A 57671-nucleotide genomic window follows, 5' to 3' on the forward strand; every position below is an offset into this window, starting at 1 on the left:
AACTATACTGGCTGTTAATGTAGGTGAAGATAAAGCTGTAATTCAGAGCTATCTTCTAGAAAACCCATATTCATTTAAAATTTTATTGGATGAAAACAGACAGGTAGCACAAGATTATTTAGTTAGAGGAATTCCAACAAGTTATTTTTTAGATGAAGACGGTGTAATAATCAATAAAATTACTGGAGCAATTTCTTATCAACAAATGCTTGAATTAGCTGAAATAGATTAAAAAAAGACAGCCTTTAGATCGAAAAAAGGCTGTCTTTTTTATATAAAATTAATTTATTTAATTTTTAATTAAAAGATAAAATATGCAGCAAATACAACAGCTAATACATATACTAACCAGTGAACATCTTCACCCTGTCCAGTAAATAATTTTACTAATGGATAAACAATAAATCCAAAAGCAATACCATGAGAAATTGAATAAGTTAATGGCATTATTATCATGGCCATAAAAGCTGGTAAGATCTCAGTGAAGTCACCCCAGTCAAGTTTAGTAATATTTGTCATCATCATCGTTCCCACAACAATTAAGGCTGGAGAAGTAGCTGCAGCTGGTACAATACCAATTAAAGGTCTAAAAAATAGAGCTAATAAGAATAAAGCAGAAACAACAACTCCAGTTAATCCAGTCCGACCACCATCTCCAACACCGGCAGCAGACTCAACATATGTTGTTACAGTACTTGTACCAAAAAGTGCTCCACCAGTAGTACCGATTGCATCAGCTAAAAGAGCCCTGCTGGCTTTTGGCAAATCGCCATTTTCATCTAAATAACCAGCCTGCTGACTTACACCAACAAGAGTTCCAGCAGTATCAAACATATCAACAAATAAGAAAGATAAAATAACTCCAACCATACCCAGACTTAGGGCTGACTGAATATCCAACTGAAATAGAACTTCAGACCAATCTGCCATCTGAGGCATTGCAACTAAGCCATCAAAAGCTGGTGTAACACCATTTATCCAGCCAAATGCTGTTGATAAGAGGATACCCCAGAGAAGTGCTCCCTTAATTTTTCTGGCATGTAAGATACCAGTTACTATAAGACCAAACAGAGCAACCAGAGCAGGTCCTGAGAACAGATCACCCATTGCTATAAGGGTTGCCTCATCTGCCACAACAATATTTGCATTTTGTAGACCAATGAAGGCAATAAATAATCCTATACCAGCACTAATACCTGTTTTAAGTGCCATTGGAATACTGTTTACAATCATTTCCCTTACAGGAGTAACACTTAAAATAATAAATAAAATACCTTCTAAAAAGATTATTCCTAAAGCAACCTCCCATGGCACTCCCATCCCAATTACTACTGAATAGGCGAAAAATGCATTTAATCCCATTCCAGATGCAAGAGCAAAAGGATAGTTAGTTAAAAATGCCATTGCCAGAGTACCTAAAACAGCACTCATAATTGTAGCAATTAAAACACCTTCAAATGGCATTCCAGCATCACTAAGTATTGAAGGGTTAACAAAAATAATATAGGCCATCGTCATAAAAGTAGTAAAACCAGCAATAATTTCAGTTTTGACATTTGTATTATTTTCTTCTAGTTTAAAAACATTTTCTAAAAACCCATTATCTGTACTCATTAATTAATAACCTCCTTGTAATTTGCCAACTAAATAAAACAGAACTAAAGACTTCACCACCCTTCTTAAACTTTTTAATATTTAAAAATAAAAACCCAAGAAAACAGACTCCAAACTATGAGGAATCTACCTTCTCAGGTTTAAAAAAATCTAGACAGAGTTTTAAATATCCAGCTTTAATGATTTTCAGTTCAAATAATTCAAATCTTAATTTGAGAAAACTGTAAAATCACAAAAAGCAAAAAGATAAACGGATATTCAACTTAAAACAGATAATTTCCCTCATAGTTGTCAGTTATCGGCTGACACTAGAAACTTGTGAACCATATCTTCACAATTATACGAGGCATATTTGATTTTATTGAAATTTTTTACATATTTTTTAAAAAAATCATTTAATTTAAATTCATTTACTATTATAGATAAAGATTAAAACAATGTCAACAAATAATTAAGTCAACTTTTTTAAATTGATTAACATCAAATAATCCCTCTTCAGTAAGCTTCAATTCAGGAATTACAGTTAGCGCCATAAAAGAAAGTGTCATAAATGGTCCTGCTCTATTAACACCAAGTGAGTTGGCTTTTTCTCTCATCTTAATCAATTTATCAGCTACTTCTTTTAATGGCTTTTCTGCCATTAAACCTCCCACTCGAAGTTGAAGTTTTTGCTCAACTACTCCATCAACTACAATAACTATTCCACCCTGCATTTTTTCTATTTCTTTGACTGCAAGATACATATCTTCTGAGCTTAAACCTGCTGTAATAATATTATGAGCATCATGACCAATAGAAGTTGCGATTGCTCCTTTGCGGAGACCGAAATTTCTTAATAAGCCCAGTCCTACCCTGGCCCTGTCTTTATACCTATCAACAACCGCAAGTTTGACTAAGTTATGACCTATCAATTCTATTCTAGGGGGCTCACCGGGATAATTATCTTCGGTCTCATAAGTCGAGGCAGCAGTAACAATTTTATCTTCAAGCAGCTCTATAACCCTATATTTTTTTGCCTTAGGTAAATCAAAATCATTTTCAACAATTTTACCCAATTTAACTGAATTAAAAATCTTCTCTTTTATATCACTGCTCATCATTTTGCTAATATCAGCTGAAGCTTTAGTGTCTACTGATTTTAACAAAGTTCCATTTTCTGCTGTTAATTTACCATCTTTGTAAACAGCTTTGATATTAAGATCTCTCAGGTTATCTATTATCAATAGATCAGCTTTATAATTAGGTGCTATTGCTCCTAAATTATCAATCCCCAGGATTAAAGCAGAATTTATACTGGCCATTCGAATAGCACGGAGAGGAGACAAACCATATTGCACTGCTTTACGAACAACAAAATCTATGTGTCCTTCTTCAATTAAGTCACCTGGATGGCGATCATCGGTTGCAAAACAAAAACGTGAACAATTGCTACTATTTACTGCTGGCAAAAGAGCAGCCAGATCTCTAGTCACAGAACCCTCTCTGATCATGATATTCATACCTTTAGAAACTTTTTCTAAAGCTTCTTTGGCAGTTGTAGCCTCATGATCTGCTGCAATGCCGGCCAGCAAATAGGCGTTTAAATCTGGCCCTGATAAACCTGGAGCATGTCCATCCTTAAAAATATTATCAGCCATTTTTATTTTAGCCCATATTTCCTGATCACCATTTATTACTGAAGGATAATCCATAACTTCTCCCAAACCAAATATCCCTTTTTCAGTTAAAAGAGGTTTTAGATCTGCTGCTGATAATTTAGCTCCAGAATGTTCAAATCTACTTGCTGGAACACATGAGGGAAGCATTAAATTAAAATTCCAGGGTTGTGCCCTACCTGCAACCAGGAGATATTTTATTCCCGTAATTCCAGCAACATTTGCAATTTCATGGGGATCTGCTACAACAGTAGTTGTCCCCCTGGGAATCACTTCGCGAGCAAATTCATCTACATTAGTCATTGAAGATTCTATGTGAAGATGAGCATCGATAAAAGCAGGGCTGATGATCATATTACTTAAATCAATCTCTTCTTCTCCTTGATATTCACCAAGTCCGATTATGATTCCATCTGCAACAGCAACATCACAATTAATAAGCCTTTCATTAAAAACATCAACCACTGCTGCATTTTTAAAAACTTTCTCTGCCTTTTTTATTCCCCTGGCCTGTTTTAATAATTCACGCTTTTTCACATAAGCCCCCTTTCTAATAAAGCCTTTATAAATATGACAAATAATTTAATCCCAATTCAATTCTAAAGCAGCAAAATTACAGCGGGTAACACAGAGACCACAAGCAGCACATTTTTCTTTATCAATTACAATTTTTTTGTCTTCATTTAAATAATTAGCATCATAAACACAGCTTGTAATGCAAAGTCTGCAGCCTGTACAGTTTTCAATTATTATTTTAGGTGTTTTGCTTTGATAATTTGCCTTTTTTGGCACTCTATCCTGGGCAATTCCTCTGATTTCATTTAAATTATTATAATTATGTTCTTCTAAATATCTATCAATTTCCCTGGCGATTTTAGAATAAACAGTGGGTCCATTCAAGATAGCAGTAGTGCAAACCTGTACAGCCTCTGCTCCGGCCATAATCATCTTTACTGCATCTTCTCCCCTAGAAATTCCCCCAACTGCAATGATAGGTATCTCAACAGCTTTAACAGCCTCAAAAACCGCTCTTAAAGCTAGAGGAAAGATTGCATCTCCAGATAACCAGCCATAACCGTTTTCACTGCCCATTAAGGCCCTTCCACTCTCTAAATCAATATCCAGTGTTGGCCCAAAGGAATTTATTAAAACTAAACCATCAGCACCAGCTTTTTGAGCAGCTTTAGCAAACTTCGCAATATCAATTTGAGGACTTAATTTAACCAAAACCGGTAAATCAACAGCTTTTTTTGCTGCTTTTACACTTTCTATTACCGGAGAAGGATCACTACCTAAATAATGAGTGGAAAGTTCTAAAGCATCAGCAAAAGGCTCAACTTTTCTTGCCAGCTCACTTATTTCTTCAGCACTATAACCTAAACCAACGATAACTGGTAATCCCAGTTCCTTAATAACAGGGTATTCCTCATTTAACCATTTGTCAGGACCCATTTCTGACCATAATTCTGTATTCATAAAACCACTTTTTAGCTGGGCCATATTTGGCCTGGGTACTTTTGCAGCTTTAGTAGAAATAGTTTTGGTTACTATAGCAGAAGTGCCACCTTTTTTGGCAGCTGCTGCAGCCTTAGCATCTTTAATTGGTGGTCCTGCAGCTGGCATGACAGGATGTTTTAAAATAAAATCGTACAACTTGACTCTTAAATCAGCCATGATAGTCACCCCTAGTTTAATAGTCTTTCTTACGCATAAATTGACTCAAAACAGAGAAAATCTCTCTTTTGATTTCTTCCCTATTATCTTCTTGTACCTCAAATATTTTAGTATCTTTTCTTTCTTTTATTTGGTCTAAAAAAGAATTGCTTTCTGCTATTAATACACCAAGTACAATTTTTTGTGAATCCAGAAGAGAAAAAACTTTTTCTTTAAATTTTTCTGCCCCAGATTCAAAACGTCCCAATTCATCCATAATAACTATTGCTACATCTAATCTCAGTAATTCAACTCCATAATTATTAAATACCTCGGGAAAAACTTCGAACTCTTCATCAATACTTTCCCTTGATGCAATAATATTATCAAAGTGGCTCATTGTTAAAGTATTTTTCTTGCCAAAATCAGAAATCAGATTTTTAGTTCCCATTGTTTTTAAAAACAATGCAGGTACAAGCCTAAAGACCAGAGGTTTTTGGCTGAGTGGATCAACTTCTCTGGCTACTGCATAGCCTGCCGGATAATAATCAATTTCTTCCAATAACCTTTTTATAATACTAGATTTACCACTATTTTTTTCTCCTGTTAAAAAATAATTATTTAATGTTTTTGCCATTTTTACACTCCTGTCTATTTTTTATTATATTTTTCTTCTATAGCTTTTTTTACCCTGGATGGATTTAAAGGAAGCTCATAAAAACGAATCCCAATTGCATCGTAAACTGCATTTGCAAGAGCTGGAGCTGCTGCGATAATTGTAGGTTCCCCTACACCTTTAGCTCCAAATGGTCCTTCTGAATCTTGATCTTCAATTAAATAATGTTTAAATTTTGGGATATCAACACTGGTTGGAACTAAATAATCCGACATTCCAGCATTTAAGGTCCTTCCATTGCGAATAACCTGGTCTTCCATAACTGCCATTCCCAGTCCCTGAACAGTACCACCTTCAATTTGTCCCTCAACATTTTTAGGATTAATTGCCTTACCAATATCAACAGCTGTATAGACATTGAGTAGATCGATAATTCCAGTATCAGTATCTACTTCAACTTCTATTACCTGGGAAAGAAATGTATAAGCAACATAGACCTTATCTGCCTGGCCCTTTTGATCAGGTTGATAAGTAACCGGGAAAAATGAGCCTTCAGCTTCTAAAGTTATCCCTCTATTTTTTAGTTTAGCAGCCAATTCCCAGTAAGTAATGGAGTAATCAGGCTCGTCGTAAAGATAAATCTCACCATCTTTTACATTTATCTCAGGATGATTGCTTCTAAACTCCAGGCTCCCATAATGATATAAATTGGCTAATAAATCTTCGGCAGCTTTTTTTACAGCATTACCGGTAAAATATGTCTGTCTGGTCGCAGAGGTAGAACCTGAGTTTTTAGTAGTATGGGTATCACCCTGAATAACCTCAAAATAATCAGGTTTGATTCTTAATATTTCAGCTGCAATTTGAATAACCGTAGTAATAACACCCTGGCCAACATCTGCTGCAGCAGTTTTGATAACAATTCTTTCATCTGTTTTAATTTCTATTGAAGCTATAGAATGATCAGGAAATCCTTCTCCATAACCAAACCCAAACATTATTGTAGCCAAACCTCTTCCTTTTTTCTTCATCACTCTTTTCCTCCCTTCCAGCCGCTTAATTCCATCACTTTTTTAATAGTTTCTTCAGCATTAACACTGTGATTAAGCTGCTGACCATTAGGAGTCCATGAACCAATTTGATAGATATTTTTTTGTCTAAACTCTGCTGGATCCATTTTAAGTTCATGGGCCAGGATATCCATCTGAGATTCATAGGCAAAGGCACCCTGGGTTGTCCCAAAACCTCTCATTGCTCCAGCATAGGTATTATTTGTATAAACTGCATGTGATATTCCCTTGATATTTTCGACATTATAAGGGCCGGTCGCATGGTACATACCTTTATGAACTACTGCTGGACCACTTGAAGCATAAGCACCTGTGTCACCAATAAACTTTGTCTGCCAGGCTTTTAAATAGCCATCACTACTGACACCAGTTTTATTAATTATCGTAATTGGATGCCGCTTGGATTGGGTAATCATAGATTCTGCGCGGCTAAAAGTTAATTTGACCGGTCTACCTGTTCTCATAGCTGCAATGGCTAGATGGATGTGTACAGAAACATCTTCTTTTTTACCAAAAGCTCCACCAATAGTTGGCTGAATAATTCTAATCTGATCTTTGGCCAGTCTTAGTGATTGAGCTACATCTGCCTGAGTATCATGCAGCCACTGGGTAGCTGCCCAGATATTAACTCTTCCCTTTCTTTCATCATAAAAAGCTATCCCCGCTTCGTTTTGCATCGGGAGTTGATCTATAAATTGAGTTTGATATTTTCTTTCGACAATAATATCTGATTCTGCAAAACCAGCTTCAACATCCCCCCGTTCCAGGTTATGAGTAACTAAAATATTGCCATCAGGATGTATATTAACTGCATCATCCTCCATGGCCCTAAAAGGATCAGTTATAACTTCAAGCTCTTCTATTTTTACCTCAATTAAGTCAACAGCCTTTTTAGCAGCTTCAATACTTTCGGCCGCTACTACTGCTAGAGCATCACCTAAATAACGCATTGTTTTACCCGGAGCAACTAAAACAGGTTGATCTCTAATAATCAGGCCAAACTTCCTTACATTTGGTATATCTTCTGCAGTAAATATATCTACTACACCTTTTACTTTTTTTGCTTTAGAAATATCAATATCTTTTAAAATAGCATGAGGATGAACAGCCCTTTTCACCTTCAAATAGAGCATATCCTCAAAATAAATGTCATTAGCATAAACTGCTTTTCCGCTAACCTTATCTTTAGCATCAGCTTTTAAAATATCCTGGCCAACAAAACGTTTACCACCTTTGGGCTTTTCTGATGAACATCTGGTAGTATGCTTGCAGTAATAATCTTTAACACTATATTTTTGCTCACTCATCAGAATCACTTCCTTCTGAGTTTATTATATCTGCAGCCAGCATTACCGCTTCAATAATTTTAGTATAACCAGTACAGCGACAAATATTACCTGATAAAGCAGAACGAACTTCTTCCTCATTTGGCCGTGGATTTTTATCTAAAAGGTTTTTGCCGGCCATTATCATACCCGGAATACAAAAACCACACTGGACCGCACCGGTCTCAATAAAAGCTTCTTGTAGTGGGTGAAGTTGATCATCTTTAACCAAACCTTCAATAGTAATAATTTCAGCTCCATCAGCTTGAGGGGCAGGTACCAGACAGGAAGGTATTAAACGGCCATTCATAATAACAGAACAGGCACCACATTCACCTTTGCCACAACCTTCCTTAACTCCTGTTAAACCAAGATCTTCTCTAAGAAGATCAAGCAGGCGGTGATAAGGTGTTACTGCTATTTCTCTTTCTTCTCCATTAACCTTAAATTTGATCTGCATTTTTCCCTCCCTCTCTTCTTTTTTCTATTGATTCCAGGGCATTTTCCATAATATCTCTAACAACATTTTCTCTATATTTTTTAGTCCCCCTAATATCATCTATAGGAGAAACCCTTTTTTTAAGCTCTTCTCCAAGGTTTCTGTAATTCAGTTCAGCCAGGCTTTTGCCGATCATCATCTCTTCTACTTCTCTCAATCTAATTGGAGTCGGAGCAGCTGACCCAACCGCAAGTCCAGCCCGCTTAATTATTCCCCTATCAAAATATAGAACTAAAGCTAAATTTAAAGTAGAAATAACCAAAGCTTTACGCCGGCCAATTTTGGACCAGAAATTTAAAGCTGGCTCAGAATATAAAGGTATTTCTATCTGGGTTAAAAGCTCATTTTCCTTTAATATATTTCTTTTTGGAGCGAGGAAAAATTCTTCGGCTTTAACCAGGCGGCTGCCTTCTTGTGACTGCAGCTTAAAACTAGCATCAGAGGCAAGCAGGGCTGAAAGGGTATCTCCCGCAGGTGATGATGTACAGATGTTCCCACCGATAGTACCTCTGCTTCTAATTTGAGGGGAACCTACTGCAGCTGAGGCTTTAGCCAAAATAGAAAGCCTTTCTTTTAACATTTGTGAATTTTTTAATTCATAATGGGTCATTAAAGGCCCAATCAAGATCTTATCTTCTTTAAAATCTAAAAATTTTAGTTCTTTAATTCTGCTTAAATCAAGCCAGTGTTTAATTTCATTTAATCGCTCATATTTTTCTACAAGTACATCAGTTGCACCTGCTAAAACTATAATTTCATCCTGATATTTTTCTTTAATCTCTAAAGCTTTTTTAAGGGTTTTAGGTTGAAAATAGTTTTCAAAATCTTTGCCAGAAATCGTTTGCCTGTTCTCTACTTTCATGGGCGATCTTTTGATAATCAAAAACCTTCACCTCCCGATCTTCCATCAATATTTTGCCTGCCACAATAGTTGTGTCTACCATACCACCATTGATTCCAAATAAGATATGAGCATAACTGTTATCAGAATTTATCTCGGTTGGAGGAAAATAATCTACTACGATAATATCTGCTGCTGCACCTTTTTTTAAAACACCAAGTTCTACTCCAAAACTTTGAGAAGCCAATTCTGGATTGCGCTTAAAGACCATCTCAGGAATCTCAGTCCAGCCCAACCCTGGATCCTGGCTACTGTGTTTTAAGACTAAATCAGCAAATTTTATGCTCTCAAACATATCAGTAGTATATCCATCAGTACCTAAACAAAGTTTCACCCCTTTAGCAAGGACTTTTTTTAGAGGTGTTACTCCCACAGCATTATTTAAATTTGATTCTGGATTATGAACTAAAAAGCATTCATTTTCTTTTAAAATTTCTAATTCTTCATCCTGAAGATGAACCCCATGCACAGCAATAGTGCCAGGCCGCCAGATATCATAATCATCCAGTCTTTTAACTACACCATTATAGCCTTTAAGTCTGCTGTGTTCTAAATCAAGCCTTCCTTCTGCTGCATGGATATGAAAATTGGAGTTCATTTTATCTGCTAATTTCGAAACTTTAGCTAAGGTGTCATCTTCTAAAGTAAAAGAGGCATGTAGACCTATTCTTGTGTTTAAGCGTTCTGAATTATCTTCAGCTATATTATTTATAAATTCTTCACTTTCTTTTAAGGCAGCATCTCTCATCTGATCACCATTGCGGTCCGATATCTCATAAGCCAGGTCAGCTCTGATCCCACTTTCCTCAACTGCTTTTGCTATGATCTCAAGACTATATTTAATCTGACCATAACTGGCATGATGATCAATTATTGTTGTGGTCCCTTGCTTAATTCCGGTTAAAATCGCATAAAGGGCACTATAATAAATATCATCTGCTTTAAGAGTATTATCAAGCCGCCACCATAACTTTTCTAAAATCTCTAAAAAATGACGGGGTGGTTGATCCGTTTTCAAATCCATCCCCCTGGCAAAAGTACTGTAAAGATGCATATGAGAATTGATCATTCCTGGCATTACAACTTTGCCATCCACATCTTTAACTTCTACCTCACTATATTTTGACTCTAAGATATCACTTTCAGCAATTTCTTTAATTTTACTACCCTCTATTAAAACAGCACCATCTTTGATAACCCTGTTATCCTGATCATTGGTTATTACCACTGCATTGGTTAATAATAGCAAATTAAGTCCTCCTCATTCAAAGACTTCTCTATCTACTTTAAAATATCTTTACACATTTCTGCAGAAATATTGTTCGCTTTTTCTATTATTTCCTGCTCATCAACATTGCTTAACTCTCCCTTTTCTACAACAATCTCACCATTCACAATTGTATAGTCAACTATTTGAGTATCTCCCTGATTAATTAAGGCTGATACAGGATCATAAAGGCCACCAGCCCAACCAAGCCTTTTAGAGTTGATCATAAACATATCAGCTGCCTTTCCGACCTCTAAACTACCTATTTCAGGTTGGTTTAAAACATCTCTTCCACCATTTGTAGCCAGTCCCAGTACATCTTCAGCACTAAGAGATTTAATTCCATGTACCAAACGGTGCATTAGAAAAGCAGACTTTAATTCTAAAATCATATTGGAAGAATCATTACTGGCACTTCCATCTACTGCCAGCCCAACCGGTACACCTTTGTCAAGCATCTCAGGAACTAAGGCTACTCCTGAAGAAAGTTTCATATTGGAAACTGGGCAGTGAGAAACCCCGGTACCTGTAGCCGCCATTTTGTCTAATTCACTGCTGTTTAGATGGACTGCATGAGCATACCAGACATCTTCGCCCAACCAGCCCAGTTTTTCCATATATGCTAAAGGCCTCATCCCATATTTTTCTAAAACAAATTTCTCCTCATCTTTGGTTTCAGCAAGATGGGTATGCACCTGTACTCCATGTTTTCGGGCAAGTTCTATTGACTCGAGCATCAATTCTTCGGTTACCGAAAAAGGTGAGCAAGGGGCTAAAACTACCCTCTGCATTGCAAAAGGATCAGGATCATGGTATTTATCAATCAATCTTTTCGAATCTGCTAAGATTTGCTGATCAGTTTGAACAACTTTATCTGGTGGTAGTCCACCATCTTTTTGACTTAAAGACATACTTCCCCGAGACCCATGAAAGCGAATACCAATTTCTGCTGCAGCATCAAACTCATAATCTACTAAATTATCCGGCTGGTTTCTTGGAAACACATAAAAATGATCACTAGTTGTTGTACAACCGGTTTTAAGCAGTTCTCCAGCAGCAAGCAAAGTAGAGTAATATACAGCATCAGCTGTTAAATTTGACCAGATTGGATAGAGATATTTTAACCAGCCAAAAAGTTCAAGTTCCTGAGCTTCAGGTAAACTTCTCGTTAAAGTCTGATAAAAGTGATGATGAAGATTAATCAAACCAGGGAAAAGAAAATAATCTCGGCCGTTAATAATCCTGGTCTCATCATTTTGTTCTAAAGAAATATTTCTTCCCATCTCTTTTATTTTACCATCTTCAATTAAAAGGTCAGCATTTTTTAATCGTTCTCGATTTTCATTCATTGTTATAATTTCTTTGGCATTTTTGATTAAAATTTGAGTCATTTTAAACTCCCCATTCTTTGGCAGCAGTTTCTACAGCTTCTATAATCTGCTGGTAACCTGTACAGCGGCAGAGATTTCCTTCCAAAGCAGTTTTTATTTCAGATTTACTTGGTCTCGGGTTTTTCTTAAGTAAAGCCAGAGCTGACATTAGCATGCCCGGGGTACAAAAACCACATTGAATTGCCTGTTTATCAACAAATGCTTTCTGAAGAGGGCTAAGTCCTTTTTTGCTTTCTAATCCTTCTACTGTAATAATTTCACTGCCATCAGCTTGAGCAGTTAAGACCATACAGGAATTAACAGCTTTATCATCAATAATTACAGTACAGGCTCCACATTCTCCTACACTACATCCCTCTTTGGTTCCAGTTAATTTAAGCTGTTTACGTATTGTATCAAGCAATCTTTCCTGACTTCCTACTTTTAGATTATATTTTTTTGAATTAACTGTAATTTCTACATCTAATTTAGCCACTATAAGCTGCCTCCTTTAAAAAATCATCAACTGCCCTTTCTACTAATTTTGCCAAAGCAGGTTTTTTATAAGGGGTTGACCATCTTTCACCTGTTATTTTTACCATTTCTTCAGCAGCCAGTCTACCTGCCTCCTTAGAATCAATATCTGCTAATTTTTTATCTAAAAGATAGCTGTTTACCTCTGCAAAAGGCACAGGTGAGGGTGTTGCTGCTCCGGATACGACCTGGATTTTGAATACTTTATCAGCTTTAACTTCTCCCAGTAAGGTTAAAGAAATTCTTGATATACTCAAAGCTTTTCTCCGTCCAATTTTTTGATAACTGCTGTAATATTCACCCTGAGGTAGCTCAAAAACTATTTCTTTTAAAAGTTCATCTTTTTTTAAAGCAGTCTTATAAGGTGCTTTAACAAAATCTCTAACTGCCAATTTTCGTTCTCCTCTTTTTGAAGCCAAAACAACTTCAGCTTCTAGAGCAATCAAAGGAGAAAATGAATCTGCACAGGCAGCTGCATTAACCAGATTGCCACCGATTGTGGCCCTGTTTCTAATCTGAGTTGAGCCAATGCTTTTAGCTGCTTCTGCAATAAAAGGCAGTTTTTGCTGAATTTCTTTACTTTCTATCAAGTCAGCATGAGTTGTTAAGCTACCAATTACCGCTTTTTTAGCACTTAAATTGATTCCTTTTAATTCTTTAAGTGAAGAGATATCCAGAACATAATCTATTTTATCAAATTTAGGATCCTGATTATGAAGGTCAACAAGTAAATCAGTGCCACCTGCCAGACATTCCACATTATCTTTTTCAGCCAGTATTTCAAGTGCTTCAAAAAGACTAGTTGCTCTTAATAGTTGATATTCTACCATTTTATTTACAACCTCCTTTAGAGAGGGCTCTTCCAATTAAAACTCGTTCTAGATTAAGAGGTAAAGAACGAATTCTTTTTCCTGAAGCATGAGCAACGGCATTTGCTATAGCAGCACTGGCAAGTTCAAGGGTAGGTTCTCCAACAGATTTAGCACCAAATGGACCATCTGGATCAGGGTTCTCTACTATTATCGGTTTAATATCAGGCATATCTTTAATGGTAGGTATCATATAGTCGTGAAAATTTTTGCCTTTAATCTGACCGGCTTCTACTTCCACTTCTTCCATTATGCCATAACCTAAACCCATCACAACCCCACCATAAATCTGTCCTTTAACATTAGCAGGATTAATTGCTCTACCAACATCATGAGCTGCTGCCATGTTAAGTACTGTTAATTCTCCCGTTCCTGTATCTACTTCGACCTCTGCAATCTGACATCCATAAACATAGGTAAAGTATGGGTTGCCACAGCCCTTTTCTTCATCCCATGATATAGCAGGTCCTTTATACCAACCATAAGCAGAAAGCAGTATACCCTTATTTATCATTTCTGCTGCCAGGTCAGAAAAAAGGGCCAGTCGATCAGAATTTTGATTATATAAAAAGCCGTCTTTTAATTCCAACTCTTCTATAGATATTTCAAATTTTTGAGCAGCAAAATCTAAAATGCGTTTTTTTAATTTTTCCGCAGCATTTTTTATAGAGTTTCCTCCAATTAAAGTAGCCCTTGAGGCTACAGTTGAACCACTATCTGGAGTAAATGTAGTATCAACCTCCATATAATCTATCTCATTAAGAGTAACTCCTAGTACTTCTGCCGCAATTTGAGAAAAGATGGTTTTTAAACCCTGACCGTTTTCTGCCAGACCACTGTAAACAGCAACACTACCATCTTTATTAATCTGAATTAAAGATGCTGCTGCATCAACAGCTTCTGCACCCAGACTGCATCCCCTAAAACTAATAGAAAGACCTATTCCTCTTTTTTTATCACCAGCTTGAGCCTGAGAATATTTTTCTCTTTTTGCTTGATAATCAATTGCTGCCATTGCCTTATCCATTACTTCTTCTAAACTTACAGTATGTCCATCTAATTTTTGACCACTTGCAGTAATTGATCCCTGACGATAAATATTTTTTTTGCGAAGTTCTACTGGACTCATACCGAGTTCTTCTGCTAATTCGTCCATCAAAGATTCCTGAGCAAAAATTATCTGAGGAGAACCATAACCACGCATTGCACCTGTATAAGGATTATTTGTATAATAGCCATAGGTATCAGTTTTGACATGTTCTAATTCATAGGGTCCAGTAGCTTGTACAACACTTCGCCAGGTCACAAAAGGTGTTTGACAGGCATAGGCTCCACTATCTGCAACTGCTTCTATTTCCATTGCCGTTAGTTTGCCTTCTTTAGTGGCCCCGATCTTATATTTTAATTGATAGGGATGGCGCTTATAGCTTTCAGTAAAAGACTCTTCGCGACTGTTGACCATTTTCACAGGTCTTTTTGTTGCTAAAGCCATTACTGCAGCTCTTGCAGCCATAGCAGAAACAACCTCATCTTTGCCACCAAAAGAACCACCAATATGATTTTGAATAACCCTAACCTCGGCCAATTCAGCTCCTAAAACTGTTGCTACTGCAGTTCTTGTAGCATAGGGATTCTGGATCGACCCATATATTGAAACAAGGTGATTTTCATCTTCTGGAACAACCACAACTGCTTCAGGCTCAAGATAACTGTGCTCGATCAATTGTGTAGAATATTCTCTTTCCAAAATCACATCTGCCTGGGCAAAGCCCTTTTCTACATCACCTTTACGAAGGGGATGGTGAATCACCTGGTTATCGTCTTTTTCAGGGTGAATTTTTAATGCCTCATTCTTTCTAGCCTCATCAAGATCATAAATGGCTTCTAATTCCTCATATTCTACCTTGATCTTTTCAAGCGCGGCTGCTGCCTCTGCTTCACTTTCTGCAGCAACCATTGCCACTCCATCACCAGCTAAAAGAACTCTATCCTCAGCTAAAACTTGTTGATCTTCTACGATTACCCCAAAAAGATTGTTTTTAATATCAGCAGCTGTAAATACCCCCTTTACACCTGGCATTTTTTCTGCCTCTTCAGTTTCTATATTTATAATTCGGGCATGCGGATACTTGGTTCTCAAAACTTTAGCATAAAGTTGATTTGCAAATTCTAAATCGGCTCCAAATTTAGCTTTACCGGTAACTTTTTCATAAGCATCGACCCTTTTTACACCTTTATTTACATGTTTAAAAGCCATTACTGCACCTCCAGTTAATAATAAAGTTAATTAAACAGATAGACTTCCTTCATTTTTGCTTAAAAAAGCATTTTCCCCTCTGGGAAATGTCAAAATGAAGAAAGTCCATATTTTAACTCTATTATATAACAATGTATTTTAAATTAACAGACTTTTCTCTCCTCTTCGGGAAGGATTAAGTTTAAGATAATTGCAATTATAGCAACAACTATGCTAAATCATTTTTTATCCTTAACTAATTTATTAGCTTAAAAATTGTTAATTCCTGCAATTAAATGCCAAAAATGATTATTATATATGTATACAGAGCTTTTGACTTCAATTATTTACCACCCATATTTAAAGTCATTACAGCCTTTGCTGTATGCAGTCTGTTTTCTGCTTCAGTATATACTATCGAATGAGGACCATCTATGACAGAATCTTCTACTTCATTACCACGATCAGCAGGCAAGGCATGCATGTACATAACATCATCATCTGCCAGGGCCATCCTTTCTTCAGTACATTTCCAATCCTTGTTAGCTTCTAATAAATCATCAATCACATCATCAGCTTGATTACTGACCCAACTTCCCCAGTTTTTAGGAATTACTATATCTGCATCCCGATAAGCTTCATCTTGATCATGGGTTATTTTAAATTGACCATTGTTTGCTTCTGCATTCTTTCTCGCTTTTTCAATCACCCAGTCAGGCATCTCATAGCCCTCTGGATAAGCAAGGGTAACATCCATTCCATAGCGCGGGAAAAGTAATGTCTGGGTTAAAGGAACAGAAATAGGTTTTTTATGGCTGGTAGCATAAGCCCAGATAATTGAAACTTTCAAATTGCTTTTTGCTTTTTTCTTTTCTATTATTGTCATCAAATCTGCAATACCCTGCATTGGATGGTAAAGGTCACACTGGAGATTCATAACAGGAACTTTTGCGTGTTCCGCCAGTGAACGCAGATACTTATTTCCTACTTCCCAGACACAATTTCTACAGGCTAAGCCATGACCATAACTACCCAGTATTATTCCTGTATCTTTAGCAACCTCACCATGAGAAACCTGCATAGTACTTGTGTCTAAAAAATTAGCATGACCTCCTAATTGAGCTAAACCAGCTTCCATCGAATTTCTGGTTCTGGTGGACTGCTCAAAAAACATTAAAAATGCAGTTTTATCCCTCAAATATGGGGTAGGAACTCCCATCGCGAATTTCTTTTTTAAATCAAATGAAACTTCAAGCAGTGTATCTATCTCATCTTTTGTCCATTCTTCTAATGTAATAAAATCTTTCCCTTTTAATTGGGTCTCCATTTCTAAAATCCTCCTCTTTTATAGGTACCTGGTACTTATAAATATTTTTTGTGTGTTAATTCGCCAGGTATCGGCAGTTATATTGCCGGTACCTGGTAAATATCTATACTAAATTGTCGGTTTGTTCAGGCATCTGCTCAGCATATTTTTCTACATACAGCTTCGGTAGAGCAGCATATAAAGCTGCAGCCTTAACTAATTCTGATTTCCAGGTTTTTTCATCTGGAGCATGAGCTTGATCTTCATGACCTGGGCCGAATCCAATACAGGGGATTCCGTGTCTGCCCATAATCGAGACCCCATTTGTAGAAAATGTCCATTTATCAACCAGAGGGTCTTCTTTAAATAAATTCTTATATATCTCAACTGTACTTTGACATAAAGGATGTTCCTCTTCAATCAACCAGGTTGGAAAATATGCATCCATAGGATAAACAAAACCTGTATATGATGGTCTTTGATATTCATACATCTCTACTTCTGCCTCTGCCGCTTTAACAGCAGGCAATTCTCTGATCTGTTCTAAGGCAAACTGCCAGCTTTCTCCAGCAGTTAAACGCCTATCAACAGAAACACTACAGCCATCTGCAACGGCACAGCGGGAAGGTGAACTATAAAAAATCTCTGAAACTGTTAAACTTCCTTTGCCCAAAAACTGATGGGGAGTTAAATTGGGATGTAATTCTTTTAACTCATTTAAAATAGGGGCCATTTTAAAAATAGCATTATCTCCTCTTTCCGGAGCAGAGCCATGACAGCTAACTCCATGGGTGCTAACCTTAATTTCCATCCTGCCCCGATGGCCACGATAAATATTACAGGAAGATGGTTCTGTAATTACTACAAACTCAGGTCTAATACCTTTTTCTTCAATTAGATAATGCCAGCAGAGACCATCACAGTCTTCTTCCTGTACAGTGCCTGTGATCAGTAGAGTATAATTATCTTCTAAATCTAAATCTTTGATGATTTTGGCTGCATAAACCATTGAAGCCATTCCACCTTCCTGGTCACTGGCTCCTCTACCAATAATTATTTCTTCATCTTCATAACCTTCATAAGGGTCATACTCCCAGAGAGATTGATCACCAATTCCAACAGTATCGATATGAGCATCTATGGCAATTAGATGTTCACCACTACCAATATATCCTAAAATATTGCCCATTTCATCGATCTCAATCTTATCAAACCCGACCTTTTCCATTTCTTCTTTAATCCTCAAAATAACTTTTTCTTCATTACAGCTTTCACTGGGAATTCTAATCATATCTCTTAAAAAAGCACTCATATCTGCTTTATATTCTTCGGCTTTTTCTAATATTTTATCGTATTTAATCAATATTTTAGCACCTCCATAATTATTAATACTTAATTTGTTATTAAAGAATATTTTAAAAATTTGGAGGAGTAATAGCTGAAATAAAACGCAGCTCTTCACTGCCAATACTCTTAATTTTATGAGGAAGACTGGCTTTATAATAGATACTGTCTCCTTTTTTTAACTTATATTCTTTATCACCAATTATTATATGCATTTTACCTGCTAAAACTATCGTACATTCTTCTCCCAAATGATTTAGAGGTTCTTCTGAAGTTTCTGCACCTGGTTCCATACAGGCTTCTATAACCTCCATGTCCCTATTTAAATCAGGAGAAAGCAGTTCAAAGGTCAAATGTGAGCCAGGAAAATTAAGTATTCTTCTTTGCTCTTTTCTGACAACCGCATTATGGCTTTCTTCTTCGATTAAAAAATAGAAAATAGGAACTTCTAAAGCTCTAGCAATTTCCCGCAGGGCAGTAATCGATGGCTCAGCCAATCCCCTCTCGACCTGGCTTAAATAACTGGAAGTTTTATTTATTTTCTGAGCTACATCATTTAAACTCATACTTTTAGATTTGCGCTTATTACGAATTCTCTGCCCAAGCATCTTATTATTACTCATCTCATATCACACCCATTTTCTTAAATATCTCAGTTAATTTATCTAAATCAGGTTCGACTTCAATCGGGTTTCCAGCTGCCTTTCTAGCATTTTTGATATCTTTAAGTCCATTACCGGTTATTACAACTGCAGCACTTTGATCTTTTTTTACAATTCCATCTGCCACTGCTTTTTTTAAACCTGCTAATCCTGCTACACCGGCTGGTTCAGCAAAAACACCACTTTTTTCACCCAGAGTTTTCATCATCTGCAGTATTTTTTGATCACTAACATTTATCATATCTCCCTCAGAATCTCTGACTGCTCTAACTGCTTTAATCCAGTTCCGGGGTTTACCAACTGCTATACTGTCAGCTATAGTATCTTCTTTACTAACTTTCAGCTTCTCATTACTTTTAAATGCCTCAGTTATTGGGGCACAACCTTCTGCCTGCACACCAAGTAATCTTGGCATTTTATCAATAAATCCCAGCTGGATTAAATCATATAGCCCTTTATATGCTCCAGCAATTGTACAACCATCTCCAACCGAAAAAACCAACCAGTCTGGCATCTGCCAGTTCAGTTGTTCAGCCAGCTCTATAGAAACAGTTTTTTTGCCCTCAACAAGATAAGGATTAATTGCCGCATTACGATTATACCAGCCCCATTTATCAATAGCTGCTGCCGATAGATAAAAAGCTTCTTCATATGTACCTTTAACAGAAACAACATCTGCTCCATAAACTAATAGCTGGGCTAATTTCCCAGCTGGAGCTCTATCAGGGACAAAAATAACCGACTTCATTCTTCCCCCCATTGAGGCAATATTGCCTGCCAATGAAGAAGCTGCATTCCCTGTTGAAGAACAGGCAACAGTCACTGCACCTGCTTCCTGGGCTTTAACCACCGCCATAGCTGAAGCCCGATCTTTTAAAGATGCAGTTGGATTTAAACCATCATCTTTAATTATTAACTTTCTTATCCCCAACTCATCTGCTAAAACCTGAATATCATAAATAGGAGTATTTCCAACAGCTAACTTTGGCTTTTCAGTATTTTCTTCTATAGGTAAAAGGGGAGTATAACGCCAGATTCTCTGATCAGAAGTATTTTTTAATATCTCTTTTGACCAATCCCTTTTTATTTTTGAATAATCATAATCAACATCTAAAATACCATCTTCACAATCATCACAGAGATAACGTTCTGGATCTGCCTCATATTTTTTAGCACATTTAATGCAATGAAGGCCTTCAACATATTTCACAATTTTCACTCCCATCATTTATAATTTTTTAAGAACTTTTTAATTTTTCCAGCAGGCCTGTTTTCTGATTAAAGTCGATAATTAGTTTATCTATTTCTTCAGCTTGAGAGTGGATACCACCCCAGTAATTATCGTAATCATACCACTGAGCTTCTAATTCTTCTGAACTGCGTCCCTGTTGTTCAACCCAGGTATAGTACTTAAGATTATGAACTCTGCGTCTTTCCTCCAGTCCCATCTCCAAAGTGTTATCGGTAGATATACCTCTTAAATAACGGTGATAATCTCTAACCGCATCTTCCCGAGTATACTCTCCCGCCTCGGCCCGCATTTCTTCCAGTCTTGAACTATATAGTTCAAGTGAATCAGTTAAAACCGTAATCAGCATTTGCTTTTCATCTAATTCATAATATTTGGCCATTTTAATTGCACCAACTAAATTAGCTATACCAGATATACCAAGCAGTTCAATTTTAGCAATAAAATCTTCCGGAATACCCTGTTCAAGTAAATACTCCCTACCGGCTTTTTCATTGAATAAGCGGAGTAATGACATGGTCCTCTCATCATCTATACCTACAGCCATATCAGTATTTTTTACATTATGAACCCAGGGAATATGTTTATCTCCAATCCCCTCTATTCTGTGGGCTCCAAAACCGTTGCTTAAAATAGTGGGACACTGTAGTGCCTCCCCAACAGCGATTTTGCTTTTCGGATATTTATCTTTTAAATAGTCTCCAGCTCCCAGGGTGCCTGCAGAACCTGAAGTAGCGAAAAAGGCAAAATAATTATCATTTTCTCCTTTTTCTTGTTCTATAACTTCTTCCATTGCTGCTCCTGTGACTTCATAATGCCAGAGGTGGTTGCCAAATTCTTCAAATTGATTAAAAACCGTAATATCATCTCTTGTTTCTTTTAATTCCCAGACCTTATCAAAAATTTCTTTAACATTACTTTCTGTACCCGGGGTTGCTATAACTTCTCCAGCTACTTTTTCCAGCCATTCAAAACGTTCTTTACTCATACCCTTTGGTAAAATCGCAATAGAATCACAGGCTAATAATTGAGAATTATAAGCTCCACCTCGACAGTAATTACCCGTCGAAGGCCACACAGCTTTACTGGAACTGGGATCAAATTGTCCTGTAACAAGCTGAGGAACCAAACAACCATATGTAGCCCCTACTTTATGAGCACCAGTTGGAAACCATTTTCCAACTATTGCAAAAATTCTTGCTTTAACACCGGTTAATTCTGAGGGGAATTCAATATAATTAACCCCATCATAAAGTCCACCACTTTTTTTAGGCTCATTTTTCCAGCTAATTCTAAAAAGATTATAGCTGTTTACATCCCAGAGACCTATATCTCTTAACTTTTCTTTGATTTGTTTAGGAATTAATTCGGGATTCTTCATTTGAGCAAAAGTAGGCAAAATAATATTATTTTCTTTTGCTTGCTGAACTGCTTTTTCTAATTTTTTACTATTATAATCTAAGTTAATCATATTAATCCCCCTTATTTAATTAAATCTCACTTTATATATTCAATGAGATTTAACTTTATCCTGCAATAAAATAGATATAAAAGAAAAAAATACCCGTATACAAACGGGCATTTAGAAAATATATTAATCTGTATTAACAATTTCATAACTGGAAGTTATTTCAGCATTTAAAGAGCTGCTGGCAGAACAATATTTTGTTTCAGATAGATTAATTGCTCTTTCGACCTTTCGCTCATTTAAATTTTTACCAGTAAATTTATAATTTAAATGGATTTTTGTAAAACGTTTTGGTGGTTCCTCGGCTCTCTCAGCTTTGATCTCTAACTTGAAATCTTCTAATTCAGCTTTCATTTTTTCTAAAATTAAAACTACATCAATTCCTGTGCAGCCACCTAAACCTGTTAGCAAAAGCTCCATTGGTCTTGGTCCGTTGTTGTTACCGCCAGATTCTTCTGAAGCATCAACAGTAATTTCATAGCCGGACGGCAGATCACTTGAGAACTCTAAACCTCCCTGCCAATCTACATTAACATCCATAATTAAAAACCCCCTCTTACAATTTATTTATTTTTCTTTTCATCATTTGAATTTGACTTCTTATTCCCATGATGATGTTTTTTATGCCCTTTATGTTTTTTACCACATTTTGGGCAATGTCCAGGCCGAACTACTCGATAATCTCCACCTTCAAAACGGATAGCCTTGCCACAGGTTAGAGCATCAGCCGCTTTTTGTCTGGCTGAAGTTAAAACCCTTTGAAATGTAGGCCTTGAAATTTTCATCATTTCTGCCGCTTCTGCTTGAGTAAGACCTTTAACATCTTTTAAGCGCAAAGCCTCCACTTCTTCCATTGTCATTTCTACTGTTTCTAATTGCTTAGCTGGTACTCCAGCCGGTTTAAAAAATTTTATTTCTGGAAGTTGTTCTATAATACGATCTTTGGTAGGACGAGCCATAATTTTTCACTCCTATTATTTCTGCTTGATTTTATCAGCTTGATTTAAAAATTAAAGCCATTATAATTTCTTTTCAGCAACCATGCCTAAAATAGCTACTGCATCTTTTGCTGAAGAATAGGGAGGTGCATAAGCTAAATCCAATTGGAATAAATCTGCTGCAGTCATTTCTGCCTGAATAGCGGTTACTAAAACATCGATTCTTTTATCAGAACCGTCTCCACCAATAACCTCTGCCCCAAGTAATCTGCCATCATTATTGGCAAAAACACCTTTTATGTTAATTATATCAGCACCTGGATAATATCCAGCATGATTACGAGCTTTTATTTTAACTTCTGTAACTTCAAAGCCATTTTTTTCTGCTTCTTCTTTACTTAATCCTGTTCTAGCTGCTGTTAAATCAAAAATTTTAGTAATCCCCGTTTTTATAATACCACTATGTGAATATGAGCCTCCTGCAGCATTTTCCCCAGCAGTTCTTCCCTGTTTATTAGCTGTTGAGCCAAGTGGTATCCAGGCAGCTTTGCCTGTAATCAAATCTTTTGATTCTGCACAGTCACCAGCAGCATAAATATCTTTAAGATTTGTCTCCATCTTTTCGTTGATTTTTATTGCTCCTGTTTCCCCTATTTCTATTCCTGCTTTTTTAGCAAGCTCAGAATTAGCCTTAACCCCGATTGATAAAAGGGCCAGATCTGCCTCAATTTCTTTGCCACTTTCTGTAACTACCTTTTCTAATTTATCTCCACCTTTAAAAGCTGCAACTCCATCATTTAAAACTAAATCTACGTCTTTTTCCTGCAGCTCTTTTTCAACTAGTTTGGCCATTTCCTGGCTGAATGGAGGTAAAACCTGTGGCTGCAGCTCAATAACTGTTGTTTTTAAACCCATTTCAGTAAATGCTTCTGCCATTTCCAGGCCGATTAATCCTGCTCCAATTATTACAGCTTTTTTTGTAGTGTCTCTATTTGCTGCTGCTTTAATTCGATCACCATCTTTTACAGAACGAAGCACAAAAATATTTTCTTTTTCAAAACCCTCAAAAGGTGGTTTGATAGGAGAAGCACCTGTAGCAATTATTAACTTATCATATTGATAAGCTCCATCCTGACCAGTAGCAAGATTTTTATAATAAATCATTTTTTCATGGCTATCAATTTCTCTAACCTCATGTTTTAAGCGAACCTCAACTCCATATTTATCTTCAAACTCTTCTCCTGTAAAGGCAATTAGTTGATCGCGATCAGGTATAAGACCGGAAATATAGTATGGTAATCCACAGCCACCATAAGATATTTCAGTACCTTTTTCAAAAATAACTATTTCTGCATCTGGATCTGTTCTCCTTGCTTTAGCTGCTGCACTCGTTCCTGCAGCCACACCACCAATTACTGCTATTTTCATTTTTTATTCCTCCAATTCTAAGTTTTTAAGTTAACATCTATTCTTTTCAACGACTTTAAAAAGTGTATTATTAACTGTACTTTCTGCTGGATGAGATATTTCTGCTAAATTTTCAAAAGTCTTTTTTAAAGAACAATTAATAAAACCAGAAGGAAGATGACAATTAATATCCTCGTCAATTAAATCGAAGTGTCTTAAAGCAAGTTCTGCAGCTGAAATTGATTTTAAAGCACAGCTCCCTTTAGCTCCATCACAATAAACTCCACTTACATCACTAATTAAATTGTTTATTCCATACTCTATTTTATCACTTTTATCTGCTAAATATAGTAAAGCAGCCAACACACCTGGGGCTGCAGCATAAAAAAGCCCACATAATGAAGATAACCGCCCAATATATATTTTAGCATAATGACCAACTAAATGAGCAAGCATAGTTGCTTTAAATATTTCTGTTTCAGATTTATCAAAATATAATTGAGCACTGTGATAAGTAACTAAAGAAATAAAAATTCCTTGATTCCCACTGCCAGAAGAAGCCAATGCAGGTGAAGGCACTCCAGCCATTCTTGCCTCGGTTCCATCAGCAGCCATTGCTGCAATTTTATTAATCTCATTAAAAGTTTTTCGCTGTCGATATTTATTACCAACTCCAGAGCCTAATCCATCTTTACCTGCCCTGGCAATATTGGTATTTAACTTTAAACCATCTTTTAAAAATTTTAAATGTTGTTCAGTAAATTCTTTTTCCACAATATCGATCAAAGCAAATATGTCCATGGCTTTTAATTTTTGATCAAACTCATTATTTTCTAAAGAGTTATTTTCTATATCTGCCCGGTATTTAAGCTCTCCATCTACAATTATTTCTTTTAAATCATCATGATTTCCTTCTATTAAAGCTTTTACCTGATTGTCAGCTTTTATTAAAGCCTCTACATAAACCGGCTCATGATCTTCCAGTACTTCAAACTTCACCTTATCTATTATAGCTAAAGCTGAATCCAGTTTATCTTCCAAATCAGCAAGGATCGTTAATTTTCGTTCTAAAGCATCTTCCGCAAAATATCCTAATGCTGCAGCAGTTTTATTGCCATAATAGTGGCTTATCCCGGGCAAACCGGTTGACATACCATTTTTATAGACAAAACCATCCAGTTTTATTATTATCTCTTGTAGCTCCCCCTGACTGTATTCTGAAGCTGCTGCAACTGCAAAGGCTACAGCACCAGGTTCAGTACAGCCCTGGGCTAAAACGAGTTCTTTAGCTATAAAATCATCAAGCATCTTCTCCATCTTTCCACCTCTATTTATTAAATTATTAAATTATGATCATTAATATTTTATCTAAATACAATATTCTATATAATTTATTTAACTCCTTTTATAAAATCATAAGAAGAAGCTAAAGGCTGTAAAATTGAGCGAAAATTTATAATTATATTTTTTTATAAAATTCCTTGACGGTATTAAAATCTTATGCTATTATATTTATTGCAGTTAATAAATAAATGCCCTCATCGTCTAGGGGTCTAGGACACCAGGTTTTCATCCTGGCGGCAGGGGTTCGAATCCCCTTGAGGGTACCAAATGCGATTAAGATAGCCAATAGGCTATCTTTTTTTATTTTTTTGACCATAACTTTTAAATTTTTGCAGCATCTTTTCCATTTCTTGATCTGATAAAATTACCGGTTCACCAATTGATCTGGCCCGATAATAACTTTCTGCAACAAATTCAAGCTCTTCTACAATATTAAAAGCATTTTCTATAGAATCTGAACCTGTTAATAGCCCATGATTGGCCAAAATTACTGCATAACGATCTTCCATTGCTTTAAATGCTTTTTCAGCCAGTTCTTTAGTTCCAAATGTCGCATAATCAGCACAGCGAACATTTTTACCTGCTAAAGCTATCATATAATGGGCAGCCGGTAAATCTTCTCTTAAAATTGACATCGTAGTACAATAGATAGAGTGGCAGTGGACTACTGAGAAAATATCATCTCTCTTTTTATAAAAAATCTGATGAAGCTCATATTCACTGGAAGGTTTTCGCTTTCCTTCAACTATATTACCTTCTAAATCCATAACAACCACATCTTCTACTTTGCAGGCAAAATAATCAATTCCACTGGGGCTGATAGCCATTAATCCCTGCTCAGGCTTATAGATGCTCAAATTACCCCCGGTTCCCTTTGTTAAACCACTTTCAATTAGTTTTTTTCCATACTCAACGATCTTTTTCCGCTCATTTTTTAATTTCATCTTTACCTCCTAATGCTTTTAATAGTCCAATTAATATTTGATTCTTTAAAAAAACCCTAAAAAATGCTATAATTTAATAAGAATATTCTTAATCTTATAATTAAATTTTATCAAATCAAAAAGAAATATTCCAAAAAAGTTTTAAGTTTCTTTTTTAATACTACATAATAAAGGGAGAGGATTTAAAATGAAAATTGAAGCAAAAGATTCTGTTTATGAAATGTCAGCCGAAAATGAAGCGGTTGCAAGCTGTAAACCAGGTGATAGTGTGGTTTTTGAGACCAAAGACTGTTTTAGTAATCAAATTCGTGATGAAGAAACACTTTTTGAGTCAACCGACTGGTCAACTATTAATCCTGCAACTGGACCTTTAGAAATCGAAGGTGCAGAAATAGGTGATACTCTAAAAGTAGAAGTTAAAAAAATAGATATAAATGATCAGGGTGTAATGGTAGCAGTTCCTGATATGGGTTTTATGGATAGCTTTATTAGTGAATCAGAAACCAAAATAATCCCTATTGAAGCTGGAAAAGCTGTATTCAATGATAAAATTAAATTTGATTTAAACCCTATGATCGGTGTAATTGGTACTTCTCCTGGCAAAGATGAAGATGGTGTACCATGTGGTACCCCAGATTCTCATGGAGGTAATATGGACACAAAGGTTATAACAGAGGGTGCTACATTATATTTCCCGGTTAAAGTTCCTGGTGCAATGCTGGCTATGGGAGATCTTCATGCAGCAATGGGAGATGGAGAAGTTGTAGTAACCGGAATAGAAATCGCTGGTGAAGTAACAGTTAAAGTTGATTTAATTAAAGACAAAGAATTAAGTGATCCCATGGTAGAAACAGATGATGCCTTTTATACAATTGCATCAGAAGTGAGTTTAGATCATGCTGCTCAAAAAGCAAGTAATAATATGTTTAAATTTTTAAATGAAAGACTTCCACTAAGCAATAACGAACTAGCAATGCTGATGAGTATTGCCTGTGATCTGCAGATAAGTCAGGTGGTAGACCCTAAAAAAACAGTTCGAATGAGGGTTGATAAAGAAACACTCAAAGAATATGATCTAAAATACTAAATTAATTGAGAGCTGCTGTCCTGATAAGCATAATTAGAGTTCCTGCTAAAACTACAAAACCTACAAGTGAAAACATTGCCTGGATTGACATAAAGTTTACTAACAATCCCAATAAAGCAGGTGAGGTGCTCATTCCAATATATTTCATGGTATTAAAAAGTGCTATCACAGAACCCGAAAGCTCTTTAGGTGGCAGGTCAGTAGCTCTATCATAAACAACGGGACTTAAAAGTCCCATCCCTAAACCAAAAATAACAACACTCATTAAAACAATAATATTACCCTGGCTCCAGACAGGGAATAATAATAAAGCAGAGGCAATCAAAATAAAGCCTCCTCCAACCTTAAACTTCCATCTTATATTTTTAAAAAGCTTAGCCCTAGAAGCTACAATAGCAGAAAACATACCCTGTAGTGATAAAGCTACTCCGGCAATATTTTCTCCAAAACCATGAAAATTATTTAAAAAGATCGGAACAAAAGTTACAACAGTATAAAGTAAGAAATATGTAACAAAAGCATAACCAAAAATCTCAACAATACTCTTTATTTTCAAGACTTCAAATAAAGATGAAATATATTTTTTCAAAGAAGTATCCCTATTTTCAAGTGCTTCCTTGTCAGGATTTTCTTTTAATGCAGGAGCTGTTTCTGGAATAAAGAGATAGAAAAACACTGCCAATATAAGAGAAAAACCATAAACTATAAAAGGCAATCTCCAATCAATATAAACTAAAAAACCTCCCAAAAGAGGAATCACAACGGCACCTAAAGATAAGGTCCCTGTTAAATAACCCATGATATTAAGTCGTTCATCTCCATCATATAAATCACCAATAATGGTCATCGCCACTGGAATTAAACCGGCTACCCCTATCCCCTGAAAAAAGCGACATAATAAAAGCAGGGCAAAAGTTGGTGAAAAAACACTCAACAAACCAAAACTGCCATCTATAATTAAACAGGCTAAACCAACCTTTTTCCTACCCAACCTATCAATCAAATAACCAAGTATAGGTAAACTAAAAGCAGCTGATATTGTATAAACACTTAGGATAAGGCCTACAGTACCACCTTCAACTCCAAATGCTGCTCCAATTGTAGGTAGCCCAGGCGCTACTAAAGCTCCTCCCATTACTCCAAATGTCCCCATAATTATTACTAAAAATAACTGCAAAGTTATACCTCCAACTCAAATGTCAAAAATGGTTAATTTCTTTTTATACCAAAAAAAGAACGTAATTTCTTCTTCATTCTCACAAACTGACGTCTTTTTTTTCTTGCCGCAGAAACTTCCTTTTTATAATATTCCCATTTGTTTAGTGAATAACTTTTGAAAAATATGTCTTTTTCCTGCTCGGTAAATTTTAGTCTTTTTAAATCATTGATTTTATCTTTTTTGGTAAGTTTTTCTTTGATTCTTCCCCTATTTAAATCAATATAATAAAGTTCAGGTTTGGTTTCATAATTTTTGACTAAAATATTACCAGCATGAAGATCATTATGTACAATACCCGCCTCATGCATTTTTCTAACTTCTTTCCCTAACTGAGGCATTAAATTTTCTATTTTATCTCTTTCAGGATGATTAAAATCTTTAGCTATCTCAAGCATATTAAAATCATAATCAAGATATTCTGTAATATAGTAGCTAAATATAAGTTCATTTGTTTTTCCACGCTTTTCAATTACTGCAATAGGAGCAGGAGTTTTTAATTTTATCTTTTCTAATTCTCTAGCAATCTTTAAAGACCTTTCTGCTTTTGAAGGAATAAATCTAAAACGTAGTTTGTCATATAATTTGTCAAGTTTAAAACTCTTAATCACAATATCCATCTCTAAAATTGGATCATAAACTTTAACTAACTGATTTCTTAAATAATATATCGTTTCTCCAATTTTAATTTCTTTTTCTTTCCCGAATTTATCAATAAAATATTTTATCCATTCTGGAGGTGTATTGGCTTTAACCAAAATATCTATATTATTTTTTTGATATGAAATAAAAGATTTATTTTTAGATTTCATTTAATATACTTCCTTTGAAAATTATTAATCTTTATTTTCTTAGCAATAATAACTTTTTATTCTTGATTTTAACGAAGATTAATTTTGTCAAGAGCATTATTAATATCTGTCAATAAATCTTGGCTTGTATTTTTAATAAATTCTTTATGAATACCATCAACAATTACAGGTATTTCATCAATTCTCAATACTTTTGCAATAGCCAAGCGATGATTACCACTACTACATATATAGTGAAATTCACCATTTCTACCAATAGCAATTCTAATTTCATCATAGATTTTTCTTCCTTTAAGACTTTCTCCAAGTTCTATCTGACTTTTATAACTATTTTTTTTAATTTCTTCAAATAATTTTTTATATTTAAAGAATCTGTTCTTTATTTTTCTTTCACTCATGTTTCCTTCTAAAGCTTTATACTCATCTGTATTATAAAAATCAATATCTTCTTCAAATAATTGAATTATTGTTCTAAAACCAATAGATCCTATTTCATTTTCTATTTTTAAATAATCTGGAAAAAGATCTTTTTTATACATATCCCAATCTCCAGTCCTTAAGAAGTTATTATAAAAATCATTTTTTTCAATGGCTTTGTTCGTTTTAGGACTAAACAAAAAAGTATTTAATAAATTATTTTTGATCCAGATTACTCTATTAATTTTAGGATGAATTATATTTTTTCTTTCGTATAAATCTAATTTATTAATTGTTTTAATTATTTCATTTATGTTTTTTTCTTTTCTTACTTTATAATATTTTTTTTCCCAATAGTAACTAAACAATTTACTATTACGAATAATTTTTTTGTAAAATTGTTGAAATTTCATAATAATCTCCTCTAAAAATTTCTATTTGGTAAATTTCATTTATTCATTTTCAAGCTTTTTATTATGACTACTTTTATCTAGTTCAAGATATCTTAAAGAAAAACCTAATCCTACAACTACCCAGAAAAAGTTCCTTGTTTGTGCTTCTGTAATATTAGTTTCTGTTAAGCCCATTATAAGAAATGAAATTACAAATAAAGTTATACCTAAAAAAATATTTTTCACTAAATTATTTTCTTTTTCATCAAACATCAAATAAGAAGTAAAAAATAGCTTAATTAAATAATAATTCAAATAAACAAATATTAAAAAACCAGGTATACCTGTTGAAGCTAAAAAGAAAAAATAGTTGTTATGAGGACTTGACCTTGAACGATCTGTATATTCTAGATTATAGAAATATTCACTATAATTTTTAAATCCTACACCTCTTATTGGGTTTTCTATTACAGCATCTATTGATGCTCTCCACATAACTAATCTAGATTGAATCCATTGATCTTCAAGGTTAAATGAAGATAAAAATCGTGATTGATAATTACTGGGAGCAAAAAATATTATCAAAATCATTAAAATTAATAATAAAATAATGATCTTAGGTTTTTTAATTAAGGCAAATAAAAATATTACTACGATTAAAGCGATATAAGCTGCCCTAGTTAAAGAAAAAATAACCGCAGTTGTATAAGAAAAAATCATTATAGATAAGACAATATATTGCCATTTTTTATTATTTTTTCTAAATAGTAATGGTAACAATAGCGCAATTCCCATGACAGAAACATTTGCAGATGTTATAGAAAATCTAGCAAATCCTTCGGCACGTCTAACACCTTCAACTAAATGTTGATAATTAGCTACAAAACCCGAAATTGTTAATATAGTTAAAGATATAATTAATACTTTATAGATTGTTTTTTTCTCTTCAAGTAAATTTAAGATTGCTAATGGCAATAAAATACTATGAGTAGTTCCAGTACCTAAAGATGTCCAAAAAGCATTTGTGGATAATATTAAAACAAGTGAAAGACCAACTATTGGCCAATATTTAACACTTTTGTTAAAATCAATATCTTTCATAAAAATTATTTTTATTAACCAAGCCAAAAAAATTAAACCTGTACCTAAGCTAATAAAAGCTCTTCCCATATGTGAACCAAATGCATAAATATAAATACCTGAAAGAAAAATATATTCTACTATCTTTTTTTTATTATTAATAATATTATCCATAATATACTCCTTATAAATTAATTGATTATTTAACTAACAAAAAGATAACGTCAAGAACCTTATATAAATAAATCAATATCTTTTTTTAAATAGTTGATGAAGTTGATCTTTTGCAGCTAAAAATCCTCGCATTTTTCTGTCAGACCATTTTGAGTTGTATTCAATAATTTTTAGAAATAATATTTTTTCAACTACTTTTAAATTAGGTAAACTGTTCATTGACCTTAATCTTTTTCTGTTTTCTTTATTGTCTCTTTCAATCGAGTTTGTTTTATAAATAGCTTTATGTATGCTTTCTTAGATATTTATAAAATATTAATAGTTCACCTTTATCCTCATACCAGCTTTAAGTTGCTTTAGAATAGGTTTTAATCCATTTAAAATCAAATTCTTCTAAAGCCTTTTCTACAAACTATCTGCTAAGTAATCTATAGATTTTTTTAAATATTTAACGATTTCATAGGTATCTTTCTTTCTAACTTTGACAATTGTATTATGCACTTTATGAACTATGCAATGCTATACATCTGCTTTGGAAAATAATTTTAAAAAAGAATCTTTAAGATCTGTAAGACCATCCATAACTCCTAGAATGTCTTACTGGACTCTGCGTTCTTTTAAATTGGTTAGTATTTCTGCTGATGCATTAGCACCAAAATAAAAATCAAGTATATCACGATATCCCTTTTCATTAATACCAATGATAATATACACAGATTCATTTGCAACAGTATCTCGTCTGACTTTTATGCTCATGCCATAAATGAAAATAAAACTGTAATGTTTTTAAAGTGTTCTTTCTACTTTTTAACCTCTTTAAGAGCAACATTGTTTAGATTGCTGAGATTAGTACTAATGTACTTTTGTCCGTACATTGACTCTATTCAATCTACCATATAGCGGGTGGAAAGACCATTAGCATAAATATTCATGAGGGTTAATCCTTATAGTTGGGTTTTATTTCGTCAAAAAATATTTCACCCATTCAAAGCAGGGTCCTCTTTTTTATTTAAAAAATATATTTATATAATTTATTGTACACTAAAATTCAAACAATTCATTTATATAATAGTTATGTTTTCTTAAAAAATATGTATTATTTTCATCAATAACATTAATCAATTCTACGTTTATATATTCAATGATTTTTTTTTGATATTTACTTTTATGATTTATCAAAGAGTATTCTAAGAAATCTTTTATATTAAATAAATTTCTATGTTCTTCTTTTAAACTATATAAAGTCAAATATATAAAATCAGATAAACTTTTTGCTTGTAATTTCAAAGGCAATATGGGCCATTTATATATATTATCTACATCTATTAAACTTATATTAAAATTCTCGTCTTTATTAATTATAAAATTTGGAGTATTTGGATCTTTATGCATGAAATCATTCTTTATTAATTTATTCCAAATGTCAGCTAATTTAATAAAAATTTTATTTTTTTTATAAATATTATAGTCAAAATGATTCTTTAAAAAAAAATCTAAAGTTATTCCTGGAATAGCTTCTGTAATAAAGATACTTTTATAACTAAAAAAAGATTTTTTTATTGTAACAGCACATATAGGATCAAATATTGGAATACTTCTATTTTTTAACATTTTTGTTTTTGTTAAATGTCTTACTGCTTCTGTTGGTCTAAATAAATTTTTTATTAACTTTTTCTTTCTAAACGGATGATAAGTTTTTACATAATATGTTTTATTATTTTTTAACTTTATAACTTCATTATTATTTTCTCTTTTCTTTAATAATTGCTTATCATAATTCTCAATTTTTTTGTTGTAAACTAGAATGTCAATCATTTCATTAACTAAATTTAAATCTATATCATTAAGATAATAAAATTTAATTTTAGAACTATATGATTCTTTTTTTATATTCAGAAAATCAAACATAATTATCACCCTCTATAATTATCATAAACAAATCTCAATATTTCTAATCATTATATCAATAGTAAAATTATTTTCTATTATCTCTCTGCCTTTTATACCCATTTCTTTTTTATTATTTTGGGCAATCATCTTTAAAATTTTACTTTCAATATCTCTTGGGTTTTCACTTTCTGCTAAATATCCACTTTCTCCATCAATAACTAACTCAGAGATATTGCTTACATCTGTACTGACAACCGGTAACTTTGCTGCCATTGCTTCTGCAATAACAAAGCCAAAACCTTCCCAACGTGCAGTATGAACTAAAAAATCTAACCCCGGTAAAATATTATAAACATCATCTCTAAAACCAGTAAATATTATATAATCATTTAAATTCTTTTTCTTTACTAACTCTTTTAATTCTTGTTCCCTATCTCCACTACCAATACCCAGAACAACAAAGTTTTTCTTTTTTTTAACTGCTTTTCCTACAGCTTTAATTAAAAATTCATGTCCTTTTTGATAATTCAAACGTCCTATATTTCCTATAATAATTTTATCTTCTTTTATATTAAATTCTTCATATAAGTTTAAAGGCTTATTAGCAGCTTGATCAATTTTATTTAAATCAATACCATTATATATTATCTCAATTTTATCTTCACTTAACCACTGGGATGTATTTCTCAAAACAGTCTCTTTAGTAGCTTTCGAATTAGCAATTATATCAGTGACACAATTTCTAAGCAAATACTTATTATAAAATCTATTTTTAATTGGGATAGCACTACCTCGCCGATAAATAATTCTATCTAATCCAGCAATTTTACCGCAGATACCTCCAAATTTCAAGTCCTGAGACATGTTTAAAAACAAAATATCTATCTTTTGTGATTTCAAAAATTTAATAAATTTATATGATTTTAATGGATTCAAAAAACTTATACCACTTTTTACTCTCACTTCTTGAGTTTTAATTTTTGCTTTTTTTGCTCTCTCATATAATTCTGTATTTTTTGCCGTAGCTACATAGACATTATAGTCTTTTTTTTCATTAAAAATTTTGGCAGTGGTATAGGTCCATTTTTCTCCACCACCCCATACTGGACAACTATTTAGAAAAACTATATTCTTCAATTTTTCTCATCCCCAAATTTATTCAATTCCCAGAGTTTAATGCTTTTTAAAAATTGATAGTATGATGATAAAATAGATAAAATCAATCCCTGACTACCCAATAAAACCCCTTTTTTTAGAAGATACTTCTTTATAAATTCTAAAAAAGGTCTAAACAATAAATAACTTATACCTATTTTTTTACCTTTATTATATTTCTTCTCTGCATCTAAGGTAGTATAGTGATTCATTTTAGCTATATAACTCTCAAGATCTTTGTATGTATAATGAATAAAATCATTTTCTAGTCTTTCTATATTTTCATTTATCTGTGGAGATTCATGGACCAGACCTTTATAGCGAAATTTCGCTTTAAATAATCTTAAAGTGTAATCTGGATACCAGCCACAATACTTAATCCATTTACCTAAAAAATAGTTTTTACGCGCAATTTCATATCCATTAACCATTGAATTATCTGCTAAATTTTCAATCTCTTTTCTCAATTCTTCGGTAACTCTTTCATCAGCATCGATGACAAATACCCAATCAGTTTTAACTTTTTCTAATCCAAAATTACGCTGTGAAGCAAAATCATCAAATTCTCTCTGATAGAACTCTACATTAGCAAATGAATTAGAAATTTTTTTAGTATTATCATCACTATAAGAATCAATAACTATAATTTTATCAATCCAGTTAATTGATTTTAAACACTCTTCTATATTTTCTTCTTCATTATACGTCAATACTAAAGCTGTAAGATTTTTCATCATATCAAATCCTCAGTTTGCAGAAGATCAATAATCTTTTCTGCTTTAATTTCCCTCATACACTTAAAATGTTTTAATGGACACTCATGTTCTCCACAGGGCCTACAATCTAAACCTTTGTTTTTAATTATTATATTTTTGGCTCTACCTCTCGGAGCATACTTTTCTTCATCAGAAGGGCCAAAAATAGTAACGGTATTTGTTCCAACAGCAGCCGCAACATGAACAGGGCCAGTATCTCCACTAATTATTAAATTAGCTTTTTTACAGACTGCAGCAAGTTCTAAAAGAGAAGTCTCTCCAGTAAGATTATATGTTTTCTCTTTTTTATCAATATGAAAAATAATGTCTTTTACTCTTTTATTGTCTGAAGGGCCACCTACGAATAAAATATCATGACCTTTTTCTATTAATAAATTGGCTAGTTCTGCAAAATATTTTTCAGGCCACCTTTTGGTTTTCCAGCTTCCACCAGTGTTTAAAACAATAAATCCTGCTTTCAGACTTAAATCTTTAAGTTTTTTCTCTGCAGTCTGAATATATTTATTTTCAATCCTTAAGGTTGGAAATAGTTTTTCTCTTTTGTTAGAAATCTGACTTACTTCAAGAGCTGAATTGTTTCGGTCAAAATATTTTTCTAACAAATGACTCTGCTGAAGGCTCTTTATAAAATATAGATAAAAATCTATCATATGAGAATTTATAGTATCATCAACTTTTTGATCTAAAAAAATGCCCCTGCCTTTAGAACCATAACCAATTACTTTATCAGCAGACACAATTTTTAAAAGCAGAGCAGTTCTCCAATTACCGTGAATATTTAATGCTAATTGATAATTATTTTGCTTTATTTCTTTAGCAAATTCGTATGACCTTAAAACATTCCAATTTTTATTATAACTATAAACATTGTCTATATTTTTATTAACCCTCATAATCTCAGCAAAATTACTGTTAGCAATCAAATCTATTCTTGCTTTTGGAAAAAGCTTTCTCAATTCTGCAAAAAAGGGATGGGCAAAAATTAAATCTCCTAAATATAGCAAATCAATAACTACTATTCTTTTAATTTGATTCATTAGTACCATCCTCTAATTTTATTTCATCGAGCTTTTTTCCTGCTATTCGCATTACCTGGGCCACACTTATTGACTTCATACACTGCATATTACGGCTGCAAGTTTTATCCCAACAACGGATACATTTTAAACTATTGTCCTGGATTACAGTGTGTCCTTCGCCATATGGACCATGTGTAACTGGATTTGTTGGTCCCATAAGAGCAATGACTTGTAAACCAATCGCTGCAGCTAGATGAGTTGGACCAGTATCTCCACCTATATAAAGATCTGCTCTATTATATATCTCTGCTAATTCCTGCAAATCTGTTTTCCCAGCAAGATTACTATAAAATTCTTTATTTCCTTCATATTTATCAATTGCTTCTCTATCAGCATTTGAACCTGTAAAGATAACATAGTAACCTTCTGCTATTAACTCATCTGCCAGTTCAAAATATCTTTCTAAAAACCAGTTTTTTGACTCCCAGGTAGTAAAAGGATTTAATATAATTATCTTTTTATTTGTATCAATTTTCTCTATTTCAAATAATCTACTTACTCTGCTTTTAATAACAGGAGTTATTTTAAGACCATAATTAACTAATTCTGTGTCAACCCCAAGAGCTTTTGCAAGTTCTAAGCTTCTTTCTACTTTATGTAATTTCTTTTCTTTTAATTCAATTTTCGCCTGGTAAAAAAATTGACTTAACTCTCTACCATCAGCAGGCCCCATTCTAAGTTCAGGTTTAATTAAAAAAGAACTAAAAGAACTTTTGAAAAGACCATGTAAATCAAGAGTTATATCATAATTTCTTTTTCGCATCATTTTATAAAAAGACCAAAATTCTTTCAGAGTATGGATTATGCCCTTTTCTTTTATATCATTTTTCCATTTTTTTCTAGGCAAAATAATAGCATTGTCTAAGTAAGGATTCATATTTACTAGTGGAAAAGCCTTATCTTCCACCAACCAGTCTATCTGAGCATTTGGATACTTTTGCCTAATGCCATAGGCTGTTGGTAATGAATGTATAACATCACCAATTGCACTTAATCTTATTATCAATATCTTCTCTGCTTTATCATCAAGCATTATAATCTACTCCTATTTTAATAAAACATTAATTAACTGCAAATTCTTTCTTACTGAACCCCTATTTTCTGCAATTAAAGCTGCTGCTTTTTCAGCTCTATCTTTTCTAAAGTTATCATTGGCCAATAATTGATAGCTTTTTTCAATAAAATCATCTAAATCTTTCACTTCAAAGCCAGTCTCATTGTCCACTAAAAAGTCTCTTTCTTCTTTAAAATTATACATGCTCGGACCAAATAATACAACCTTTGCTCTTGCTGCTGCTTCAATAACATTATGGCCACCTCTATTGATTAATGAGCCTCCGATAAAAACAAGATCAGCAAAATAATATAACTCAGCTAATTCTCCCATTGTATCAATTATAATTATATCTACATCATTACTTAGGTGAATTTCATCTTTTTTTATTTCAGTATAAAGAGCTGCCTTAACAGCTTTCTGTTGGCACAGATCCAATAATTCTTCTCTTCGTTCTACATAGCGAGGAGCTAATAGAATCTTTAGGTCTTTAAAATGAGGTTTTAGTTTTTTATAAAGATCTAAAATAATTTCTTCTTCACCTTGATGCGTACTGCCTGCAATAACAACCTTAGTTTTATTTTTAATATTAAATAACTCTCTTTTTTTATAATACTCTTCTTCAGAAGGATGATTGATACTAAGATCATATTTAAGATTACCATTAATACAGATATGATCTTCAGGAGCTCCTAATTCTTTGATCTTAGCAGCTGCTTCTTGATGCTGCATACTGAAAATATCAACTCTCTGCAGCATGTCTTCCAGCAGATTACCCAGATATTTATACTTATCAAAAGAATCATCACTTATTCTTCCACTTGCCAGCATTATCTGGGTTCCCTGTTCATCTAAAGCTTTTATTAAATTAGGCCAGAGTTCAGTTTCTATCATAATAAACAGATCAGGTTTAAAAATATTAACAGCTTTATTAACAACCCAATTTAGATCAAAGGGAAGATAAATAACTAAATCAGCTGCTTCAATTTTCTTTTTAGCTAATTTTTTCCCACTAGCTGTCATATTAGAAAAAATAATCCTTGCCTGAGGATGGTTTTTTCTAATTTCTTCAGTAAATTTCTGAGCAGCTAGAGTTTCTCCGACAGATGCTGCATGAATCCAGATTACCTTCTCTGCTGGAAATAATAAATCGAGATTGTGGTTATAGAATGCAAAACGCTCTCTCAAGTTTAATTTTTCATCATTACTTCTACTTTTATAATAAAAATAGGGAAGCAAAAAGACAGTTAAAACTGATAATATTGTATTATATAATAAGTACATAAGCTTCCACCTCATAATAATATTATTTTTCTAATTATATTTTTTCCAGCGTCTGTGCAGCCACATCCAGTCTTCCGGTGACCTTTCTATTTCTTTTTCTGTTAAATCAAGTAATCTCTTGAGTTCTACTTTCAATTCCGCTTCTGAACTATCAGCAGCTATTTTAATAGGTGGATAACAGATCAATTCATGTTCTAACCAGCCCTGCCGATGAAAAAAAATAGGTACAATAGGAGCTCCTGTTCTTTGGGCAAATTGAACTGCTCCTAAAAATACAGATGCAGGTCTACCAAAAAAGTTCATTTTCCAGCCCTTACTTCTGGCATCCTGATCACCCAATAAAGCAACTATTTCATTTTTTCTTAAAGCTTTAAAAGCCTTTCTCACAGCTAAGCCCTTTGGAATTATTCCAATTCCTATCCCGCGTCTTATTTCATTAATTTTCTGATCAAATAAAGAGTTTTTCTGTTCTTTAGCTATAGAATTAATCTTATATCCTTTAATAGCCAGTAAAGCTCCTAAAAGCTCCCAGTTGCCTAAGTGGGCTGAATAAATAATAACTCCCTTATTTTCTTCTAAAGCCTGGTCTAGATATTCTAAATTATTAAATTCTACCATCTCTTCAATATCTGCTTCTGTAAACTGATCTTCCATTAAAAATTCAGCAAAATTTAGCCCTAAATTTAAATAAACTTTTTTAGTTATTTTTTTAGCTTCAGCATCTGATACTCCTAATGCTTTTTTTATATTTTTTTGAGCTAGTTTTCTCCTTTTAGGTGTCAACAAATAAGCCAAATAGCCTATAAATTTGCCTGGTAAATAAGCTATTTTTCTCGGTAGTTTAAGAGTTATAAATCTAAATAAATTGTATAAGAATATAGTTATTTTATCTATCATATTAAACCTCTTTAATTAAATAAAATTTTAAAAAACTTTTGCTCGCAGTAAATCCTGGAAATTAAGCATGGCAACTGGTTTGCCAGCTTCAACTACTGGTAGATCATTGATTTCTTTTTCTTCCATAATTTGTAGTGCTTCAGCAGCCAGTTTATCCTTTGTAATTGTAACAGGATCAACTGTCATATAATCTTTAACCGGTCTATCAATAAAGTCAGCAGACTTTTCTAAAAGTCTCCTAATATCACCATCGGTAATTATACCCTTCAAATTACCTGCTTGATCTACTACTGAAGTAGATCCCATTCTGGTCTTGGTCATTTTAAAAAGAGCCTGTCTAACACTTGTTTCGGTTTTAACTATTGGATTTTGCTTTCTTATTTCAACTACATCTTTAACCTTAGTTAAGAGCTTTTTACCCAGAGAACCTCCTGGATGATAGAGGGCAAAGTCTTCCTGAGTAAATCCATAATAAGTAGATAAGGCAATAGCTAAAGCATCACCTAAGGCTATAGCTGCTGTAGTACTTGCTGTTGGGGCTAGATTAAGCGGACATGCTTCTGTAATTACATCTGTTTCCAGAATTAAATCTGCATAAGTAGCTAAAGTAGAATCATTATCACCGGTCAGAGCAATTAATTTTACTCCAATCCTTCTTAAAGAAGGAAGCAGACTAATTACTTCATCACTTTCACCACTGTTAGAAACTGCAATCACAACATCTCCATTTTTAATCATACCTAGATCACCATGAAGGCCTTCTCCAGCATGGACGAAAAAAGCAGATGTTCCGGTACTAGAAAAAGTAGCAGCCATTTTTTTAGCAACTAAGCCAGCTTTGCCAACTCCAGTAAAAACAACTCTGCCCGGGCAGTCAATAATTATTTTCATAGCCTCTTTGAAACTACCATCAAGGTTATCTCTTATTTTAAGAACAGCCTCTGCTTCAATTTCAAGCACATTTTTGGCTTCATCCATAGCAGAACTTAATTTTTCTTTACTTATATCTTCTTTATTCATTATTTATTCACCTAATTTTTATTTTTTTATTAAATATCATCTATTTCTGGACAGTTTTTAACTGCTGAATCAATTGCAAGTGCCTGTTTCAATATTTTCTCCAGTTTATCCAGTGGAATCATATTGGCACCATCACTTTTAGCTTCAGCTGGATTATCATGTACTTCCATGAAGAGAGAATCAACTCCAGCTGCTAGTCCAGCTCTCATCAAATAAGGTACAAATTCTTTTTCTCCATCAGAACTGTCTCCAGCACCACCAGGAAGCTGTACAGAATGAGTTACATCAAAGACAACTGGATAACCCGTTTTTCTCATCCTTGGTAAAGAACGAAAATCTACTACCAGGTTATTATAGCCAAAAGAAACCCCTCTTTCGGTAAGTAATATCTTTTCATTACCTGTACTTTCAATCTTATTAACAACCTGATCTATATCCCAGGGGGCCAGAAATTGACCCTTTTTTACATTAATTATCCTGTCTGTATTACCTGCAGCAACAAGCATATCAGTCTGCCTTGATAAAAAGGCTGGGATCTGAATAATATCCAATACTTCTGCAGCTTTTTCTGCCTGTTCAGGTAAATGTATATCAGAAATTACCGGTAAATTTAATTCTTCTTTAATTCTCTTTAAAATTGCAAGTCCTTTATCTATTCCAGGCCCACGATATGATTCTATAGAAGAACGATTTGCTTTATCAAAAGAAGATTTAAAAACATAAGGAATACCCAGTCTAGAAGTTATCTCTTTAATACCTTCTGCTATTTTAAATACTCTTTCTTCCTCTTCTATAGCACAGGGGCCGGCTAAAAGCACAAAAGGCTTTTTAGAATCTCCAAAAATTATTTCATCATTCAGTTTCACTTTTTTTAGCATATTTTACACCTCTAGGTTCTATTTCTTTTTTTAAGTTCTTTTTCTACCAGTTCAATATCCTCTTTGCGGTCAACACCAATCAATTTTGCCTCTGTTTCTATAACCTTAATTTTAACACCACTTTCTAAAACACGCAGTTGTTCTAAAGACTCAGCCTTTTCGAGAGTTGTAGAACTCATAGCTGAATAGTCCAATAAAAAATCCCGCCTATAAACATAAAGTCCGATATGCTGAAAGTATTCTTTTGCCTTTTTTTCGTCATCTCTGTAATAGGGAATTGGTGAACGGGAAAAATAAAGGGCATAATCATCTTGATCAACAACTACTTTAACTATATCTGGATTTGCAGCTTTTTTAGGATCAAGCCTGCGTTTTAATGTGCTCATTTTTAGATTTTTTTCCTCTTGAAAAGGTTTAATTGCCTGAGCAATAGTTTCTTTTTTTATCAAAGGCTCATCTCCCTGCACATTGACTATTAAATCAGCCTCAATACCTTCTGCAGCCTCAGCTATTCTATCTGTACCAGTCTGATGCTCTGATGAGGTCATCACTGCTCGACCACCATTTGCTTCCACCACAACTTTGATTCGCTGATCATCTGTAGCAACAATTACCTCATCTATCAGTTCTGACTTTTGTACTGCTTCCATTACCCGGACAACCATTTCTTTTCCGGCTATTTTCGCCAGTGCTTTAGCAGGAAAACGGCTGGAATCATATCTTGCCGGTATTACTGCTGCAGTTTTTAAAGCATTCATAACTCCACCTCAATAATTTTTTATTTATTTCTTTTCTGCTGAATTTTCTCATTTATAGCTTCGAGAAGCTTTTTACTATCATCTATCTGCATAGAGATAGTTAAATAATAAAAAGGTAATTCGCCAATCATATCTCCAAAATCAAATAATTTTACTGCATCTTTTTCAGTTGTCAAAATAATATCAGCTTTAGAAGATTCATATTGATCAACTAAGGTTAATAGATCTTCTTTTTGGTAATTATAATGATCTTTAAAAACTCTATAGCTTACTAAATTACCACCATTACTTTCAATTGTTCTTTTAAAAGCTTCTGGACTACCAATACCTGAAAAAGCAAAAACCCTTTTCTCCTCCAGAAAATCTGCTTCATTTATATCCTCACCAACAACACTAATACATTTTTCCGAAATGGTTTTAGCAGCAAAAACTCCTCTGTTTGCAGGACTCTTTTTATTAATATCTTTTTTAAGTGCCTCAACTCTAGAGTGTTCTACATTTTCTGTATGGTTTAAAATAAAAATATCAGCTCTTTTTAAAGCAGAAAAAGGTTCTCTTAATAATCCTGCTGGTAATACCTTATTATTGGAAAAGGGATCTTCTGCATCAATAATAACAACATCAACTTCTCTTTCTAATTGATAATGCTGAAAACCATCATCTAAAATAATTAATTCTGCTCCTTTTTCTTCAGCCAGCACTGTACCCTGATATCTATCTGCAGAGCGAATAAATATTACATCATCAGTCTTCCTGGCCAGCATAAAAAGTTCATCTCCAGATTGAGCTGAGTCTGCATAAATGTTTTCTCCATCTTTAATTAAAAATGGTTCAGCAACATCTTTAGAAGCTCCATAACCCCTACTGATAACAGCAATTGAATATTTATGTTTTAATTGTTCAAGCAAAAATGCAGTAAAAGGTGTTTTGCCTGTTCCACCTGTTGTTATATTACCGACACTTATCACAGGTACTGAAGCTTCTTTTTTTGGCATCAATTTATTTCGATAGGCAAAGGACCTCATTCTACTGGCAGCTGAATAAATATAAGATAAAAAAAGCAGTACTACTCTAGTGATTGAAGCTAATTTTCCTGTCTCTTCTTTTTTAATTACTCTTTTTAAATATGACTTCAAATTATCCTTCATAAAATATCACCAAATCCTTCAGGCTGTAAATTAACAGCTAAATTAAATCAACAGGCTAAACTTGAACAAGTTCTGCTGCTCTTTGATTGACTTTTTCCATCTTTTCTTTTAAGATAGCTTTCTTATCTTCCATTTCAAGCTCTTTATCAAAGCTAAAAGCTCTGCCAAAAACCAGGGCAGCTTTGCTAAAAGGTAATGGAAACAAATAATTATCCCAGCTGTTAAAGTTCTTTTTCCAGCGAGCATCTACCCCTACCGGAACAATTAGCGCATCTGCTTTTTCTGATAAAAAGATTATACCTGATTTAACCTCATAAATAGGGCCAGTTGGTCCATCAATAGTTAAAGCAGTATTTTCTCCCTCTTTCAGCTTTCTGTAAAGTGAGAGCAGAGAACGGCTGGCTCCTCGGCTGCTGGAACCTCTGATTGTTTTCCAGCCCAGGCTTTCCAACACTCCTGTCATATAACTACCATCACGGCTGAGGCTTGTCAGAGCATAAATACCTAGATCCCGTAAAAAGTAGGCAGGAATCCAGCTCTTACCATGCCAGCTAGAAAAGATTATTGGCTGGCTCTGATCGAGTATATCAGCGATCTCTTCCCAGCCTTCAACTTCAAGTCTAATAGTCAGATTACTAAATCTTAATAGATTATAGGCTAGAGATGGAATCAATTTATCTTTAAAACTTTTCTTTTTTTCAGCCAAAGATTTCACCTCTTTTTATTTTTCTATAAACTGCCCCTGATAAAGTGAAGCATATTTACCGTCTTTTTTAAGCAGTTCCTGATGACTACCTCTTTCTACTATTTGTCCATTTTCCAGAACAATAATTTTATCAGCATTTTTAATTGTAGAAAGTCTATGGGCAATAATGAAGGTTGTTCTATGCTCCATCAAATGCTCTAAAGCTTCCTGTACCAATGATTCTGATTCTGCATCAAGTGACGAAGTTGCCTCATCTAAAATCAAAATTTTAGGATCTTTTAAAATAGCTCTAGCAATAGAAATCCTCTGTTTTTGTCCACCTGAAAGGCCAACTCCTCTTTCTCCAACCATTGTATCATAACCTTCTGGAAATTCTATTATAAACTCATGGGCATTTGCTGCTACAGCAGCTTTTTTAAGGGCCTCGTCATCTGCATCAAGATCTCCATATTTAATATTGTCCCTTAATGTTCCACTAAACAAAATTGTTTCCTGAGGAACTATACCAATAAAACTACGCAGATTATCAATTTTTATATCCTTAAGATTATGACCGTCAAGAGTTATATACCCCTTATCTGGATCATAAAAGCGTGGAAGCAAATCAACCAATGTGGTTTTTCCTGCACCACTTTGGCCAACAAATGCAATAATATCTCCAGGTGAAGCACAGAGGTTGATATCTTTTAATACAATTTCGTTTCTATTATAGGAAAAGTTTAAATTATTGTATACAATTTCTCCCTCAATATTATCCAATTCGATTTTATCTTTATCTTCTGTTCTTAAACTGCTCTCAATATCCATAATCTCAAACACTCTTTCTCCTGCAGCAATCAACTGTTGAAAGCGCCTGCTTAACTTAGTAAGTGAGCGTAAGGGATCACTAATAGTAATTAAAAGAGTAAAAAAGGCAATAAGTTCAGATGCCCTCATTCTACCCTGCATTACTTCATAACCACCAAACCAGAGTATAGCAGTAAAAGAAAGGGCTGCAATAAACTCTATTAAAGGAGTTAAAATAGCCCCATACTGTGTTTGTTTCATCTTAGCCCGGAAATTGGATTGATTTTCATCACTAAATTTATTATACTCATATTCCTCTCTACCAAATGACTTAACAACCCTTACTGCTGAAACAGTTTCTTGAATTACATCAGAAACATCTGCAATTTTAACCTGTACTGTTCTACTTATCCTTTTTAATTTTTTGTTAAAGACAGTAATAACATAAAATATTATTGGTAAGATAAGAACCAGAATAATTGTCAGTCTATAATTTAAGTAAACAAGGTAAATTAATCCACCAATTAAAGTGAATAATTTATCAATTGTTCCCACTGTTGTTTTAATCATAGAGCTTTCAAGTTGATGAACATCATTAGTTATTCTAGATAAAATATCACCAGTTTTATTTTGGCTGTAAAAACTAAGTGAAAGATTTTGAATATGATAATAGAGATCATCTCTAATATCTTTAATGGACTTTTGTGAAACATAGGCTACTAAATAGTGCTGTCCATAATAGGCTACACCTTTAAGAAAATATACCAGGACCATCAAAGCAGCAATCCAGCTTAGCCTAATAATACCCTCTCTGCCGGCTGCCATATCACTAATTATCGTTTCCAATAAATCCTGAAAAACCCTTACAAAAAAAATGGTTAAAAAGGCATGAACTAGCATTGAAAAAACACCACCTGCTAGCCTGCCTTTATATGGAAAAATATATTTTGAGACTCTTTTTAAAATTTCAATTGAGTTAATTTGTTTTTGTGCTGAGTCCATAATAATGAATCCCCATTCCTGAAATTTCATGATCTACATCTAGACCGGGAATACCCAATTTACCATAAAGAGCTACAGCCAGGTGGGGAGCTTTACTAACTATCCCAATTTTTATGCCTGCTCCCGAAATTCCTGAAAGTGGTTTCTCAAAATCAATCATTGCCCGTTCAACACAACGAGTTAAAATCCTTTGATCCTGTACAGATTCTGTGATAACTCCACCTTTAATTGCAGCTCCCAAACAATTCCTTAAAACTTTATCCTTTAATTTAGAACCCTTTCCACCGGCTCTAGTAATAACTGCTTCATAACCCTCATTTTTATAAGCTTCTATTATATTTTTGTCATGTTCATCATTAACCATTGAAAGTAACACTGCAACTTTACCTATTGACTGTCCGCCATCAATTTCTGTAAAATCCTCAATTGTAAAATCCGCTAAACTCATATAAATTCACCTCTTAATCTTATTCTTTTAGCTTATATTCTTCTAAAAAAGGTTTTGTATAAACTCTTAAATAAATATCTAATCTCTAATTTCAGCTTCTAGTTCAGGAAATAAAGCACTAACAAATTCCTTATATCCTTCAATAATTCTTGGTGAAGGCCTATTAACTAAATCTTGATCAACTATATATAATCTATCATTTTGGAAAGCCGAAATTTCTCTAAACAAATGTCTTGATCTTAATTTATCTATACTTACTCCTCCTGGACTACTGTGTTCACTGCTGATGAAAACATCAGGATCCATAGCAATCAAACTTTCAATATTAAACTGAGGCCATGCACCTGAAGCTTCTCTACCAATATTATAGCCTCCAGCATCATGGATCATACTATCAATAAAAGTATTTTTACCTGCTGTATAAAGTGGATCAGACCAGATTTCATAAAAAACCTTCGGTCTTTCTCTATTTTCTAATTTTTCTTCTACTAAGGTAGTTATTGTCTTATATTCTTCCTTCATTGCTCTTGTAATTTCTTCTCCCCTAGCTTGAGTAGAAGTCAACAAAGCAATATCATTTATCATCTCTATGGTATCCGGAATACTTCTTGGATTAAAACCCACAACCTGAATACCCAGTTCTGACAATCTTTCAACAACTTCCTTTTTAGTAACAGATTCAGCAATTACAAGATCTGGATCTAAAGATATAATTAATTCAACATTGGGTTCATCTATTGTCCCAACAGTAGCTTTTTGTAGAGCTTCCTCAGGATAACTGGCTGCTGTACTAACAGCAAGTAATTTATCTTCTAAACCCAAAGCATATATTATTTCTGTTGTCCCCGGTGCTAAAGAAATAATACCTTCAACCTCTTTTTCAATTATGATTTCTCTACCTAAATCATCTTCATAATAGATTGGATATTCCTGAGCTAAACTGACACCAGAAAAGAGAGTCAAAACTATAATTAAGTTTAATAGGAAAAACAATATTTTTTTCACTTCAAATTCCTCACTTCTTACAATAATTATTCAACTACAATATCTGAACGTTCAGGAATTGGGACCGCTTTAAGCTTATGCTCATTTTTTTGAACTAATCTTTCAATTTTTTCTTTTGTTGCTTTTTCAGCCTCACCACTAAGAATATAATGGTCCAATTCTTGATAACTGAAACCCATCTCATCTTCATCAGTTTGGTTGCTCCAGAGTCCTGCACTGGGCTTTTTATTGATAATTTTTTCTGGAATTTTTAATTCTCTAGCTAAAACTTTAACCTCATGCTTAACTAAAGAACCCAGGGGAGCTAAATCAACCCCACCATCTCCATATTTAGTAAAATAGCCAATTTTTAATTCACTTCTATTATCAGTTCCAATCACAAGATAATTTAAAGAAGCTGCATAATAATATAATGAAGTCATCCTCAGACGAGGTTTAATATTAACTTCTGCCATTTTATTACCTTTAATACCACTGCGCTTTAATTCATCTAATAAATGCTGATAAACATCAGATAAATCTGTTATTATATAGTTTAAAGCAAATTTATTAGCAAAGAGCAGAGCATCTTCGCGGTCTTCTCTATTAGAATTACAGGGCATAATTATCCCCATAGCATTATCACCAAAAGCTTTTTGAGCCAGTCTAGCTGTTACAGCAGAATCAATACCACCACTAAGTCCAACTACTGCTCCATTTGCCCCTGCAGAAACTACCTTATCTTTAAGCCAGTCAACTAAATTATCTGCAATTTTTTTAAAGTTTTTATTATCATTCATTATTTATTCCCTCCAGGGAAAATTACCCTCTATCATTTCTTTGAAATCGCCTTCAATGTTCACAATATTCCAGATCCGATTAACTCTTTCTACAACAACCCGATCTTCATGCTCAAATGAATAGAAACCGTCTTGATCTCTAAAACTAAATATATAATTAACCTGAAAAAGATATCGATCGTCAGCAGCAGAAATCTCAGTAAATTCAAAATCTTCTAAGCTGTAAACTGATTGATCTTCATCTTCTTCACCTTCTTGACCACCATAAGCAGCCTGCATACTTTCTATAACATGACTTTCGGTTATAATCCGCTGCATATTACCTAAATCAATATCACTTGCCTGATTAATTAAGCTAATATTTTTGGAAGCAATACCGTGATAAAAATACCCTACAACTTCTTCGGCAGTTGTTTCCTCTGTCACATTTGCTGGTGGACCAGAGCCTGCACCATATAATATAGCTGCTCCAAGAATAACAAAAAAAGCTATAGACTTCCAGTTTAGCCGGAAAAAGAGTTTTATATTATCTTTTTTATTTTTTTTAGCAATCATTTTTTTTGTGTTCTGGGTATCTTTTTCTTTAAAAGATTTTAAAACAAAATTGTTTTTTTGTTCAGAATCAATCGACTGCATTTTTTTTATAATTGTTCCATAATCTGGCCTCTGCTCAGGCTTTTTTTGCAGCATCTGTTTAAATAATTGATTCACTTCTTTTGAAAGTTCTGGCACTAAACGATTAATATCCATTATTTTTTCGCTCTGTATTTTATTTAAGACTTTGGCTGTATCTTTATCATTAAATATTTTTTTAGAACTAAAAAAGTAATAAAATACCGCTGCTAAATTAAAAACATAAGATTTGTCCTGCCAGTCTTCTCCAGCAATGATTTCTGGAGGTCTAAAATATTCATTTAAATGATCTCCAAAATCATATTCCCCATAATTATCTTTAAGTTCAACAAAAATTTGAGGTAGCAAATATATTTTTTCTGTTTTTAAATCAATCCAAAAATTACTTGCATTAAGACCATCTTTAAAATATAGTTTTTTCTTTTCTAAATCTACCTCTTCTAAAAGTTCAAAAACAGCTTTTAACTCATTAAGCATTTTTTGAAAATTAAAAGACTTTTCTTTCAGGTAATCTACTATAGGAACTAAGTCTTTTTTAGCATCTATTAATAAATAATACTCACCGGCTTCTCTAGCAATTCCCTGATAGCTAATTATTTTTTGGGGTAGCTCAGTCCCTATATTTTTGATAGCTGCTTTAATTTCTTTGACAGTTTCCAGCTGAACTTTTGACCGGGGTTTAAAATCTTTGAATAATTTTTCTTTGCTAAGATTTTTATTATTTTTTTTGTCTTCAACCATTAATAATCCCCACCATACTCTATATCTTAACACAGAGTATTCCACCTAAAAATTATTTATTTCCAGGTGGAATTATTATATTATAACTCTGTGTTTTGATTTAAGTTAATTTATAAAATTAAATCCTCATTATGCTCAGCAGATTGCTCGAATTCATCCTTTTTATCTTGATAACCATCACGACCAAAAATTCCATAGGTATAGTTTTTACCAAGCTCAACTCCCGGCTGATTAAAGGCATTAATATCAAACAATTCTCCAGCTACAGCAGTCTGGAATTCGAAAAAGTAGAATAACTGTCCTAAAGTAAATTCATTTACCTCAGGCACATAAATCGTTTGGTTCATTCGCTTACGTTTATTTAAGGCTACCTCTGTTGCTTTTTTCTCTGTATTTATCAGTTCTGCAAAGGAATGACCACCTAAATAACCGAGACCATCTAAATCTTCATAAGCAGAAGGAATCTCTAATTTATTTTCAAAATTTTCTACTTCAAGGAAGGTAATAATCTTATCATAAGGGCCTTCCATATATAGTTGAGCCTGTGAATGTTGATCTGTAGCTCCTAATGCTTTGATTGGAGTAGGTCCTACATTAACCACTTCGCCATCTCTATTAACCTCTTTACCAAGTGATTCAGCCCAGAGCTGTCTATACCAATCGGCAAGATCTTTTAAGCGGTCAGAATATGGCATCATTACTGACATAACCTTACCCTTTTTAAAGGCCAGATAATGAATTAAACCATTTATTAAAGCAGGATTATCCCAGAAATCTGCTTCTCTAGATATTTTATCCATATAAGCAGCCCCAGCTAGTAATTCTTCAATATCTACCCCTGTAAAGGCAGCAGAGAGCAATCCAACTGGAGTTAAAACGGAAAATCTTCCTCCAACATTATCAGGAATATGGAAGGTTTTCATATTTTCTCGTTTCGCTATTTCTATTAGATATCCTGAATCTTTACTTGTTGTAGCAATAAAATGTTCTCCAACCTTATCTTCACCAACTGTTTCTGCAACCAGATCTCTTAATAATAAAAACTGGCTCATAGTTTCTGCTGTACTTCCAGATTTAGATATAACATTAAAAACTGTTTTTTCAACATCAAGTTTATCAACCATTGCTTTAATACCATCTGGATCTACATTATCACTTACAAAAAGACGTGGGTATCCATTTCGAGCTTCAGCAAACATATTATAATAAGGATCATTGATAGCTGTTTGAACTGCAATATTACCTAAAGCAGAACCACCAATTCCTAAAATTACTATATTATCGAATTTTTCTTTTAGTTCTTCAGCAGTAGCTTTAAGTTCTTTTATAACCTCTTTTTGTTTATAAGGAAGCTCCATAAAACCCATCTTACCTTCTGCTTCCGCTTTAAGAATATTTTCCTTTGCTGCTTCTGCTTCAGCCTTATACTCTTCTAGTTCCTCAAGTTTAAAACCTTCATCCCCAACAACTTCTTCAAATATGTTATTAATATCCAGTCTAATTCTTAAATCATCTTTTTTCTTTTCAGACATATTAATTCCCCCTTCTGAGTTTATATGACTTATAAATAGTAAATTAATACTATCACAAGTATATATTTTTACTTTATGTTTTGCAAGACCAACTTACCTTATAATTATATAGTATTTAAGTGCTTATGTAAAAAAAAAGTAAATAAACCTGTGAATTGTTAAACACTTAACTTTTTTTCAATCGTTTTAATCATATGATATTTACAGAGATACCCGTTAGGGGTATAAGAGGAGGGAAAATCAATGTATGCACTTTATTACATCGCAGGTATAGCAACAATAATTTCATTTATATCAAATAAAGAAAAAACACTTCAGGGATTAAAAGTTGGCTGGAAAAAATTTAGTAAAATACTAGGAACCTATTTAAAACTTTTAATAATCTTATCTTTTATTCTTTTGATTTCTGATCAATTTATAATTACCTATCTAGGTGGACAGGCTCCACTTGTCGGTTTGCTTTTAGGCCTAATAATTGGTTCTATAACAATGATGCCTGGCTTTATAGCATATCCACTGGCAGGTATATTGGTTTCTAGAGGAGTTAATTATATGGTTGTAGCAGCTTTCATTACAACTTTAATGCTGGTTGGAGTTGCAACTTATCCGGTAGAAAAAGAATTTTTCGGTATTAAGGCAACCATCTGGAGAAATGTAGCTGGTTTTATCATTGCAGCCTTTATTGCTCTTGCAACCGGAATCCTTTATGGAGAGGTGTTAATATAATGGATAAAACTAAAAATAAGAACAAAAATAAAACTAACTATATAGTCTTTAGTATTTTTGCAGCTTTTATTGTAATCTCATATTTCATAGAGTTTGAGCTTGGAGAAAGAATTGGAGAAAACTTTTTGATTTTTGCTCGAGATATGATAGCAATCCTACCACCAGCTTTTGTCCTAATAGGATTATTTGATGTTTGGGTCAGCAGAGAAACAATTGAAAATAATTTTGGTAATACTTCTGGTTTTAAAAAGTATATTTATGCAATCTTACTGGCGGCAACAACAGTTGGTGGAACCTTTGTTGCATTTCCGGTAGCTAATAGTCTTTATCACAAAGGGGCAAATTTTTCTTCAATATTCACCTATGTAACTGCAGCCTCACTGGTAATGATACCAATGAGCATTATGGAGGCTTCAATTTTAGGAATTAAATTTACAGCAATTAGGATCGGGGTTTCACTTCCTCTTGTAGTTATTAGTTCTATTATGTTGGGAAATTTCTTTTCTAAAATTAACTATAAGATCCCAAAGGTAGATTAAATGTTTAAGCACCAGTTTTCACTGGTGCTTTTTTTATCTAATATATTACGCCTTTATTCCTCAAGCCAGGTATTCCAGAAAAATGTCTGCCAGGCAGCTTCAAAGTTTTTTAGTTCTGAACGTGTAATATGAAGCCTGCTGAAATCTAGAATATTAAAGTAGGGAACAGTATCCCACATTTTTTCATAAAATTCTTCAACTATTTGATATCTCTGTTCATAATCAACTTCCTTAACCATTCTTGCGAAAATTTCATCCATTTCTCTAGATTCTTCAGAATCCCAATTTGTTACCCATTTATTTGTGCCGGTCCATCCCTGATGTATCTGGGGATCGGGTACGGTCTTAATAAAAGATGAAAGATGAATATTCCACCCTTCAGGTTTTGCCCGTCTTTCAACTACAGTCGGCCTATCAAAAAGCTGTAATTCTACTTCAATCCCGATTTTCTCAAGCTGATCTTTAATAGAAATTGCACCCTGTCTCTCCATTTCACTATCCTGTCCACTTAAAATGACCAGAGGTGTTCCATCATAATCTGCTTTATCTAATAATTCTTTAGCTTTATCTGGGTCATAAACATTATATATGCCTTCACCTACATTTTCAGCATGCCAGGGATTACCTTCTTCATGTAAAGAAGCTTCCAGCCGCCAAAAATCTGGATTACCAATCATAGCATAACCTAATTCTTCTAAATCAAGAGCATAAACCATCGCCCTTCTAGCATATTTATTATCAAATGGTGCTATTCCATTATTTGTTACAAAAACAGCCATTTGATCTGGATAGATAATCTGGGTGTTAATATTTGCATCAGCATTAAAACGTGGATATTGATCTCTAGGAACTTCTTCTGCAAAATGGAATTGACCTGTTTGAACTCCGGAAACACGAACTTGGGCATTAGTAATAAAATTTAACACTATTTCGTCCAGATATGCAGTCCGTTCCCCTGCAAAAAATGATGATTCCATTTGCTTAGGTGAATAATCTTCAAACCTAACCAAGCTTAACCTTTGATCTGGGATCCATTCTTTTACCATATAGGGTCCAGTTCCAATATGCCGGTTAATTAAACTATCTCCAAACTCATCAATTATTTCTTTAGCCCTTACTACAAATTTCTGATTGGAAACTGGTGATGCCATAATATTTAAAAATGGAGCATAAGGCTCATCAAACTTAAAACTAATAGTGTAATCATCTAATTTTACTGCTTGATCAAAATATGGTTTTATAAGATCACCAGCACCATTAATATCAAGCCACCTTTCAAATGATGCCAGCACATCATCAGCATCCATTTTTTCGCCATTATGCATCATTACATCTTCCCTAAGTTCAACAATGTACTCTTTTCCATCATCTAAAACTCTGTAACTATCAGCTAGATGAGGTTGGAGCTGTAGATTTTCATCAAATTCAAATAAGCCTTCATAAACATGATTCATCATCGCAGTAATTTGCGAATCAGTAGAATTATCACTATCAAGATGAGGCGCAGACATTTTTAAAGCAACATTTAGTCTACCACCATAAACTCCCTCTGAGCTGGCTTGAGCTGCAGCACTAAAAGCCATCGTCAAAAATAAAACTATAATAGTAATTATTAAAATTATTGATTTTTTCAAAATTGACACCTCTTTTGTTTTTAATTATTTATATTTCCCCGCAAATGAGGATCTAAAAAGTCCCTTAGACCATCACCTAGAAGATTAAAAGCTAATACAGAAAACACAATCATCATTCCCGGAAAAATCATCAGCCAGGGTGCAACAGTCATAAAACTTCTCGCATCGTTTATCATTCCACCAAGGCTAGGTGTTGGTGGCATTATTCCTACACCTAAAAAACTTAAGGCTGCTTCATCAAGTATAGCAAGGGCAAAATTAAAGGTTGCCTGAACTAGAATTGGCGAAGATGTATTACGCAATATATATTTCACTATAATATAGAAATCTCCTGCCCCTACTGCCCGGGCAGATTCGACGTACTCCAGGTCTTTAATAGAAAAAACAGAACCTCTAACTATTCTTGCCATTTTTGGGAAATAGGCAAAAGATAGAGCCAAAATTATATTTAATTTTCCTCCTCCCCAAATAGCCGCCAATGAAATCGCAATAATTATTCCAGGAAATGCCATCATTCCATCTAAAACTCTCATAATTATTCTATCAAATTTCGGATAAAAACCTGCGAGAACACCAATAAAAACTCCGAATAGCAAAGTTAAAATAACAACTGAAAAACCAACCTGAAGTGAAGCTCTTATTCCATATAGCATTCTTGTAAAGACATCTCTACCAAATTCATCAGTACCAAGAAAATGCTCTGAAGAGGGTGGCTGTAGTCGATTACGTGCATCAGTGCTAACCGGATTATATTCTGTTAAAAATGGAGCAAAAATAGCTAAAAAAAGCATAATTAATAAAATTATCAGAGCTGAAATTATATAGGGGTTTTTTAATATGCGTAATTTATTTTTAAAAAACAAATTTATCTACCTCTAATTATACTTTATTTTGGGATTTATTAAACCATAACTTAAATCAACAAGTAAATTTAAAATAATATAAATAAATGCAACAAAAATAATACAGGCCTGAATAACCGGAATATCTCTTCTCATAATTGCGTTTATTGCCAAAAATCCAGTACCAGGTATTACAAAGATTGTTTCAATAATCCAGGTCCCACCAAGTAAAACAGCAAAATTATGACCAATTACAGTAATAATTGGAAGTAATGAATTTCTAAAGGCATGTTTTAAAACAATAGCTTTAGCTGAAAGTCCTTTGCTGCGTGCAGTACGAATATAATCCTTTTTTAATGTATCAAGCATAGCACTCCTGGTCATCCTGGCAATCAAACCTGCCTGCATAAAGGCCAGAGTAATTGAAGGCAATATTAGATATCTTAAAGCACCCAGGCCAACTTCTGAAAAAGAACTATAACCACTGACAGGTAGCCACTGCAATCTCACCGCAAATAAATAAATCAAAATTAATGAAAGCCAGAAACTTGGTATAGAAATCCCCAGCAGAGAAAAGCCTATAGAAAATTGATCCAATATTTTCTTATGGTTAACCGCAGCAATAATTCCTAATGTAAGACCCATAATCAAACCAAACAGCTGTGAAAAGATTGCAATCATAAAGGTTGGTTTAATTCTATTGAATAATATTTCTGAAACAGGAGCATCTAAATAAATTGAATTGCCAAAATCACCTCTAACTATACTACTCAACCAGTTAAAAAACCTAATAATCAATGGCTGGTCAAGACCTAATTCTTGCTCAAGTCTTATAACCTGTTGTTCGGTTGCAAAATCTCCCAAAATTACTCTAACCGGATCTCCAGGCATAAGGTTTGTTATAAAAAAAGCTATTAAAGCAACAATAATAATCACAGGAATAATAAGCAATATTCTTTTTATAATATAATTTCTCACTTTTTCACTTCCCATAGATCAGTTTAACCATAACTCAATATATCATATTATCATACTCACATTATCTTAGCAAAAAACGGAATTTAATTTTTTAATAAGTTACTATATACATTGTATCAAAATCAAAAGAATTTAAAAAGATAAAAAAAAGAACCGTCCAAAATAGACGGCCCTTGATTAAACTAATATTGAGCTTTAACTATTACTCCACTACTTCTACTTCTACATAACCTTCCCAGTGATCATGAAGATTACAGAAAGCATAAACTCTTAATTTAGCTGATTCTTCTAATTTAACATTTAAAGTTGCTTCAGCTTTCATATGAGGAGTAAATGTTACTCTAGCTAGACTTGAATACTCTGCATAAAGATCAAAATACTGAATATAATGGCCAGGTTCCATTGGATGTTCAATTTCCTTGCCAAATGTAACTGTTACTTCAAAAGGTTCACCCTTTTTTACCTGATCAGGAGCCTGAATATACGGAACATGCTTTTTCTCCAGAGCAGTCTTGTCATCACCAGTATTCTCTAATTTTTTGAGATCATAATAACCCATTTCAAATTCCTCCTTATTAATTTTAATGCAACTTTGATTTATAGTAAATAACTACAAGCTCAGCTTGTAATTATTGTACTCTTACTAAAGATAATCATTACTAGTAGAATTATAGCATTATTTAGCAAACTTTGTCAAGATTATAAAACAATATTATCTAAAAGTCTTTGTCAAGTATATCACTCTATAAATTACTTTTCTCTTAAAAACCTTAAATTCCTGCTTATATTTTAACAATTTTTAGCTATATTTTATTTTTATTTACTATTTCTAAGTCTCATTTTTTCATTTAAGATTTTTTTGCGGAGACGAATTGCCTCAGGAGTGATCTCTACCAGTTCATCATCTTCTATAAATTCCAGAGCTTGTTCTAAAGTAAATTCTTTCGCAGGAGAGAGATTTATACTATCATCAGAACCTGAAGCTCTAACATTAGTTAATTTCTTATTTTTACAGGCATTTACAGCCAAATCATTATCCCGATTATTAAGCCCGATAATCATTCCTTCATAAACTTTAGTTCCTGGCTCAATAAAGAGTACTCCTCGCTCTTCTAAATTGGATAAGGCATATGCCATAGCAGTCCCTTTTTTATTGGAAACTAAGACCCCATTTTGCCTTTTTGGAACTTCTCCTTTAAATTCTTCATATTTAGCAAAAGAACGAATTAAAGTTCCTTCTCCACTGGTATCATTGATAAACTCACTTCTAAAACCTATTAAACCACGGGTAGGCACAAGATATTCTAGGTGCAGATAACTACCATCTGGTAGCATTGACTGCATAATACCCTTACGCTGATTCAACTTATTAATTACTGTTCCAGAATATTTTTCTGGGACTTCGATCATTACTTTTTCTATAGGTTCATGTTTTTTGCCATTGATTTCTTTCATTAAAACTTCTGGTTTAGAGACCGAGACCTCATAACCTTCTCTCCTCATATTTTCTAAAAGAATAGAAAGATGTAGTTCCCCTCTTCCAGAAACTTTATAAGCTTCAATATTTGCAGCTTTTTCTACCCTTAAACCCACATTTACTTCAAGTTCTCTATCTAATCTTGCTTTTAAATGTCTTGTTGTAAGGTATTCTCCTTCCTCACCGGCAAACGGAGAGTCATTAACCAGAAAATACATGGCAAGTGTGGGCTCAGCAATTTCGATCATAGGTAATGCCTCTACTTTACCAGGTTCAGATATTGTTTCACCGATTGATATATCTGCCATTCCAGCAACAGAGACGATATCTCCACTTCTCGCTTCTTCTACATTATTTTGACTCAAACCATGATAAACTTTAAGCTTACTTATTTTAGATTTTTTAATTGAACCATCTCTTTTGTAAACAGCAACTTCCTGACCATCTTTTATTGT

General features: G+C 33.6%; 54 protein-coding genes, 1 tRNA gene, 1 pseudogene and 1 riboswitch (2 of these 57 cut by a window edge). Of the genes and pseudogenes, 5 read left to right on the top strand and 51 right to left on the bottom strand.

Going from position 1 to position 57671, the window contains the following annotated elements; all coding sequences use genetic code 11:
* Positions 1–232 carry the 3' end of a TlpA family protein disulfide reductase gene (locus HALSA_RS10755; RefSeq protein ID WP_013406580.1) on the top strand. The gene continues 284 nt to the left of window position 1, outside the view, so the window shows 232 of its 516 coding nt (coding positions 285–516); the start codon falls outside the window, past its left edge; its stop codon occupies positions 230–232.
* Positions 233–300: 68 nt separating this feature from the next.
* On the opposite strand, the gene HALSA_RS10760 is transcribed toward HALSA_RS10755, so the two are convergent.
* From HALSA_RS10760 to HALSA_RS10865, 22 genes are all read right to left on the bottom strand, one after another.
* The gene (locus HALSA_RS10760; protein ID WP_013406581.1) at positions 301–1614 is read right to left on the bottom strand and encodes an NCS2 family permease; all 1314 of its coding nucleotides are present in this window, start codon (positions 1612–1614) and stop codon (positions 301–303) included.
* 265 nt (positions 1615–1879) lie between these two features.
* Positions 1880–1979, bottom strand: a riboswitch (purine riboswitch).
* A 75-nt stretch (positions 1980–2054) separates the two neighbouring features.
* Positions 2055–3806 (bottom strand): adenine deaminase, encoded by a 1752-nt coding sequence (gene ade, locus HALSA_RS10765; RefSeq protein WP_013406582.1) that lies wholly within the window; start codon positions 3804–3806, stop codon positions 2055–2057.
* A 45-nt stretch (positions 3807–3851) separates the two neighbouring features.
* Positions 3852–4943 carry an alpha-hydroxy-acid oxidizing protein gene (locus HALSA_RS10770; protein ID WP_013406583.1) on the bottom strand — a complete coding sequence of 364 codons (1092 nt, stop codon included), beginning with the start codon at positions 4941–4943 and terminating at the stop codon, positions 3852–3854.
* 16 nt (positions 4944–4959) lie between these two features.
* Complete coding sequence (locus HALSA_RS12505; RefSeq protein ID WP_013406584.1) at positions 4960–5559, bottom strand: nucleoside-triphosphatase; 600 nt, start codon at positions 5557–5559, stop codon at positions 4960–4962.
* A 14-nt stretch (positions 5560–5573) separates the two neighbouring features.
* Positions 5574–6569 carry a xanthine dehydrogenase family protein molybdopterin-binding subunit gene (locus HALSA_RS13205; RefSeq protein ID WP_013406585.1) on the bottom strand — a complete coding sequence of 332 codons (996 nt, stop codon included), beginning with the start codon at positions 6567–6569 and terminating at the stop codon, positions 5574–5576.
* On the bottom strand, positions 6569–7915 hold the full coding sequence (locus HALSA_RS13210; RefSeq protein WP_013406586.1) for a xanthine dehydrogenase family protein molybdopterin-binding subunit: 1347 nt from the start codon (positions 7913–7915) through the stop codon (positions 6569–6571). Before HALSA_RS13210 ends, HALSA_RS13205 begins: the two co-directional genes overlap by 1 nt.
* Positions 7908–8393: a (2Fe-2S)-binding protein gene (locus HALSA_RS10790; RefSeq protein ID WP_013406587.1), complete on the bottom strand. Its 486-nt coding sequence runs from the start codon at positions 8391–8393 to the stop codon at positions 7908–7910. The genes HALSA_RS13210 and HALSA_RS10790 overlap by 8 nt, the downstream gene beginning before the upstream one ends.
* Complete coding sequence (locus HALSA_RS10795) at positions 8377–9315, bottom strand: FAD binding domain-containing protein (protein WP_160143070.1); 939 nt, start codon at positions 9313–9315, stop codon at positions 8377–8379. The genes HALSA_RS10790 and HALSA_RS10795 overlap by 17 nt, the downstream gene beginning before the upstream one ends.
* Positions 9251–10582, bottom strand: coding sequence for a putative aminohydrolase SsnA (gene ssnA / locus HALSA_RS10800; protein WP_013406589.1), 1332 nt, complete (start codon positions 10580–10582; stop codon positions 9251–9253). Before ssnA ends, HALSA_RS10795 begins: the two co-directional genes overlap by 65 nt.
* A gap of 32 nt (positions 10583–10614) precedes the next feature.
* Positions 10615–11991 carry an 8-oxoguanine deaminase gene (locus HALSA_RS10805; protein ID WP_013406590.1) on the bottom strand — a complete coding sequence of 459 codons (1377 nt, stop codon included), beginning with the start codon at positions 11989–11991 and terminating at the stop codon, positions 10615–10617.
* A 1-nt stretch (position 11992) separates the two neighbouring features.
* Positions 11993–12466: a (2Fe-2S)-binding protein gene (locus HALSA_RS10810; protein ID WP_013406591.1), complete on the bottom strand. Its 474-nt coding sequence runs from the start codon at positions 12464–12466 to the stop codon at positions 11993–11995.
* Positions 12459–13334: an FAD binding domain-containing protein gene (locus HALSA_RS10815; RefSeq protein ID WP_013406592.1), complete on the bottom strand. Its 876-nt coding sequence runs from the start codon at positions 13332–13334 to the stop codon at positions 12459–12461. The genes HALSA_RS10810 and HALSA_RS10815 overlap by 8 nt, the downstream gene beginning before the upstream one ends.
* A 1-nt stretch (position 13335) precedes the next feature.
* Entirely contained in the window at positions 13336–15630 is a 2295-nt protein-coding gene (locus HALSA_RS10820) for a xanthine dehydrogenase family protein molybdopterin-binding subunit (RefSeq protein WP_013406593.1), read from the bottom strand.
* 322 nt (positions 15631–15952) lie between these two features.
* The gene (locus HALSA_RS10825) at positions 15953–16936 is read right to left on the bottom strand and encodes an ornithine carbamoyltransferase (protein WP_013406594.1); all 984 of its coding nucleotides are present in this window, start codon (positions 16934–16936) and stop codon (positions 15953–15955) included.
* Positions 16937–17039: 103 nt separating this feature from the next.
* Entirely contained in the window at positions 17040–18278 is a 1239-nt protein-coding gene (locus HALSA_RS10830; RefSeq protein WP_013406595.1) for a YgeY family selenium metabolism-linked hydrolase, read from the bottom strand.
* Positions 18279–18330: 52 nt separating this feature from the next.
* Complete coding sequence (locus HALSA_RS10835; protein WP_202943504.1) at positions 18331–18882, bottom strand: helix-turn-helix domain-containing protein; 552 nt, start codon at positions 18880–18882, stop codon at positions 18331–18333.
* Between the two features lies 1 nt (position 18883).
* Entirely contained in the window at positions 18884–20131 is a 1248-nt protein-coding gene (locus HALSA_RS10840; protein WP_013406597.1) for a threonine synthase, read from the bottom strand.
* 28 nt (positions 20132–20159) lie between these two features.
* Positions 20160–21641 carry a pyridoxal-phosphate dependent enzyme gene (locus HALSA_RS10845; protein WP_013406598.1) on the bottom strand — a complete coding sequence of 494 codons (1482 nt, stop codon included), beginning with the start codon at positions 21639–21641 and terminating at the stop codon, positions 20160–20162.
* Between the two features lie 123 nt (positions 21642–21764).
* Complete coding sequence (locus HALSA_RS10850) at positions 21765–22178, bottom strand: OsmC family protein (protein ID WP_013406599.1); 414 nt, start codon at positions 22176–22178, stop codon at positions 21765–21767.
* Between the two features lie 23 nt (positions 22179–22201).
* Positions 22202–22597 (bottom strand): DUF134 domain-containing protein, encoded by a 396-nt coding sequence (locus tag HALSA_RS10855; RefSeq protein WP_013406600.1) that lies wholly within the window; start codon positions 22595–22597, stop codon positions 22202–22204.
* Between the two features lie 60 nt (positions 22598–22657).
* On the bottom strand, positions 22658–24004 hold the full coding sequence (locus tag HALSA_RS10860; protein WP_013406601.1) for an FAD-dependent oxidoreductase: 1347 nt from the start codon (positions 24002–24004) through the stop codon (positions 22658–22660).
* Between the two features lie 30 nt (positions 24005–24034).
* Positions 24035–25300 (bottom strand): L-cysteine desulfidase family protein, encoded by a 1266-nt coding sequence (locus HALSA_RS10865; protein ID WP_013406602.1) that lies wholly within the window; start codon positions 25298–25300, stop codon positions 24035–24037.
* Between the two features lie 217 nt (positions 25301–25517).
* Between HALSA_RS10865 and HALSA_RS10870 the strand changes: the two genes are divergently transcribed.
* A tRNA-Glu gene (locus tag HALSA_RS10870) sits at positions 25518–25593 on the top strand.
* Positions 25594–25617: 24 nt separating this feature from the next.
* Here the strand turns inward: HALSA_RS10870 and HALSA_RS10875 are convergent.
* Complete coding sequence (locus tag HALSA_RS10875) at positions 25618–26271, bottom strand: L-fuculose-phosphate aldolase (protein WP_013406603.1); 654 nt, start codon at positions 26269–26271, stop codon at positions 25618–25620.
* Between the two features lie 187 nt (positions 26272–26458).
* Between HALSA_RS10875 and HALSA_RS10880 the strand changes: the two genes are divergently transcribed.
* Positions 26459–27358 (top strand): acetamidase/formamidase family protein, encoded by a 900-nt coding sequence (locus HALSA_RS10880; RefSeq protein WP_013406604.1) that lies wholly within the window; start codon positions 26459–26461, stop codon positions 27356–27358.
* A gap of 1 nt (position 27359) precedes the next feature.
* Here the strand turns inward: HALSA_RS10880 and HALSA_RS10885 are convergent, their stop codons facing one another.
* The 23 genes and pseudogenes from HALSA_RS10885 to HALSA_RS10995 form a co-directional block, all read right to left on the bottom strand.
* Positions 27360–28535 carry an MFS transporter gene (locus HALSA_RS10885; RefSeq protein ID WP_013406605.1) on the bottom strand — a complete coding sequence of 392 codons (1176 nt, stop codon included), beginning with the start codon at positions 28533–28535 and terminating at the stop codon, positions 27360–27362.
* 32 nt (positions 28536–28567) lie between these two features.
* On the bottom strand, positions 28568–29386 hold the full coding sequence (locus tag HALSA_RS10890) for a lipopolysaccharide kinase InaA family protein (protein ID WP_013406606.1): 819 nt from the start codon (positions 29384–29386) through the stop codon (positions 28568–28570).
* A gap of 68 nt (positions 29387–29454) precedes the next feature.
* Positions 29455–30216 carry a hypothetical protein gene (locus HALSA_RS10895; RefSeq protein ID WP_013406607.1) on the bottom strand — a complete coding sequence of 254 codons (762 nt, stop codon included), beginning with the start codon at positions 30214–30216 and terminating at the stop codon, positions 29455–29457.
* A 39-nt stretch (positions 30217–30255) separates the two neighbouring features.
* The gene (locus HALSA_RS10900; protein ID WP_013406608.1) at positions 30256–31449 is read right to left on the bottom strand and encodes an O-antigen ligase family protein; all 1194 of its coding nucleotides are present in this window, start codon (positions 31447–31449) and stop codon (positions 30256–30258) included.
* Positions 31450–31508: 59 nt separating this feature from the next.
* Positions 31509–32384 (bottom strand): annotated as a pseudogene (locus tag HALSA_RS13370) (IS256 family transposase); the annotation flags it as partial.
* Between the two features lie 106 nt (positions 32385–32490).
* Positions 32491–33357, bottom strand: coding sequence for a lipopolysaccharide kinase InaA family protein (locus HALSA_RS10910; protein WP_013406609.1), 867 nt, complete (start codon positions 33355–33357; stop codon positions 32491–32493).
* Between the two features lie 21 nt (positions 33358–33378).
* Entirely contained in the window at positions 33379–34476 is a 1098-nt protein-coding gene (locus tag HALSA_RS10915; RefSeq protein WP_013406610.1) for a glycosyltransferase, read from the bottom strand.
* Positions 34473–35231 carry a glycosyltransferase family 2 protein gene (locus HALSA_RS10920; RefSeq protein WP_013406611.1) on the bottom strand — a complete coding sequence of 253 codons (759 nt, stop codon included), beginning with the start codon at positions 35229–35231 and terminating at the stop codon, positions 34473–34475. The genes HALSA_RS10915 and HALSA_RS10920 overlap by 4 nt, the downstream gene beginning before the upstream one ends.
* On the bottom strand, positions 35228–36307 hold the full coding sequence (gene waaF, locus HALSA_RS10925) for a lipopolysaccharide heptosyltransferase II (protein WP_013406612.1): 1080 nt from the start codon (positions 36305–36307) through the stop codon (positions 35228–35230). The genes HALSA_RS10920 and waaF overlap by 4 nt, the downstream gene beginning before the upstream one ends.
* On the bottom strand, positions 36294–37382 hold the full coding sequence (locus HALSA_RS10930; RefSeq protein WP_013406613.1) for a glycosyltransferase family 9 protein: 1089 nt from the start codon (positions 37380–37382) through the stop codon (positions 36294–36296). Before HALSA_RS10930 ends, waaF begins: the two co-directional genes overlap by 14 nt.
* Positions 37383–37394: 12 nt before the next feature.
* Positions 37395–38687 (bottom strand): 3-deoxy-D-manno-octulosonic acid transferase, encoded by a 1293-nt coding sequence (locus HALSA_RS10935; RefSeq protein WP_013406614.1) that lies wholly within the window; start codon positions 38685–38687, stop codon positions 37395–37397.
* A gap of 30 nt (positions 38688–38717) precedes the next feature.
* Positions 38718–39584: a lysophospholipid acyltransferase family protein gene (locus HALSA_RS10940; protein ID WP_013406615.1), complete on the bottom strand. Its 867-nt coding sequence runs from the start codon at positions 39582–39584 to the stop codon at positions 38718–38720.
* 27 nt (positions 39585–39611) lie between these two features.
* Positions 39612–40604: a KpsF/GutQ family sugar-phosphate isomerase gene (locus HALSA_RS10945; protein WP_013406616.1), complete on the bottom strand. Its 993-nt coding sequence runs from the start codon at positions 40602–40604 to the stop codon at positions 39612–39614.
* A gap of 29 nt (positions 40605–40633) precedes the next feature.
* Positions 40634–41482, bottom strand: coding sequence for a 3-deoxy-8-phosphooctulonate synthase (gene kdsA / locus HALSA_RS10950; protein ID WP_013406617.1), 849 nt, complete (start codon positions 41480–41482; stop codon positions 40634–40636).
* 11 nt (positions 41483–41493) lie between these two features.
* Positions 41494–42240 carry a 3-deoxy-manno-octulosonate cytidylyltransferase gene (gene kdsB / locus HALSA_RS10955; RefSeq protein ID WP_013406618.1) on the bottom strand — a complete coding sequence of 249 codons (747 nt, stop codon included), beginning with the start codon at positions 42238–42240 and terminating at the stop codon, positions 41494–41496.
* 20 nt (positions 42241–42260) lie between these two features.
* Positions 42261–43388: a tetraacyldisaccharide 4'-kinase gene (gene lpxK, locus HALSA_RS10960; RefSeq protein ID WP_013406619.1), complete on the bottom strand. Its 1128-nt coding sequence runs from the start codon at positions 43386–43388 to the stop codon at positions 42261–42263.
* Positions 43389–43443: 55 nt separating this feature from the next.
* Entirely contained in the window at positions 43444–44094 is a 651-nt protein-coding gene (locus HALSA_RS10965) for a lysophospholipid acyltransferase family protein (protein ID WP_013406620.1), read from the bottom strand.
* 15 nt (positions 44095–44109) lie between these two features.
* Complete coding sequence (locus HALSA_RS10970) at positions 44110–45882, bottom strand: ABC transporter ATP-binding protein (RefSeq protein ID WP_013406621.1); 1773 nt, start codon at positions 45880–45882, stop codon at positions 44110–44112.
* Complete coding sequence (locus tag HALSA_RS10975; protein WP_013406622.1) at positions 45857–46330, bottom strand: HutP family protein; 474 nt, start codon at positions 46328–46330, stop codon at positions 45857–45859. Before HALSA_RS10975 ends, HALSA_RS10970 begins: the two co-directional genes overlap by 26 nt.
* A 78-nt stretch (positions 46331–46408) precedes the next feature.
* Positions 46409–47335 (bottom strand): ABC transporter substrate-binding protein, encoded by a 927-nt coding sequence (locus HALSA_RS10980; RefSeq protein WP_013406623.1) that lies wholly within the window; start codon positions 47333–47335, stop codon positions 46409–46411.
* A gap of 26 nt (positions 47336–47361) precedes the next feature.
* Complete coding sequence (gene nadE, locus HALSA_RS10985) at positions 47362–48114, bottom strand: NAD(+) synthase (protein WP_013406624.1); 753 nt, start codon at positions 48112–48114, stop codon at positions 47362–47364.
* Positions 48115–48117: 3 nt separating this feature from the next.
* Complete coding sequence (locus HALSA_RS10990) at positions 48118–49521, bottom strand: protein kinase domain-containing protein (protein ID WP_041595832.1); 1404 nt, start codon at positions 49519–49521, stop codon at positions 48118–48120.
* Positions 49522–49598: 77 nt separating this feature from the next.
* Positions 49599–51020 carry a glucose-6-phosphate isomerase gene (locus tag HALSA_RS10995; protein ID WP_013406626.1) on the bottom strand — a complete coding sequence of 474 codons (1422 nt, stop codon included), beginning with the start codon at positions 51018–51020 and terminating at the stop codon, positions 49599–49601.
* Positions 51021–51263: 243 nt separating this feature from the next.
* On the opposite strand from HALSA_RS10995, the gene HALSA_RS11000 reads away from it, so the two are divergent.
* Positions 51264–51746, top strand: coding sequence for a hypothetical protein (locus HALSA_RS11000; protein ID WP_013406627.1), 483 nt, complete (start codon positions 51264–51266; stop codon positions 51744–51746).
* On the top strand, positions 51746–52285 hold the full coding sequence (locus HALSA_RS11005; protein ID WP_013406628.1) for a permease: 540 nt from the start codon (positions 51746–51748) through the stop codon (positions 52283–52285). The genes HALSA_RS11000 and HALSA_RS11005 overlap by 1 nt, the downstream gene beginning before the upstream one ends.
* Positions 52286–52338: 53 nt before the next feature.
* Here the strand turns inward: HALSA_RS11005 and HALSA_RS11010 are convergent, their stop codons facing one another.
* From HALSA_RS11010 to typA, 5 genes are all read right to left on the bottom strand, one after another.
* Positions 52339–53928 (bottom strand): ABC transporter substrate-binding protein, encoded by a 1590-nt coding sequence (locus HALSA_RS11010; RefSeq protein ID WP_238524754.1) that lies wholly within the window; start codon positions 53926–53928, stop codon positions 52339–52341.
* An 11-nt stretch (positions 53929–53939) separates the two neighbouring features.
* Positions 53940–54782 (bottom strand): ABC transporter permease, encoded by an 843-nt coding sequence (locus HALSA_RS11015; RefSeq protein WP_013406630.1) that lies wholly within the window; start codon positions 54780–54782, stop codon positions 53940–53942.
* A 12-nt stretch (positions 54783–54794) separates the two neighbouring features.
* Positions 54795–55739, bottom strand: coding sequence for an ABC transporter permease (locus HALSA_RS11020; protein ID WP_013406631.1), 945 nt, complete (start codon positions 55737–55739; stop codon positions 54795–54797).
* A 202-nt stretch (positions 55740–55941) separates the two neighbouring features.
* Positions 55942–56298, bottom strand: coding sequence for a class II SORL domain-containing protein (locus HALSA_RS11025; protein ID WP_013406632.1), 357 nt, complete (start codon positions 56296–56298; stop codon positions 55942–55944).
* A gap of 257 nt (positions 56299–56555) precedes the next feature.
* Positions 56556–57671: the 3' portion of a translational GTPase TypA gene (typA, locus tag HALSA_RS11030; protein WP_013406633.1), read on the bottom strand. 690 nt of this gene lie beyond the right edge of the window; only the last 1116 of its 1806 coding nucleotides appear in the window; its start codon lies off the right edge, out of view; it ends in the stop codon at positions 56556–56558.

The sequence above is a fragment of the Halanaerobium hydrogeniformans genome, assembly GCF_000166415.1.
GTDB classification, from domain to species: Bacteria; Bacillota; Halanaerobiia; order Halanaerobiales; family Halanaerobiaceae; genus Halanaerobium; species Halanaerobium hydrogeniformans.

Coding starts and splice junctions, on each gene's coding strand:
- HALSA_RS10910 (WP_013406609.1), bottom strand. CDS start 33,357: ATGTTTGATTTTCTGAATATAAAAAAAGAATCATATAGTTCTAAAATT.
- HALSA_RS10855 (WP_013406600.1), bottom strand. CDS start 22,597: ATGGCTCGTCCTACCAAAGATCGTATTATAGAACAACTTCCAGAAATA.
- HALSA_RS10845 (WP_013406598.1), bottom strand. CDS start 21,641: ATGATTAACTTAGATTATAATAGTAAAAAATTAGAAAAAGCAGTTCAG.
- HALSA_RS10820 (WP_013406593.1), bottom strand. CDS start 15,630: ATGGCTTTTAAACATGTAAATAAAGGTGTAAAAAGGGTCGATGCTTAT.
- HALSA_RS10835 (WP_202943504.1), bottom strand. CDS start 18,882: ATGAGTAATAATAAGATGCTTGGGCAGAGAATTCGTAATAAGCGCAAA.
- HALSA_RS10935 (WP_013406614.1), bottom strand. CDS start 38,687: ATGTACTTATTATATAATACAATATTATCAGTTTTAACTGTCTTTTTG.
- HALSA_RS10805 (WP_013406590.1), bottom strand. CDS start 11,991: ATGACTCAAATTTTAATCAAAAATGCCAAAGAAATTATAACAATGAAT.
- HALSA_RS11000 (WP_013406627.1), top strand. CDS start 51,264: ATGTATGCACTTTATTACATCGCAGGTATAGCAACAATAATTTCATTT.
- HALSA_RS10760 (WP_013406581.1), bottom strand. CDS start 1,614: ATGAGTACAGATAATGGGTTTTTAGAAAATGTTTTTAAACTAGAAGAA.
- HALSA_RS10770 (WP_013406583.1), bottom strand. CDS start 4,943: ATGGCTGATTTAAGAGTCAAGTTGTACGATTTTATTTTAAAACATCCT.
- HALSA_RS10900 (WP_013406608.1), bottom strand. CDS start 31,449: ATGGATAATATTATTAATAATAAAAAAAAGATAGTAGAATATATTTTT.
- kdsA (WP_013406617.1), bottom strand. CDS start 41,482: ATGCTAAAAAAAGTGAAACTGAATGATGAAATAATTTTTGGAGATTCT.
- HALSA_RS10825 (WP_013406594.1), bottom strand. CDS start 16,936: ATGGAGACCCAATTAAAAGGGAAAGATTTTATTACATTAGAAGAATGG.
- HALSA_RS10860 (WP_013406601.1), bottom strand. CDS start 24,004: ATGAAAATAGCAGTAATTGGTGGTGTGGCTGCAGGAACGAGTGCAGCA.
- HALSA_RS11025 (WP_013406632.1), bottom strand. CDS start 56,298: ATGGGTTATTATGATCTCAAAAAATTAGAGAATACTGGTGATGACAAG.
- waaF (WP_013406612.1), bottom strand. CDS start 36,307: ATGAATCAAATTAAAAGAATAGTAGTTATTGATTTGCTATATTTAGGA.
- HALSA_RS10880 (WP_013406604.1), top strand. CDS start 26,459: ATGAAAATTGAAGCAAAAGATTCTGTTTATGAAATGTCAGCCGAAAAT.
- HALSA_RS10930 (WP_013406613.1), bottom strand. CDS start 37,382: ATGCTTGATGATAAAGCAGAGAAGATATTGATAATAAGATTAAGTGCA.
- HALSA_RS10975 (WP_013406622.1), bottom strand. CDS start 46,330: ATGAGTTTAGCGGATTTTACAATTGAGGATTTTACAGAAATTGATGGC.
- HALSA_RS10940 (WP_013406615.1), bottom strand. CDS start 39,584: ATGATAGATAAAATAACTATATTCTTATACAATTTATTTAGATTTATA.
- HALSA_RS10945 (WP_013406616.1), bottom strand. CDS start 40,604: ATGAATAAAGAAGATATAAGTAAAGAAAAATTAAGTTCTGCTATGGAT.
- nadE (WP_013406624.1), bottom strand. CDS start 48,114: ATGAATGATAATAAAAACTTTAAAAAAATTGCAGATAATTTAGTTGAC.
- HALSA_RS10875 (WP_013406603.1), bottom strand. CDS start 26,271: ATGAAATTAAAAAATGAGCGGAAAAAGATCGTTGAGTATGGAAAAAAA.
- lpxK (WP_013406619.1), bottom strand. CDS start 43,388: ATGAAGGATAATTTGAAGTCATATTTAAAAAGAGTAATTAAAAAAGAA.
- HALSA_RS10895 (WP_013406607.1), bottom strand. CDS start 30,216: ATGAAATTTCAACAATTTTACAAAAAAATTATTCGTAATAGTAAATTG.
- HALSA_RS10790 (WP_013406587.1), bottom strand. CDS start 8,393: ATGCAGATCAAATTTAAGGTTAATGGAGAAGAAAGAGAAATAGCAGTA.
- HALSA_RS10865 (WP_013406602.1), bottom strand. CDS start 25,300: ATGGAGAAGATGCTTGATGATTTTATAGCTAAAGAACTCGTTTTAGCC.
- HALSA_RS10920 (WP_013406611.1), bottom strand. CDS start 35,231: ATGATGAAAAATCTTACAGCTTTAGTATTGACGTATAATGAAGAAGAA.
- HALSA_RS10850 (WP_013406599.1), bottom strand. CDS start 22,178: ATGGATGTTAATGTAGATTGGCAGGGAGGTTTAGAGTTCTCAAGTGAT.
- HALSA_RS10890 (WP_013406606.1), bottom strand. CDS start 29,386: ATGAAATCTAAAAATAAATCTTTTATTTCATATCAAAAAAATAATATA.
- HALSA_RS11005 (WP_013406628.1), top strand. CDS start 51,746: ATGGATAAAACTAAAAATAAGAACAAAAATAAAACTAACTATATAGTC.
- HALSA_RS10995 (WP_013406626.1), bottom strand. CDS start 51,020: ATGTCTGAAAAGAAAAAAGATGATTTAAGAATTAGACTGGATATTAAT.
- HALSA_RS13205 (WP_013406585.1), bottom strand. CDS start 6,569: ATGAAGAAAAAAGGAAGAGGTTTGGCTACAATAATGTTTGGGTTTGGT.
- kdsB (WP_013406618.1), bottom strand. CDS start 42,240: ATGAATGCTTTAAAAACTGCAGCAGTAATACCGGCAAGATATGATTCC.
- HALSA_RS10815 (WP_013406592.1), bottom strand. CDS start 13,334: ATGGTAGAATATCAACTATTAAGAGCAACTAGTCTTTTTGAAGCACTT.
- HALSA_RS13210 (WP_013406586.1), bottom strand. CDS start 7,915: ATGAGTGAGCAAAAATATAGTGTTAAAGATTATTACTGCAAGCATACT.
- HALSA_RS12505 (WP_013406584.1), bottom strand. CDS start 5,559: ATGGCAAAAACATTAAATAATTATTTTTTAACAGGAGAAAAAAATAGT.
- HALSA_RS10970 (WP_013406621.1), bottom strand. CDS start 45,882: ATGGACTCAGCACAAAAACAAATTAACTCAATTGAAATTTTAAAAAGA.